Raw genomic sequence first — 54,535 nt, forward strand, 5'->3', positions numbered from 1 at the left:
CGGCGGCGCGAAATCGCGCCGCCGCGCGACCGGCCGACCTTGGGGAGTTTGGAACTCGTAGACCGAATCTACGAATCCTCGCCATCGGTTTCGCCGTCGCCATCGGTCAGTTCTTCGAGCAGGAACCTCGCTTGCTCGCGGTCCAGCGGGTCGTTGGCGTTCCCGCAGTGGGGCGACTGGACGCAGGCCGGACAGCCGCCGACCGCGCCGCAGTCGCAGGCCCCGATCATCTCCGCGGTGTTTGCCATCAGGTCCTCGACCGTCTCGTAGCCCTCCCGAACCAGTCCGACGCCGCCGGGGTAGCCGTCGTAGATGAAGATGGTGCTCTGGCCGGTGTGGGGATGCATCGGCGTCGAGAGCCCGCCGATGTCCGCGCGGTCGCAGAGCAGTTCCAGCGGGAACAGCGAGATCATCCCGTGCTCGGCGGCGTGGATGCCGCCGGGGAAGTCCCCCCGGTCGGCCATCGTCGACGCCAACTCGTCCGGGACCGTGAAGTAGAGCGCTTTCGTTCGGAGGGAGACCTCTGGCAGGTCCAGCGACTCTCGGCCGAGCGCTTCGCCCGAGGGGTCGCGTCGCTCGAACCCCGTGATCTGCTTGCGGACCGTCACGTCCGCGAACCGGACCACCACGTCGTCGCGGGTCGAGAGCTGCTTCTCCCGCACGTCCTCCTCGACCGTGATGGTCTTCTCGTGGAGCACCTTCGTGTAGTAGTCGGCCCACGTCGGCGAGAGTTCGGCGACCTCGTCGTCGAGGTCGAGGTCGACCACCTCGTAGGACTGGCCCTGATGGTGGTAGATTGCTCCCGGATGGGCGTCGGTCAGCGCGTCGTCGAACGGGAGCGAGGCGATGGTCTCGCCGTTGCGCCTGTCGAGCAGGTTCACCTCGCGGTCGTCGATGGAGCGGAGGCTCATCTCGTGCTGGGGGCTCCCCTCGCCGTCGTACGTCCAGCGCACGCCGTCTTCGGTGGTCCGCCGTTCCAACAGCCCGTCTGCTTCGAGGTCGGCGACGAGGTCCGGGAACGACTCGCCGAAGAAGCGGTCGTCGTCGGGCGCGAGCCACGTCTCGCGGGCCGCCGAGAGCACGTGGTCGGGCAGCAGCTGCTCGTTCGTGGGGTTGACCACCGCGCGCTCGGGGTCGCCCGCGAACAGGTCGTCGGGGTTCGCCAGCAGGTACTGGTCGAGTTGGTCCTCGCCCGCGACGAGCGCGACCAGCGCGGGGTCGTCGCCCCGGCCCGCGCGCCCGGCCTGCTGGAACGCCGCCATCCGGGTGCCGGGGTAGCCGTCGAGCAGTACCGCGTCGAGTTGCCCGATGTCGACGCCGAGTTCGAGCGCGTTCGTGCTCCAGACGCCCCGGACCTCGCCGCTCTGGAGCCCCGTCTCGATCTCCTTCCGGCGGTCGTCCTTCAGCGCAGCCTGATACGCCGTCACGTCGGGCGCGAGGTCGCCGCGACCCCGCTGTCGGAGTTCGTCCGCGCTCTCCATCGCCCACTGCTCGGCGGCCTGTCGTGCGCGGGTGAAGGTCAGCGTCTGGTAGTTCCGCGAGACGAGGTCGGCGAACAGCCGCTTGGTCTCGGCGTGGTTCGACCGGCGGCGGCCCGAGGTGCCGGCCTGCGGGTTCTCGTACTCCGGCGGGTTCCACAGCAGCCAGTGCTTCGGCCCGGTGACGCTTGCGTCCTCGTCGACCAGTCTGAACGACGACTCGGCGGTCCCGGTCACGCTCGCTGCGTGTCCGACCGGGTTCCCGATGGTGGCCGAACAGCAGACGAACTGCGGCGAGGAGTCGAATCGCTCGCAGATCCGCCGGAGGCGCGCGAGCACGAGCGCGACGTGGCTCCCGAACACGCCGCGGTACTCGTGGACCTCGTCGAGCACGATGGTTTCGAGGCCCTTGAACAACCAGTCCCAGAGCCGATGGGCGTGGGGAAGGAGCGCGTAATGGAGCATGTCGGGGTTCGTGAGCACCACGGTCGGCTGGCGGTCGCGTACGCCCCGCTTGTCGGCCCTGCTCAGGCGGCCGGTGTACTGGGCGACCGAGACCTTGCTGCCGAACCCGAGGTCGCGCGCGAGGTCCGAGAGGCTCTCCTCCTGGTCGTTGATGAGCGCGTTCTGGGGCGCGACGTAGAGGGTGCGTCCGCCGTGGTCCATCGCGCGCTCGAACGCCGGCACCGTGTACGCCAGACTCTTCCCGCTGGCAGTCGGTGTGGCGATGACGACGTTCTCGCCGTCCCGGACCGCCTCGATGGCCTCGGCCTGATGGCGGTAGAGGCCGTCGATGCCGCGCTCGTCGAGCGCGCCCACGAGTCGGGGTTCGAGGTCCACGTCGCGAAACTCCCCCTCGCGGCCGGGGACGACCCTGTGGTCCTCGACCTGCGCGTCGTAGTATGGCCTGCCCCGGAGCCAGTCTATCGTCTCGTCCACGGGAGGGCGATAGGGTCGGGGTGCCTAACGCCTTTCGCCGCGCGGCGGAAGTGGTCGGATCGTCCCGCCGGACTGGACCGTTCGTTCCCCGAAGTGAAACTCTCGTTTTGGGTTCGGGAAGAATAACTAAGGGACTGAACGTCGTGTTCGCCTTCGGGGGAGACACACATGGCTGACGACGAACGACGACACGGGGGAGGCGATTACGAGCCGGGAACGACGGACGAACGGGTGGGGATGCAGGCACTCGAGGAGCGCGGCCTCGACCCGGTCGAACTCCGGGAGCGACTCATCGACGCCATCGGTGCGGAGTTCAGCACGTACTACTACTATACCAACCTGCGGATGCACCTCGCGGGCCACGAGGACTACAAGGAGATCACCGAGGACGCCCGCCTCGAAGACCGCGCTCACTTCGAACTGGTCGCGCCCCGGGTGTACGAACTCGGCGGCCACCTGCCGGTCGACATCGGCGACTTCATGGGCCGGGCGTCGTGTCCGCACGCCGAACTGCCGACGCCGATGGAAGGCGAGGGCGTCGACCCGTCGGAGCTCGACGCCGAGGGGATACTCGAAGTGCTACTGGAGGCCGAGCGGTGTGCCATCCGGACGTGGAGCGAGGTCTGCGACATGACCCACGGCAAGGACCCGCGCACCTACGACATGGCGAGTCGAATCCTGCAGGAGGAGATCGAACACGAGGCGTGGTTCGTCGAACTGCTCTCGATGGAGCGCGACGGCGAGATCAATCCGGCGGGCCACTTCGTCCGTGGCGAGCCCGGCGACGCGCCGTACTCGACCAACCGCCGCATCAACGACTCGGCCTGACCATCGGGCTGCAACCGAGAGATGCTAACTCTCGGTCGCGCTCGGTGACTCAAACCACGGGAGACGCCCGGTGGCAAAGTCCACCAGGACGCGCTCGGTGAGCCAGCCGCCAGTAGTGCGCCGGTGAACCGTTCCACGAGTAGCGCGCTGGTGAAACAACCGACAGGGTGGGACTGAAAGGGGCCGCGCGCTCGCGGCCGAAGGCCGAGGTCGTCTCTGCGGGCCAGTATTCGGCGCGCGGCCTGTGCGAAGAGCGCGCCGAATATCCCGCAGAGCGACCGCGAGCGCGCGGGGGCTTTCTAAACATCATTCACTGCAACAGTCAGAGTTCCTTCGGAACCAACGACCGAGAAAATCACGTCCTCTCAGTTTAAGAGGCCGTCACGTTCATCCTCGACGGTCCACAATCCGGTGTCGTGAGCAGCTACACCGTCGAGATCGAGGTGCCCGAGGACTGCAACATAGAGCAGGCCGGGGAGACGGTCACGATAGAGGTCCCGGACACGGAGTACGTCCTCTCTGCCGCCCGGAGCGAGGGACTGTGGCTCCCTGCCGACTGCCAGCAGGGCTGGTGTACCACCTGCGCAGCGGAACTGCTCGACGGCGAGGTCGACCAATCCGACGCCAAGCGCTACTACGAGTCCGACGAGGCAGCCGGCATGATACTACCCTGCACCGCCAAGCCCGAGTCCGACCTCCGCATCCGGGCCTGTCAGTACGACGAGCTACTGGACCTTCGCGCGGAGCACGACAAGCCGCCGGGGCGGTCGAAGCGGTAAGCAGCACATCGCGAGCGCAACCCCCGCCGCAGTTTTACCGCCGGAAATCGTACCCACGACGACCGTGAGCGACCAGTCGACTGAATCCACGAGCGACTCGTCGCGCGAACCCGACTACCACGGCGTCCTCGTCTACGACGGCGAGTGTCCGTTCTGCTCGGCGGCCGCGTCGGCGCTCCGGCGAGTCGAAGGCGTCGGCGCAATCGAGTGGGCAGACGAGCCCGCCCAACGGTTTCTGGCGACACAGTTCGGCGAGGCTCCGTTCGCGCTTGTTTTCGCCGATTTGCGCGAGGAGCGGGTGTACGTCGGCCGCGAGGCCGCCCGGGTTCTCTGCGAGCGCGCCGGGATGCCGGTGCTGATCCAGGACGTGGTGGGCGACAACTACGAGTCCATCGCGGACGCGATCCGGAGCGTGACGGGCGTGGACGAGGAACCGGACCCCTACCACGGCGAGTACCCGATGGCCGACGAGGCGAACCATGCGTTCGCACAGCTGGCCGAGAACGCGTGGCACACCGCGAAGGTGTGAACGCTATCGGTCCCGCGTGACGACCTCGCCGGGCGTGGTGGTCGCGCCCGCGGAGAGTTTCACGCCGGGGTTCAGGCTGGTGTTGATCGCGGTCTTCGCGCCGTCGCCGACGACCACGCCGAACTTGCGCCGGCCGGTCGAGACGCGCTCGCCTTTCACCGTCAACTTGACCGCCGCCTCGTCGTGGCGCAGATTCGCGACGTTCGTGCCCGCGCCGAAGTTCACGTCCCGCCCCAGCACGCTGTCACCGACGTAGCTCAGGTGAGCGACGTGAGAGCTGGGACCGACGACGCAGTTCTTGACTTCGACGCTGTGGCCGATTGCGGCGTTCTCGCCGACAAGCACAGGCCCGCGGAGGTAGGCGTTGGGGCCGACGCTGGCGCCCGCCCGGACGAGCGCGGGGCCCTCGATAACGACGCCCGCGTCGACAGTTGCGCCTTCCTCGACGACCACGTCACCGCGGAGGTCCGCATCGTCGTGGACCTCGCCGCGAATCGCGCGGTCGAGTTCGCCGAGTTTCCACTCGTTGGCTTCCAGGAGTTCCCACGGCCGCCCCACGTCCAACCACCGGTCGAGTTCGACCGGCGAGACATCGTAGTCGGCGACGACGCGGGCGAGCACGTCGGTGACCTCGTGCTCGCCGCGTTCGCTCGCCGGCACGTCCAGCCACTCGCGGGCCTCCTCGGGAAAAACGTAGGCTCCCGCGTTCGCCAGGTTCGTGTCGGGGTCGGAGGGTTTCTCCTCGATGTCGGTGATTGTCGCGTCCCCGTCGTCGTCTCCGTCCTCGTCGTCCCCGTTCTCACCGGTATCGCCCGTGGTCAGAACCCCGTAGTTCGAGGGATTCTCGACTCGAATCGCGCCCACGCTCGGCCCCGACTCCAAGAGAGTCGCGACGCTGGCGGGGTCGTAGAGGTTGTCGCCATTGAGCACGGCGAACGGGCCGTCCAGATGCTTGCGGGCCGCCCGCACCGCGTCCGCGGTCCCGGCCTGCTCGTCCTGGACCGCGTACTCGACCGGGACGCCAGCGTACTCGGTGCCGAAGTACTCGCGGACCGCGTCGGCTTCGTAGCCCACGACCAGGATGAGTTCGTCCGCGCCCGCGTGGACGGCCGCGTCGGCCGTGTGGGCCGCCAGCGGCCGGTCGGCCACCGGCAGCATCGGCTTGGGCACCGACCCCGACAACGGCCGCATCCGCGTCCCCTCGCCCGCCGCGAGAATTACTGCTTGCATGGCCGAGACGTTCGGAGGCTACCCCCTAAAGCCCCCGGAGTCGGATTACTACTTAATGGCCGTGACCCATACTGGCGCGTCCTTTTACGTGCTGACTAACTCTGTTGCAGTAGCACTCGTCAAAGAAGACCTCCTGCGCGTTCGAGAACTGCGAAGCACCTCGAAGTCACGAACCACTTTCCAGGGTAACAACTTAATACGCGTCGTACCGTCATCGACTACAACTCCCGAACATCCCGTGACGTCTACTACACCGAGCAACGTATCCGGAACCGACGATAGACCACGAATGAACATCGATACATCAGACAGGCGACGACTGGAAGAGTGCTCCAACGTCCTCCTGCTGGCACCGTTGACGCCGACGGGCAATCGCGCCTGTTTAGAACTGCTCGCAGCGACCGCCCCGCCCGAGGAAGCGAACGTCGCTGCCGTCACGTACACGCCGCCGCCCGAGACGTGGATCTCCGACTGGAACGCGCACGTCGACCGTCTCCCCGCGGAACTGTCGTTCATCCACGCCAACACGGTCGAGACGACCGGCGAGGACGGGGAAAACGGCGTTCCGGAGGGGGTCACCGTGTCGCGGGTCGACCCGAACCAGCCGATGGACATCATCGCGCCACTCAGCGAACAGCTCACCCGCTGGGCGGACAACGGCAACCAGACGCTGGTGTCGGTCCAGACGCTGACAGTCCTGCTGGAGTACGTCGACTTCGACACCGCGTTCCGGTATCTCCACATCCTCACCCACCGGGTGCAGGCGGCCGACGCCATCGGCTTCTACCACATGGACCCGGACATCCACGACGAGGAGACGGTGAACACGCTCAAGACGCTGTTCGACGCGGTGGTCGAGGTGAGCGACGACGGCGAGACATGGTCGGTGCGCGAGACGTACGGCGACCGGTCGGCGACCAGCGACCACGTCCAGTCCCACGACACCGACGTGTCCGCGCCCGACTCCGAGGAGGGGCTGTTCGCGTCCATCCGGGACTCGCTCAGCGGTGTCTTCTCGGGGCAGGACCGGTCGTCGTCCGGCGGCGTCGACGACACGAACGCCGACGGGACGACCAGTGCCGCCCCGCAGACCGGCCGACAGACATCGGCGGACTCGGGCGTCGACGACCTCCCGGACGACGTGATGCTCACGGACGAGGACCGCATCCGGGAACTGCTCACCCAGTACGGCGGCCGGATGAAGCAGGCGGACGTGACCGAGGAGACCGACTGGTCGAAGTCGACGGTGAGCCGGAAGCTCTCGAAGATGGAGGAGAAGGGCCTCATCACCCGCGTACAGGTGGGCCGGGGTAACCTCGTCTTCCTGAGCGGCTACGAACCGGAGACGGCCAAATCACCCTTCGAGCAGGAGACGGACTGATCATGAGACGAGCAATCACCTCGTCGCGGTCGGACTCCGACGGAACGCACGTCAGTCCGATTCGGTCCACGCACCGCCACGACGTCGCGAAACGCCTCGGAACGACCGTCGAGAGACACCCCAGTTTAAGCGTGAGGAAGTATGAGTGAATCAGTACAACCCGGAAGCGAGAGCGCAACTATGTCCAACGACGCCACAGTGTTGATCGTCGACGACGAGAAGCCGATAACCGACGCGTACGCCCAGTGGCTAGAGGACGACTTCACGGTCCGAACGGCGTACAGCGGTTCGGAGGCACTCGAAAAACTCGACGAATCGGTCGACGTCGTCCTGCTCGACCGCCGGATGCCAGACCTCTCGGGCGAGGACGTGCTCACGCAGATCCACGAGCAGGGGCTCACCTGCCGTGTGGCGCTCGTTTCGGCGGTCGAACCCGACTTCGACATCCTCGAACTCGGCTTCGACGCTTACCTCGAAAAGCCCGTCTCGGAGGCGGACGAACTGCTCGAAACCGTCCGGGCGCTCCTCCGGCGCTCGACGTACGACGCCCAGATGCAGCAGTTCCTCTCGCTCGCGAACAAGAAGGCCGCGCTGGAGACCAAGAAGAGCCCGGAGGAACTCGACGCCAGCGAGGAGTACGACGAGCTCTCGGCGGAGCTGGCCGACCTCCGCGGGCAGCTGTCGGCCACCGCGACGACGCTCGACGAGGACGATCTGCGCGCGGAGTTCTACGACGGGAAGGAGTTCGACGGCGGCGACGACGGTGATGAAACCGACGAGGAGTAGTCGGCCGGACTTCGACGCTGCTGTTTCTATCGCTCGTCAGCATTCCACTCGTCAGCACCATGCTCGTCAGCATTCCACTCGTCAGTACCCTGCCCGCTAGCACCCCGTCCGTCAGCCCGGCGGCCGGACGACGACGATGCATCGTCGTCGTCGTCCGGCCGCCGGGCGTCGAGGCTCGGCAGGTTCGGGTCGCGGTACGGGTTGCGGCCGTACACCGCGTCTTCGAGGTCCTGCTCGTTGAGCTGTTCGCGCAGGACGCGACGGAGCCGGTTCAGGCTGGTGACGTCGAGGCCGTACTTCTCGGTCAGCGCCGAGAACGCCTCCTCGTCGGTGATGGAGCGAAACTGGTCGTAGAGCTCGCTCAACTGGTCGGGCGCGAGCCCGGCGATCCACTCCTGATCGTGGAGCCCGAGGTGGCGCTCGCGCTCGTGGTCGACCACGTGGCGGACGACCACCAGCGCGACCTTCGGGATGGCGCGCTGGCTCCCGAACGCCGTCAGGTCGAGGTCGGCCATGATGCCGACCACGCGGTCGCGCTGCCACGGCGTCAGCGAGAGATCGCTACAGAGCGCGTGAGAGATGCGGAGCTTGTCGAGGCGGTGCATCCGCGAGCTCAGTCCGGTCATCGCGGCGTGGCGCTCCTCGTGGAGCCGTCGGATGCTCTCCGACAGGTCGGCCTCGGGCGACTCCGCGCGCCCGATCTGGGTCGCGCTCGGCGTGACCGGGCCCCACTGGCGGACGGTCTGGTCGCGCTGGAGGTCGGCCCGGCCGACCGCGCCGTCGCCGGGCTGCTGGCTCAGCGGGCGTTCGAGCGCGCGCTCGTCGCCGCGCGGGCCTGACTGCCACGTAGCCTGCGGGTCGGTCCCCCCGTCAGTCATTGGTCGTTCGTACTCGGCGCGAGAAGGTTAAAGGTACGCCCTCGCGGAACTGAGCGAATCGGGATAGGTGTGTGTTCCGAGAGGTATGGATCTCGACAGTTACGACTGGTAAATTGCTGAAGTCTCTGGCGGCGAAGCGTCGTCACTGCGGAGAATTGCGGTCCGGAGAACGCGACCGATTTCCCTCATATCTACCCGTTATCGCGGGAAGCACTTAAAGGACGGCCAGCGCTCGCCGGTCGTCGGTCCGAAAGCGCAACTGACCGCTGCTCGAAGCGACTGACCGCTACCCGAAAAGAGCTAGCCGCGGAGCTAGTCGGAATGAAAGTCCGCCAGAACGCGCGCCCACTTCCCTCGTATCTACCCGTTATCGCGGGAAGCACTTAAAGGAAAGTCGGCTGGTCGCCTCCGGTGCGACCTCAAAGCACCCCCAGCGCCGTCCGAAAGCTATACCGGCTTGCTCGGGAGACGTGCTGGAAATGCTCGGTCTCGCGCTGCACCCGTCGCTCGTCCTCGTACTCGGGGTCGTGCGCTGCTCTCGGACGTGGGCATCACCACGGTCGGGCCGTTGCTCGCACTGTGAATCTTCTTGTCCGCCCGGCATTCCGTTCGCGTCTGCCCCGAAACTCCGGCCCGAGCATTATTCTCTGTCGCCAACCACAAAATCAAGTGTCCCCGGTGAACACTCCCGAGTATCCCGATGATCGAAGTCGACGACCTCCGGAAGGAGTACGACGGGTTCACCGCCGTCGAGGGCAGCAACTTCTCGGTCCCGGACGGCGAGGTGTTCGGCGTCGTCGGGCCGAACGGCGCGGGCAAGACCACGACGCTCAAGATGCTCGCGGGACTGGTCGAGCCGACCGCCGGGTCGGCCAGCGTGGCGGGCTACGACGCCGGGGACCCCGAGATGCGAAAACACCTCGGCTTCCTCCCCGAGGAGTCGCCGCTGTACGAGGACATGACCGCGGTGTCGTATCTGGAGTTCTTCGCGGACCTCTACGACGTTCCGAGGAACGTCGCCCGCGAACGAATCCACGACACGCTCGACCGACTCGATCTGGACCACCGCGAGCGCCGCATCGGCGACATGTCGAAGGGGATGACCCGGAAGGTCGCCATCGCGCGCTCGCTGGTCAACGACCCGGACGTGCTCATCTACGACGAGCCCGCCAGCGGGCTCGACCCGCTGACGACCAACTACATCATCGAGTTCACCCGCGACCTCGCCGTGTCGGGCAAGACCGTGGTGTTCAGCGCGCACAACCTGTTCCACGTCGAGAGCATCTGCGACCGCGTGGCGGTGATGAACGACGGCCGAATCGTCGCGCGCGGGAGCGTCGACGCCATCCGCGAGGAACACGGCCGGACCGAGTACCACGTGTACACCTCGGTCGAGGTGGCGGGTGCGCGAAAGGAAAACGGCAGATACCGCCGCACCGTCGAGAGCATGGACGCGGTCGAGGAGACCCGCGAACTCGCCGCGCGGGCCGGCGGCGAGGTCGAGGACATCCAGACCCACACGCCGAGCCTGGAGGACATCTTCCTCGAAATCGCACAGGAGTCCCCGGACGTGGAGGGCCGACCGTGACGATGAGACGCCGTCGCGGGACTGTCGCCGCGATGGAGGGCCAGCCGTGAAGCTCCGGAAGGTCCTCCGCATCGCGCGGTGGGAAGTGTCCAAGAACGCGGGCCAGCTCGACCGCCGGACCGTCGCAATCGGTCTGGTCGTCCTGCTCGCGGTCGGCGCGCTCACCCCGCTGGTCGCCCAACAGGGCGTCACGCTCGACGACGGCATCTACCGGGTCGGCGTCCCCGAAGACAGCTCGTACCACGACCCGGTCGCGCAGGACGCCAAATTCGTCGCGGTCGAGCCCGACCCGGCGGCGTTCCCCGGCGAGATGGAACTTCTCGTCCGACCGGACGGTCGCGTCGTCGCCGCCGAGACCCCGAAGGGCCGGGCCGCCCTCTCGGACTTCCGGGACACCGTGACGGCGTACAACGACCGGCTGATGACCGCCGAGTCCGACGAGGCCGCGGCCTTCCCGGTGTACGTGTCGGTCGCGTACGCCGAGCAGAACAGCCCCACCGCGAGCGCCGCGGGGTCCGGAGCCGTCCGAACGACCGCGGAAGGCAAACAGCGCCTCGACGGGGAGACCGGTGACGGAAATGGAGCTGACTCGGGGGACGGCGGAACCGACTCGTCCGGCGAGGAGTCCGAGGGCGGGGACGAGCCGATTGGCGCACCCTCGGTCGGTGGCAGCGGCTCCCTGTTCGGCGGGAGCGCCAGCGGCGGCACCCCGGCGGACGTGGCACCGCCGTTCCCGTTCGAGTCGCTGGTGCTCGCGTTCGCGTTCGTCCTCCCGATGAACTTCGTGATCCAGGCGTACGCCTCGACCATCCTCGACGAGCGGGTCAACCAGCGCGGGGAACTCCTGCTCGTCTCGCCCGTCTCTCGCGAGGACATCATCGCCGGGAAGACCCTGCCGTACTTCGCCGGGATGGTCGCCATCGCGTCGGTGACCGCCGTCGGGATCACCACGCTCACGCCCGCAGCGGATGGTGTGGGACCGCTCGGAATCGCGTCGACCGCGGCGATCTCGGTCGCGGCCGTGATCCCCATCGCGCTCCTGTTCCTCGCGTCGTCGTTCGTCGGCGGGATGTTCGCCCGCTCGTTCAAGGAACTCACCTTCGTCACGGTCACGCTGTCGGTGTTCCTGACCGCCTACGCGTTCGTTCCCGCGATCTTCACGAACGTCCACCCCGTCGCGGCGATTTCGCCGCTCACGCTGGTCGTGGAGGCGCTGCAAGGGACCGGGGCTGGGGCCGGACCCGGAGTGGGGGTTTCACTCGGCGACTACGCGTTCTCCACGCTCCCGCTCTACCTCTCGGCGGGCGTCCTGTTCGCGCTCGGCGCGGGCGTCTACCGCGAGGAGGACATGTTCACCCAGCGGTCGGTCCCGCTGAAGTTCCTCGACGCGCTCGACGGCCAGATCTCGGGCCGGCGCTCGGCGGCCAAACTCAGCGCGCTCTCGATTCCGTTCGTCTTCGTCGCGGAACTGCTCGTCGTCGCGCTGTTGTTCGCGCTCCCAGTCTCGCTGTCGATGCCGGTCCTGCTCGTCGCCATCGCGTTCGTTGAGGAGATCGCCAAGAGCGTCCACGTGTACGCCGGATTCGCACACGAGCGCTTCGAGCGGACGCTCCGCTCGGCCGCGGTCCTGGGCGGGTTCTCGGGACTCGGCTTCTTCCTCGGCGAGAAGGCGACCGCGGTGGCACAGCTCGTCGGCCTGCCGGACCTCGAACTCGGGCAGGCCGCGTTCGGCACGGTTACCGGACTCGGCATCGAGGCCTCGCCGCTGGTCCTCGCTGGCCTGCTGTTCGCGCCGCTCGCGCTCCACACGATCACGGCGACCGTCACGGCCGCGGGGGCGACTCGGAACCGCAACTGGTACTTCGGGACGCTCGTGGTTGCGACGCTGGTTCACGCCGGCTACAACCTCACGGTGGTGAGCTACATTGGATAACCGCCTGACGGTCGCTCGCCGGGAACTCGCGTCGCTCCGGAGCGAGAAGACCATCGTGCTCGCCATCCTCATCCAGCTGTTCGTCGCGGCGTTCTCGTCGTTCCTCGCGGTCGGGCTCGTCTCGCTGTACGACCCCGGCTCGGTGTCGAACGGCTTCGTCGTGGAGTTCGCGGTGACCGGCGAGGCGAGCGACGACATCGAGCCGGTCATCGAGGCCGAGGACGGCTGGCGCGCGGTCGAGTACGGCAGCTACGAGACCGCCCTGCGGAGCTTCGAACGGGGTGAGGTTCACGCCGTGCTCCGGGTCGAACGCGGGCCGGCGGGCCGGGCGCAGGTCGACGCCATCGCGCCCGACGGGAACGTCAGGACCACGCTGGTCGTGACCCAGATCAAGAACGTCGTGGAGGCGTTCGAGCGCACCGAGCGCGGCCGACTCAGTTCACGGCTCACGCGCCAGCCGGTCGAACTCCCGGGGGACGCCCCGGCCAGCCCGTACTTCAGCTTCACCTACACGGTGCTGGTCCCCCTGCTCACGTTCCTCCCCATCTTCGTGAGCGGGAGCATCGCGGTCGACGCCATCGCCGAGGAGTACGACCGCGGGACGCTCGAACTCCTCAGGGTCACGCCGCTGACCGCGACCGACATCGTCGACGGGAAGCTGCTGGCGATGGGAATCCTCGCGCCCGCGCAGGCCGGCGCGTGGCTGGCGCTGCTGTCGTTCAACGGCACCGCGATAGCGAATCCCGTCGAGATCCTGGTGCTCGTCGCGGGCGTCTCGGTCGGCGTCGTCACGCTCGGCGCGACCACCGCGCTGGCGTTCCGCGAGCGCAAGCAGGCCCAGTTCCTCTTCTCGATGGGCGTGCTGGTCGCGTTCAGCGCGACCTACCTCCTGCCGGAGTCACCACCGAACGCGGTGGCGAAGCTCGCCATCGGGAGTCCGACCCGCGCGACCCACCTTGCGGTCGGCGCGTACGTGCTCGTCTCGCTGGTCGCGTTCGTCGCGCTCCGGCGGGTCGTGGCGGGGCGCGGGCTCGGGGAGTAAGTCGTTGGCGGCTACGCGGCGGGATGGTGGCGGTGGGGCGGCGGCTGGTCGGCCGGCGGCTCGCCGCCGGCCGACCAGCCCCGATTTCGGTTTGAATAATCAGTCCAGTTCGGTCACTTCTCGTCGGTGTCGCGCCGCGCGGCTTGCTCGGCGGAGTCGCGGTCCAGTACCTCCCGCCGGCCGTGCTCGGCGCGCACCGCCCAGTAGAGCACCAGTCCGCCGCCGACCGCGACGAACAGGAACAGCACGAAGATCGCGATTCCGATTGCTGGCATGAATCGAGATGGGCGCTACCCGAGGAACACGTCCACGATGTCGCTCCCGGCCGAGCCGACGTCGCGGTACAGCTCGGAGTAGCCGCAGTTCAGGCAGGAGACGACCTGGAACTGGTTGGTCTGGATGTCGAACATCTTCGAGAGGCCGCCGCCGGTCGTCGAGATGGTGCCGACGTCGGTCTCGGTGTGGCCGCACTTGGGGCAGCCGTCCTCGCCGCTCGCGGTGTCGGGGGCGTCGTCGAAGGGCATGAGCGGTTGTTCTCGGACTGCTGGCATGAGTTTTGTGGGTGGCCGTTCCGAAGCGGGACGTACGTCGACAACGGTTCTCCCGTTGTTCAGCGTCGTCAGCGCGGCCTTCTTGGTCTCTCGCACCGAAATGAAACGCATGACTGACGGAGACGCTGCGGACGAGGGGGCCGCGGCTGGAAAGCCCGGGGATAGAACGGCCGCGAATCGCGGGCGCACTCCGCCCGGCCCGGACGGCCTCCCGGTAGTGGGAAGCCTGCACGCCTACGCCAGCGACCCGTTCGGGTTCGAGCGCCGGATGGTCCGCGAGCACGGCGACGTAGTCCGCTGGCGGATGGGCGACCGGTGGATGTACCACCTCGCGAATCCCGAGCACATCGAACACGTGCTCGTCCGGAACAACGAAAACTACGTGAAAGGCGAGATCTTCCAGGAGGCGCTCGGGCCCGTCACCGGCAACGGCATCCTGAACAGCGAGGGCGAGTTCTGGCGGCGACAGCGCCACCTCGTCGAACCCGCGTTCCACCCCGAGCGCATCTCGACCTACGCCGGGATGATGGTCGAAGCGACGGCGGGGCGAACCGCGGACTGGCGGGCCGGCGAGACGCGGAACGTCCACTCCGAGATGACCGCTCTCACCCTCGAGATCGTCGGCCGGACGCTGTTCGGCGTGGACCTCACGGGCAAGTCCTCGACGGTCGGCGAGGCGCTCGAAACCGTGATGGCCCGCTCGGAGTTCTCGCTGACCGACCTGCTCCCGGACGCGGTTCCCACGCCCGGGCGGCTGAAGTTCCGGCGCGCCGTCGACACCCTCGAATCGGTGGTCGAGGACATCGTGGCCGAGCGCCGCCGGAACCCCACCGACGAGGACGTGGTGTCGACGCTGATGGCCGCCCGCGACGAGGCGGGCCACGGGATGACCGACCAGCAGGTCCGCGACGAGGTGATGACCCTCCTGCTCGCGGGCCACGAGACCACCGCGCTCGCGCTCACGTTTACCAACTTCTTGCTGGCCCAGAACGGCGAGGTCGAGCGCAGGCTGGTCGCGGAGCTGGACGAGGAGCTGGGTGGGGATCCGCCGACAGTCGCGGACCTCGACGACCTGACCTATCTCGAACGAGTGGTCGACGAGTCGCTCCGGCTCTACCCGCCGGTTCCGGGCATCGTTCGCGAGCCGGTCGCGGACGACAAAGTGGGCGACTACCGGATTCCAGCGGGCGCGACCGTGAGCATGGCCCAGCACGTGGTCCACCGCGACCCCCGGTGGTACGACGACCCGATGGCGTTCCGGCCGGAACGCTGGACCGACGAGTTTCGACAGTCGCTGCCCCCGCTGGCGTACTTCCCGTTCGCGGCCGGGCCGCGCCGGTGCGTCGGCGACCGGTTCGCGCTGCTGGAGGCCCGCCTCGTGCTCGCGACGATATTGCAGGAGTACCATCTGGAACTCGTGTCGTCACCGAGTCTCGACCTTCGGCCCTCTATCACCGCGCGACCTCGGAATCCGGTGTGGATGCGAATTCACGACCGCGAGGAGTGGACGGAACCATCGGCTGACTCGAAGCGCGAAGCCGAGTCGAGGACAGAGGCGTTCGAGGAGTAACCATCAGTTCCGCCGCTGCTCGACCAGTTCGAGATCGGCGTCGAAGGTGAAAACGGTCGTCGCCCCGTCGATTGTCACCGGCACGGCGACTCGGAGGGGGTCTCGACTCTCGACCGTCGTTGCCCCCGGTTCCAGCCCGTCGAGGTCCCAGAACGGCGTCGTGCGCACGTCGACCCCGTTTTCGAAGTGAAATCCGACGAGTGCGGGGTGAAGAACGACCGCGGACGGGAACGAACTGTACCAGCCGAACCCACACCGACCGCAGTCGTAGTGGGCGAACGCCTCGTCGTCCGCCTCGAAGTCGACGGGAGCGTCCTCGTCGTCCTGTAGACGGACCGTCCGGTCGAGCCGCCCGTCGCAGTTCGGACAGAACCCGTAGTCGGCCGACGCGTGGAGGCGTTTGAGCCAACTGTCCACGACCTTCGCTGCGTCCTCGGGTGCGACGTCCTCGAAGATACCTGCTGGTATCGGGATGTTCGTGTACGTCTCCTCGCATTCGCGACACTCCATCTCGATCTTCTCGTCTTCGAATCGCAGTTCCATCTCGCCGTCACAGAACGAGCACGGAACGCCCGTCTCGATGGGTTCGCTCTCTAGCGCCTTGGTGTAGCCGCCCGACAACACCGCGCCGACCAGTCGCCAGCCCGGCGCGGCGAGCTGGTAGCCGTCGTCGTCGTTCCTGACGAACCGGTCGGTGAGCTTGCCGAGGTGGTAGTTGAACTGGCCCGGGTCGTCGACGCCCACGCGCTCGCGAACCTCGCCGAACGACAGGGGTTCGTCTGCCTCGTTCAGCGCGACGAGGATGCGAAATCGCGTCTCGTGGGCCACTAGCTCGAACGCCTCGTCTGGCAGGAGTCGCTCCGCAATCAGTTCGTCGGCGTCCGCTGAGTCCGAACCGGTCGGGTCTGAAGCGGCCGGGTCTGAAGCGGCCGAGTCGGGACCGGTCGAATCCGTCGCGTCGGAGTCAGTCATGACAGGTCGTTCTGGAAGCGAGCCTATAAATCGTCACGGTGGCGCAACGACTTCGCGTAGTCAAACGTTTAAGCCGCGTCCGGACCACGCTCACGTATGACTCACGACTGTTCGTTCCTCTCGGACCTCGGCCTCGCTGGCGAGGTGTCGTTCGGCGACTCGGTTCGCGAGAACCACGCGGCCGACTACGGCGCGGACCAGCGCGGGCTGGGCGTCACCCCCGACGCCGTGGTGTGGCCCGAATCGACCGCGGACGTGTCAGCCGTCCTCGCGGCGGCGAACGAGCGCCGGGTGCCGGTCACCCCCTACGCCGCCGGGACGAGTCTGGAGGGCAACGCAGTCCCGGCCCACCGGGGAATCAGTCTCGACCTCTCGCGGATGGACGCCGTGCTGGACGTGCGCCCCGACGACCTCCAGATCGACGTCGAGCCGGGCGTCTACGGCGCGGCGGTCGACGAGGCGGTCGCCTCTCACGGCCTGTTCTTCCCGCCACTGCCCTCCTCGGGAGACATCTCGACGGTCGGCGGGATGATCGCGAACGACGCCAGCGGGATGAAGACGGTGAAGTACGGCGAGGTGAGCGACTGGGTGCTGGAGCTGGAGGTCGTCCTCTCGGACGGGACGGTCACCACCTTCGGGAGCAAGGCCGCCAAGACCTCCAGCGGGTACAACCTCGTGGACCTGCTCGTGGGGAGCGAGGGCACCCTCGGGGTCGTCACGCGCGCGACGCTCGAACTCGCGGGCAGACCCGAGCAGATCCGCGGCGGGCGCGCGCTGTTCCCGACGCTCGACGACGCCACCGAGGCGGTGTTCGACGCCGTGCGCTCGGGCGTCGACGTGGCGACCATCGAACTGCTCGACGCCGACTCGGCCCGGATGGCCAACGCCTACACCGGCACGGACCTGCCCGACGTGCCGATGGTGTTCGTGGAGTTCCACGCCGACCACAGCGTCGAGCGCGAGATCGACTTCTGCGAGTCCATCTTCGAGGCCCACGACGTGACTCGCTTCGAGATGGCCGAGGGCGACGCGATGGACGAGCTCTGGCAGGCCCGCCGGGACCTCTCTTTTGCCATCCAAACGTTCGACCCCGACCTGAGCTCGGCCCACTCCGGCGACGTGACGGTGCCGGTCAGCGACTACCCAGCGATGGTCCACTCCGTGAAGGAACTCGCCGCCGAGCGCGACCTGCTGGTCCCCTGCTTCGGCCACGCGGGCGACGGTAACCTCCACTACTCGGTGCTGATTGACGAGGACGACGAAGCGCAGGTCGAAGCCGCCGCGGAGGTGTACGAGGCCACCATCGAGCAGGCAATCGAGTTCGGCGGAACCGCCACGGGCGAGCACGGCATCGGACTCGGCAAGCGCGAGTCGCTGCCCGCCGAGCACGGCGAGGACGGCGTCGAGACCATGCGCGCGGTCAAGCGCGCGCTCGACCCCCGCGACACCCTGAATCCGGGCAAGATGTTCCCCGAGACGATAGAGGGCGAGCGGGTGCAGGCAGACCGGCCGGACGAGAGCGTCGAATCGTCGTAGGTCGTGGGACGCCTATCGCACCCGGGCACCTATCGCAACCGGACACCTATCGCACCGGACGCACGGGATTTTTCAGGACCGTGCGAGCATCGACGTACATGGGTTCCGACAGTTTCGTGCCGACCCACGATGTCCGAACGGACGATCTCACCGGGACACTTTTCCAGGGGTTGGGAGCCGGACCGCACCCGGGCGTGCTCGTCGTCCACGGCTCGGGCGGGGGCGGTGGGTACGAGCGACACTACGCGCGCCGCCTCGCCCACCACGGGTACACCGCGCTCTGCGTCGAGTACTTCGACGGACCGGGGCGACCGGACGCGCTGGACGGTATCCCGCTGTCGTACTTCGGCCGCGGCATCGACTGGCTCACAGAGCAATCGGCGGTCGGGGGGAACCGAGTCGGCGTCGTCGGATTCTCGCGGGGCGGCGAGGCCGCACTGCTCGTCGGCGCGCATCTCGACCGAGTCGGGGCGATCGTGGCTTACTCAGCCAGCGGCTACGCGTTCCCCGCTCCCACGTGGATGGACGGAGTCGATTCCGAAGGTCCCGCGTGGACCCACGACGGTGACCCGGTGTCGTACCTTCCGGTCGACGAGCTGGTGGCGGCCGAGCAGGACGGCTTCGAGGACATCGTGGAGAACGACGACGTCGACGCCTCGACGCTGGCCGTCGAGAGCGCCACCGACGAACAGCTCCGACAGGCTGCGATTCCGGTCGAGCGCGTCGACGGGCCGGTTCTGCTCGTCTCGGGCGGCGAGGACGCCGTCTGGCCGTCGGCCGACCTCGCAGCGGTCGCCCGCGAACGGCTCGACGACGAAGATTTCTCCTGGGCCTACGACCACCTCGTGTATCCGGACGCGGGCCACGCCATCCGGACGCCCTACCGCGTCGAGCCCGATGACTCCGACGCCGAACATCCGTACGGCGGCACGGTCAGAGCCAACGCTCGCGCCGCTGCGGATTCGTGGCAGTCCGCCCTTTCGTACCTCGAAATGGGTCTCGAAGACCGATAATCGGGGCGGCGTTCGGCCGGCGTTACGACGCCGTCCTCAGTCGTGGACCAGCACGTCGAGCACGTCCGGCCCCTCGCGGTCCATCGCCTCGGCGAGTGCGGGGCCGATCTCCTCCGGGTCCTCGACCAGTTGTCCTCGCGCGCCGTGGCTCTCCGCATTTGCCGGAATGTCGACCGGCGGCTCGAAGTCCATGCCGACGAACTCGTGGTCGCTCTCTTCGCCGCCGAGCAGGTCGAGCGTGTTGTCCTTCAGGATGCGGTAGTTGCGGTTGTCCGAGACGACGACCGTGAGGTCCGCGTCGTGTCTGGCTGCCGAGTATAGCGTCTGGGGGTAGTAGAGGTACGAGCCGTCGCCGACGAAGCCGACTACGTCGCGAGGGTCATCTGTCTCGGACTCCGCGATGGCCGCGCCGACCGAGGCCGGGAGGCCGTAGCCCAGCCCGCCACCCTTGTTCGAGATGTACTGCTCGGCCTCGAACTCCCACCGGGTAAGCATCGCGTACTTGGCGGTGACACTCTCGTCCACGAAGAAGGCGTCGCCGGCGACTTCCTCCATCGTGTCGACGAGTTCGGCCTTCGAGGCGCGCGGGTCCTCGGCCTCGTCTTCGCCCATCTCGGTCATCTTCGCCTCGACCATCTGCTTGACCATTTCCACGCGCTCCAGTCGCTCTTCTCGCCCCTCGTCAGTGATGCGCTCGTCGAGTTCGTCGGCGAGTTCAGAGAGGACTCGTCCGGGATCACCGACGACCGCGGCGTCGGCGGGCTGGTTCTTGCCGACCTGCCAGACGTCGTCGCTGACGTGGACGCAGGTGGTGTCGGCACTCACGAGGTCGCGCTCGTGGCGGGTCAGCGTAGTGTTGGTCGAACAGCCCGCGAACACGAGGGTGTCCGCGCCGAGGAGCGTGGCCGCCAGATCCTCGTCCGGCGGGACGTAGGACACCCACTGGTCGTGGCCGGTGGGGAAGTCGATCTCGGAGGCCAGGATCTCGCCGTGGACGCGTGCGCCCGTCGCCTCCGCGAACGCGACCGCCGACTCCACGGCGTCGACGCCCGAGCGCGCTACGCCGTCGCCGACGATGAGTGCCACGTCTTCGTCGAGCTCGGCACTCGCGGTTTCACCGCTCGCTCGGGGCGTCTCTGACGCCCCGCTAAGCAGATCCGCGGCGAGTTCGATCTGGGTCGGGTCACCCCTGCCCGCGTCCGGAATCTCACCGAGTCGCTCTGGCTCGTCGTCCGTCTCGGCCATCATCACGTCGAGCGGGAGCGCGAGGAAGACGGGGCCGGTCGGCGGCGTGAGCGCGACGCGGACGGCTCGCCGGACCATCGCAGGTAGGGCCTCCACGTCCCGGACCTCGTCGCTCCACTTCGTGAACTGGTCGGCCATCTCCACGAGGTCGCCCGAGAGGATGGGTTCCTCGTGTCGGAACTCGGTGCTGTGGTTCCCCGCGGTGACCACGAGCGGTGCGCCGGTCACGCTCGCGCCGTAGAGGTTACCCAGACCGTGGGCGAGCCCCGGCGCGACGTGGAGGTTCACTACGCCGACCGGGTTGACGGACTCGTCGCCGCCGTCGCGGTCGGCGCGGTCGGCGCGGTCGGTGCGGTCGGCGCGGTCGGCGTGATAGCGTCGAGTGCCGGCGTACCCCGCGGCCATCCCGACCGCGACGTCCTCGTGGAGCCCGAGCACGTAGTCGAGGTCGCTGTCGCCGATGGCCTGCATCACGGGCAGTTCCGTGGTTCCGGGATTGCCGAACACGCGGCTGACACCGTACTGGTCGAGCGCGTCCACGAACAGGTCGGCTCCCGTGTAGTCGTCGGTCATGTCCGGGCTAACGGAACCGGGGTTCAAATGTGTTCGTTCCGCGGCGAGCGCGGAACGGTCGAGAAGCCGGTACGGTTGCGGGAATACGGTATGTTTAAGAACCGTTGCTTCAAGAAACTATGTATGAGTGATAAACTTTTCTCGGAAAACCCAGAAATATACGACAAGTTCTTCGACGAGAAGGAGTACGAGGGCGAGGCGGCGTTCATGACGGACGCGTTCGAGGAGCGCAACGACACCGACGGTCGGAACTGTCTGGTGCTCGGTTGCGGGACCGGCCGCCACAGCGAGCATCTCGCCGACGAGGGGTTCGAGGTCACCGGCATCGACAAGTACGAGAAGATGGTCGAAACGGCGCGCTCGCGAGCAGAGGGGACGTTCCGGCAGGGCACCCTCCCGGACCTCGACCTCGAAGCCGACGCGTACGACCTCGTGTTGCTCCCGTTCAACATCGTCAACTACGTCGAGTACGACGAGCTGGAGCCGACACTCGAACTCGTGGCCGACGCCATCAAACCCGGCGGCGTCCTGCTGTTCGACAGCGTGCCGATGCCGCCCGAGACCCAGTCGCTACACATCCAGACGGTCGTGGAGGACGACGCCGACCACGCCCGCATCGTCCAGATGCAGCCCGGCGGCCAGCATCAGGTCCGCTGGGAGTCCATCGTGCTTTCCGAGGACGTGGAGTCTGGCTTCTTCGTGGACAACGTGGACATCACGGTGTACGACGACGACGAGATCGTCACCGGGCTCGAAGACCTCGGCTTCACCGTCGAGCAGCGCGACTCGTACGGCGACGCGACGCGACCGGAGGAGGCCATCACGGTCTTCGTCGCCGTGAAGGAGTGAAGAGGTCCCGGACGAAACGCTCATCCAAGACGGCCGGCGAGCGGCGGGGCCCCCCGCCCCCCCGCCCGGGGGGGCGCCCCCGCCCCCCGCCCCCCCCCCCCCGCCCCCCGCCCGCGCCCCCCCCCCCCCCCCCCGCCCCCCCGCCCCCCCCCCCCGCCGCTCCCCTTCCCCCGCTCACCCCAACTCGCCTCGCCGCCGCACTGCTCCCCTCACCGCCGGGGTAGCGGACGGTCAGGGCTCTCGGGTCCGTTCCTCGCCGCCGATCTCGGGGGTCGCGAGTACCGGGGTGGCTTCCCCATCGTCTTCGGACGATGCCGCGTCCGCGGAGAACCGCCGGATCTCGTCGCTCGGACAGACCCAAAGCTCGTGGGCGTACCAGCAGAACAGCCGAGTAGCCTCGGCGTGGGCGTCTTCGGCGTTCTCGGCCCGGACTTCACCGACATACCGGACCGGGTCGCCGTCCTCGTTACGGGCGAACACCTCCCACGCCGTCTCGGCGTCCGGCCGGCGCTCCTCGACCTCGGCGCGTCGCGGTTTCTCGACCATGGCGGGCGCTCGAAGTCGCGGGTGAAGTCCGGTCGGTCGATTCCCCGGAATCGAAAACGCGTGCGATGACGTTCGGTGCGCGACTGAAGATGCACAGTCGAGCCCGGTCCAGCGCGTCGACCGGCCGTCGGTCGTCGGCCACTCGTATTTTCACCGTCGAACTCGAAGCTATAGCCATGCGACGACGCGCGTTCTTGGGAGTCACGAGTGGGGTCGCACTGGGTGGACTCGCGGGCTGTGCCGCGCCGTTCGGTGCCAACGAGGAGACGACGGAACCTGAAGACGAGGGGGCTGTGGGGGAGACCGATACGACGACCGCGGAGACGACGGCGGCGGACACCACGGCAGCCGACGGTGAAACCACTGCCGAGGGGGAGACGACCGCCGATGGCGAAACGACGGCGGCGGACGAAACGACCGCTGGCGAGGAGACGACCGCGGGTGGCGGCGGAACCGAGACCGTCCAGATGAACACCGACGGGAGCGAGTACTACTTCGACCCCATCGGGCTGTACGTCGAGCCCGGCACGACCGTCGAGTGGGTCAACGAGTCGGGGGCCCACTCCTCGACGGCGTACGCGGAGGGCAACGGTGGGGCGGAGGTGACCCGCATCCCGGACGACGCAGAGCCGTGGAACAGCGAAACGCTCACCGAGGCGGGCGCGACGTTCAGCTACACGTTCGAGGTCGAAGGGACGTACGACTACTTCTGCATCCCGCACAAGGCGCTCGGGATGGTCGCCAGAGTCGTCTGCGGGGAGCCCGGCGACGTGGAGGGCGACCCGCCGGACGGCGCGGTGCCCGACGCACAGACCATCGTCGACGAAGGGGCAATCGCGTATAGCGACTTCGACGGCGGGTAACGCGACGGAGCCCGTCGGCGAGACAGCAGAACTCGTCGGCAGGACGGCAGAACTCGTCGGCGAGACGTCGAGTTCCGCGAGCAGGGACGACGCCGGTATTTCACCGAACTGCCGACTCGACGCCGAGGACCCGTCGGAGCGCTAGCCCGACGAGTCGTCGGCCGCGTCGTCGGTCCGGTTTTCTTTCGGAGCGCCGCTCCGGTCTCCGTCGAGGTCCGCGGCGTCGAGCGCCTGCCGCCACGACCCGAATCGGCGGTGGTAGGTCACCGGCGCGTACGCACCCGTCTCGTCCATCTCGGCGGCCTTGGGAGCGCGGCCGAGTTCGTCGGCGAGGCGCTCGATCTCCCGGAGGAGTTGGTCTTCCGAGATGCCGTCGTTGGTGTCGAGCATCGCCTCGCGGAGCGCGTTCGACCAGCTGCCGAACCGGAGCTGGTACGTCCGATTCGAGTACTGGCCGCGCTCGGTCATGTCGCGCTGGGTCGGCGGCTGACCGAGTTCGGTGTAGAGGCGCTGGAGTTCGGCCAGCAGTTCGCGGTCGGGGATGCGCTTGGTTCCCATCTCGTCGGGGTCGAGCCCGGCGGCCTCCAGCGCTTCGTTCCAGCCGCCGAACACCTCCTGATACTGCTCGGGCGCGTACTCACCCGCCTCGTGCATGTCCACGACCGTCGGGGTCTTGCCGAGGCGGGCGGCCAGCGACTGGAGGGCCGACCGGAGCTTCTCCGGGGATGCGTGCTGGCTCATTGGTTTCGAAGTAGTATTTATTAGTATTAAATATGTCTGTTCCGGGATAACCGCTACATAGTGGTCGGCGAAACGGAGAAAAGGCGGGAGTTCAGTTAGTTGAACGTGTAGACTGTCGCGTTCTGTGCTCCAGAACCGCCGTGGCTGAAGGCTACGATCGAGTTCGCACCACTACAACTGATAGATTCGCCAACGTTGTCCGTCCAATCGCCCGAGGAAAGGTCATTAGAGGTGTCCGAACACTTGATGCCGTCAGTGTTGTCGCCGAGCGACGTGAGCGTTGCTGTGTTTCCAGCAGAGGTGGAGACGCCCGCCGACGACTGCTGACTCGCCGCGTTCTGTCCGAGGTCGAGCACGAAGGTCCCGATGACCGCGGCGAGTATCACAGTTATCGCTACCATCAGGATGACCCCGATGACCGGCGAAACCGCGTCGTCATCCGTGAAGAGTTCTTTCAGTTTCATGGGAGTTAGTTGAACGTGTAGACCGCGGCATCTTCCACGTCACTTCCGGTCGCAACTACCGAGTTCGAGCTTGGGCACGTAATCGACTCCCCGACGGTCGAGGTCTGACCGTCACCATCGAGGTCCCCCGAGCTCGAACATTTGATGCCGTCCGTACCGGGACCAAGCGAGGTCAGCGTCGCGGTATCTCCCTCGACCGAAACACCTGCGCTTGCTTGCTGACTCGCTGCATTCTGGCCGAGGTCGAGCACGAACGTGCCGATGACGGCCGCCAGGATGACGGTGATCGCCACCATCAGGATGACCCCGATGACCGGCGAAACCGCATCTTCGTCTCCGATGAAGTTTTTCAGGTTCATGATTTGTTCTCTGGCACGTTTTCACGCTTGAGAACTGCCGGTTGGTTTATATCGCCACACGAGAAACGTATTCTCGTCGGCTTGGGGTCCTCTCACCGCCGCCCCTGTCCGGCACTTCTCTGGCGAAGAGACGTGCTTGCGATGAGCGTTCACATCCTTAGTATAAAAAGACTCCCCCACCTGAAAATGAAATTATCTATTAGCCGCTCACTGCCAAAATAGAAACAGGCGTGGGATAAAAAACCCCGTCAGACTCTTTTCTATCTTCCGGCTGACTTGAATACATCAGTTTGACAAGATAAGCATTTAAGCTACCGGCGCTTGATTGCATCGATAATGAGTCAGCCCGCCAAGTCATCCGCTACGGACCACGGGCCGCCGGACAGAGACACTCTCCTCACACATCTCCAATCGCTCGCTGCCGTCCTCGGGAAAACGCCCACCGTCGTGGATATCCACAAAGACGACACTACCCCCTTCGCGCCGACCGAGTACCTCGACACCTTCGGCGATTGGGACACCGCGCTCAGGGAGGCGGGCCTCGACCCCACCGCCACCACCACGAAGATTCCGGACCACGAACTGCTGGCCGAACTCCAGCGCCTCTACACCGAACTCGGGTCGCCGCCGTCGCGCACAGACATGGTCGAGCGCGGCCGGTTTTCGGATACGGTCTATCGGAATCGATTCGGAAGCTGGAACGAGGCGTTGCAGCAAGCCATGCTCGACACGAACGAACTCGACGACTCGGACCTCCTCCGAGAACTCGAACGCGTCGCCCACGAACTGGACTGCATCCCCACTGCCGACGAGATGCGTGAGTACGGGAAGCATCGGCCTGTAACGTACCACCGGAGATTTGGCTCGTGGCAACGAGCGCTCGACGTGGCTGATTTTTCGACAGAAGAGTAGTGCTCGCTGCTGCTCGGTCGACAGCCATCACCCCTAAACCTACGCCAACCTTCCTTCCCTGCGGGGGAAATCCAATGGCAAATCCGTACCACGACCAGCCGCGGCGCGACGCAGCGGACAGAGACGGAGTCCACGACACCGGCGCGGACGAGATGGACTGGACCGAGCGCGACCGGGATCGCGACCACTCCAGCGGCCACGGCCAGTCCGACCAGCGACACCAACGCCACCGCGGGCAGTCCGGCGAGCGCGACCGAAATCGAAGTGGAAACCGACACCGAAGCGGCGGTCGCAGCGGACACCACGGCGGCCAGACCAACGACCGGCGATACGGCAGTCGTCGGAGCGCCAGCAGCCGAACCGGTAGCGAGCAGGGCAACCCCACCGAGGGAAGCCAGCGCGGGCGAAACCGCGAGTCGGGCGTCTCCGGGCGGATGACCGGTCAGCGCGGGGCGGCCAGCCGCCACTCCGAGCCGAGCGATTCGTCGTCTCGGACGGACACCGCCAGCGGCGGTCAGCACCGCCACGGCGGCGACCGCGGACCCTCGGAGCGCGACCGCCGCTACGGGAGCCGCCGCGGGCACGGAAGCCAGCGCCACACCGAGCGCCGCCACTCCTCGAACTGATTCACGCGAAGCGCCGGGTCACTTGCCCACGGGTCAGCGCGACTCGTCGAGGAAGCGATAGACGACCACCGCGACGAACGCGACGCTGATCGCACCGGTCGCGACGCCGAACGTCGGGTAGGTCATGCCGTCGAGCGCCCAGACGACCCCGAGCACGAACGCGTAGGCGACGCCGACGAGGTAGAGCACCGGTCGAAAGAGCCGCGTCGGGAAGACGGCGACGCCGACGAGGAAGCCGATTCCGGCCACGACGAACGGCGGCCGAGCCTCGGTCACGCCCAGATACAGGTGGATTCCCGCGAGTGAGACGGCCAGCGCGACGACGAGCAGGTCGAGACGGCACCCGAACTCGGGGCGCACCAGTCCCCACGAGCGCGAACGGTCCGCCATAGAAGTGGTTACACGCGCTTCGTGTTAGACTTTCGGCGAGATTCCGACGCCGCTCCGACTTCGGCGACCGACGCAGTACCGCGTCACCCGCGCCAGAAACAGCAGCCTTCTCGCGAGCCGGCCCATGCCGATCCTATCGCATGACCTACACGACCTCAGTCCATGTCACGAAGTATTATCTCTCCCGTGCTTCCGCCCACCTCGATTGAAACGACGTACGTCCCAGTCGCTGGAACCTCGAACCGTTCGTTTTCGTTACTCGCTGCGGCTATCTCCTCGCCCGTCTCGGCCCGATGAACGTAACCGGTGACGGTACCGATGTCGTCTGTCCTCTCGACTTCGAGTCGCATCTGATTGCCCGCTTCGAGTTCGACTTCCCACTCCTTCGTCGGCGAGGTTGCCGAGATCTGGGTCTCGTGTAGCACTGCGTCACCCTGAAGACAGCCGGATATCGCTGCCGTACCGGCCCCAGCTATCGCACCCAGGTAGCTCCGTCTGTTCATACGCTCCCCTATATTTTAACGAAAAATAAATTTTATCCTATATATGAATTCGGCCAACTGCGGTCCACGCACCTCGCTGATTGTTTCGAGGGGCTCCACGGTCTCGGACCGAGAGTCAAATTCTGTTCTGCTCTCGCACCCTCCTAATCCCACTGCGGAGTCCCGTGAGCACGTACCACAGACCGACCTCGATCACGAAGAGCTGAAGCAGTCGGGAGTCAGAAGCGCACCGTCGAAGCCGGATAGTGATAGCGACGGAGCGGGCGAATCCGCGGCTCAGACCGTGAACAGGTGACCCTCGCGGGGCACGTCGAACAGGCCGATTCGCGCGCCCGCATCCAGCCACGCGTGGCCGTACGAGAACGACGCGAGCGCGTTCACGGGGTCGCCGTCTTCGCGGAAGTGCCGGCCGTCTTCGAGGTACGACTCGGCCATCTCCAGACACTCCGCGGCCGCCTCGCCCATCGGGGTGTCCGCGTGCGGCGCGACTTCCGCGGCGTCGAGCGCCTCTGCGAGTAAGCCCTCGTAGCGGTCGGTTTTCTCCTCGAGGTCGGCGGTCATGCGAGCAACCAGAGGGGGTAGAAGGGTAAGCGCTTCGGGTCTCCTCGCCGTTCGGTTCGGCGCTACCGGATCACGGTCGTCGAACCGGGGTCTCCGAGTTCGTCCGGATCGATGTAGAAGTCTCCGATCTCGGTCTCGTCTATCTCGTCTCTCAAAGTTCGAAATGTCAGTACAGCGTTATAAGCATTCCGTCGAGGAGCGTGGCGATTCCCGGTGAAAACGCTGCCAGTGAATACGTTATCCAGCGATGCTTCTTATTGCTCTTGCGGATACCGTCGGTTATCCGTTTCGGATACCCGGTCGTCAGGAACCAATCGAGATACTCCTTCTCCCGGACTTTGTATCGCGTGAGTTTTCGAAATGCCTCGGTCCGAATGCCACCGCCACGGACTGAATCCTGTAGGCTTCGATAGCAAACGAAGCAGACGCGATGAACGACGCGACGGAGTCGAGGTGTCGGTTCTGCGTTTCGTCGGTTTCTGATTCGTCAGCCATCGGTTCCCCGTCCCCCTTACTTATCCCTATCACACTCATAAATTTACGCACGGATGCCCCGATTCACGAACGCGAAACCGGAAACTCGACGCGACAACACAAGCTAAATACGCGCCCCATCACAATATTGTATCATGAGCGAACACCCCCACGTCGAGATCTACACGAAGGAGAACTGTCCGTACTGCGAGAAGGCCAAAGACCTGTTCGACTCGAAGGGCGTCGACTACGAGACGTACAACGTGACCGGCGACGAGGAACTGTTCGACGAGATGGTCGAGCGCGCGGACGGCCGCCAGACCGCGCCGGAGGTCTTCATCGACGACGAACTGATCGGCGGGTGGGACGACACGCAGGCGCTCGCCGAGTCGGGAGAACTCGACGAGAAGTTGGGGATCGCCGACGAGGAGACGGGCGACAACGGTACTGAGGCGGGGCCGGAACACCGCCGCATGATAATCGCCGGAAGCGGTATCGCGGGGCTGACCGCCGCCATCTACGCCGCCCGGTCGAACAACGACCCGCTCGTGCTGGAGGGCGACGAGCCCGGCGGCCAGTTGACCCTGACGACCGACGTGGAGAACTACCCCGGCTTCCCCGAGGGCATCAGCGGCCCGGACCTCATCAACCAGATGAAAGAGCAGGCCGAGCGCTTCGGCGCGGCGGTCCGCAACGGCGTCATCGCCGACGTGGACGACTCCTCCCGGCCGTACCGCGTCGAACTCTCGAACGGCGACGTGTACACCGCCGACGCGTTCATCGCCGCCTCGGGTGCGAGCGCGCGCACCCTCGGTATCCCCGGCGAAGACGAGCTGATGGGCTACGGCGTCTCGACCTGCGCGACCTGCGACGGCGCGTTCTTCCGCGACGAGGAGATGATCGTCGTCGGCGGCGGCGACGCCGCGTTCGAGGAGGCCGACTTCCTCACCAAGTTCGCCGACACGGTGTATCTGGTCCACCGCCGCGAGGAGTTCCGCGCCGAGGACTACTGGGTCGACCGCCTGCAGGAGAAGGTCGACGCGGGCGACGTGGAGATCATCAAGAACACGGAGGTCACGGAGATTCACGGCTCGGTCGAGGAGGGCGTCGACGACGCCGAACTGGTGCGGCATCCGGAGGGGTACCCGAGCGACAAGCTCGACGACCCCGAGACCGAGACGTTCGAGATGGACGTGGGCGCGGTGTTCCTCGCCATCGGCCACACGCCCAACACCGACTACCTCGAGGATACGGCCGTCGAGATGGACGACGCGGGCTACATCAAGACCGAGGGCGGGACGGGCGGCGGCCAGACCAAGACCGGCGTGCCGGGGATCTTCGGCGCTGGCGACGTGGTCGACTTCCACTACCAGCAGGCTGTGACCGCCGCGGGGATGGGTTGTAAGGCCGCGCTCGACGCCGACGACTACCTCGAAACGACGGAACTGGAAGCGCAAGCGGGCGCGACCGGAGCCGCCGCGAGCGACGACTGAGCGGTCGATTCGGTCTCTTCTCCGCGCCGTTCGCAGTCAGTCGTCGGTCACGGGAACTTCGCCGTCTTCACCGCCGGGAGTCCCCGGTCCGGAACCCTGCTCCGGGCTCCCCCGAACGTCGCCCTCGCGCCACGTGCCGCGTCGGAACCACAGCCACGCGATGACCGCCCCGGCGACGTTCGACACGAAGAACGCGAGCCAGATTCCCTCAGCGCCGAGCCAGAACTCCGAGGCCACGTACGCGACCGGGAGGCGGATTCCGGCGAGCGTGACGATGGAGATGACGGCGGCCACCAGGGTTTCGCCCGCGCCACGGAATCCGCCGGTGAACGCGCGCATGATGCCGATGAACCCGAACGAGAGCGAGACGTACTTGAGGAAGGTTGCGCCGGCGTCTATCACCGCGGCGTCGTTCGTGAACACCGCGACGATGGGTCGGGGCACGAAGAAGATGGCCACGCCGGCGACGGCGAGGACGGCGAACAGCACCCTCGCGGCGACGTAGTTGGCTCGCTGGGCGCGGTCGTACTTTCCCGCCCCGATGTTCTGACCGGTCATCGTCTCGACGCCGCGGGCGACGGCGATAGCGGGCAGGAAGATGACCGAGAACACGCGCGTCCCGATGCCGTACGCGGCGACGACCGTCGTGGAGTACAGCCCGACGATGAGCAACAGCGCGTTAATCGACAGCGCTCGTCCGGTACCCTCGACGCTGGCCGGCACGCCGATGGCGAGTATCTTGCGGAGGTACTCGAAGTCCGGACGCATGTCCGAGAGGTTGATCTGGATGCCTCGACTTCCCGAGAGCATGATGGCGACGCCGACCAGCATGGCGAGACTCCGAGAGAAGACGGTGGCGATGGCCGCGCCTTCGATGCCGAGTGCGGGGAAGCCGACGGTGCCCACGAGTGGCGCGTTCTCGACGACGGTCCAGCCGTGGATGAGGAACGGGTCGAGAATCACGTTGATCACGACCGTCCCGCCCATGACGAACATCGGCGTGATGGTGTCGCCAGCACCGCGCATGAGCGCGATGAACACGAAGAAGCCGAACATGAACGGGAGGCCGAGCGCGATGACCTGCATGTAGGCGGTCGCGCCGGGGAGCACGTCGGGCGAGGCCCCGAGGAAGTCCAGAAACGGCCTGACGAACGGGTAGCCGACCGCGCCGAGGACGGCAGACACGATGAACGCGAACGAGACGGTCTGGGAGGCGGCGTACTCGGCTTCTTCGGTCTCGTCGGCACCGGTGTGTTGGGCGACGAGCACGCTCCCCGCGACCGACAGCCCCATCCCCAGCGAGATGAGCAGGAACACCATCGGGAACGCGAACGAGATGGCCGCGAGCGCTTCCGTGGAGTACTGGCCGAGCCAGAACGTGTCCGCGAGGTTGTACGCGGTCTGCATCAGGTTCGTGACGACGATGGGCAGCGAGAGGAAAAAGAGCGGCTTGACGATGCCGCCCTCCGTGAGTTCGAGCTCGTCCTGCCCCTTGAAGAAGCTCACGCGGCCACCTCCATCAGAGTGGTCGAGCGGCTCACGCGGCCACCTCCGGCGCGTAGCCGAGTCGCTGGTCGAGATACTCCTCGACCAGTGCTCGCGTCTCGGCGGGCGACTCGTCGAGCGCGACTTCGCGGACGGTCATCCCGTTGATGCCGGTGACGACGAACCGCGCAACCGTGTCGGGATCGGCCGCCTCGAACTCCCCCGACTCGATGCCGTCTCGGACCGCCGACGCGACGACCTCGCGCATGCGCCGGTCCATCTCGACGAACCGCTCGCGGTAGGCGTCGTTGTACGGGGCCTGGGATTTGAGTTCCACGAGCGCGATGGGGAACTCGCCGGTGTCGTCCTGCGCCGGGGCGAATATCGCGTCGAAGAACGCGTCGAGTCGCGTGCGCGGGTCGCTGGACTCGCTGGCGAGCCGTTCTCCGAACCTGTCGAGGAAGTCGTCGAGGAAGGCGTTCAGCAGCTCCTCCTTCGTGTCGAAGTGGTAGTGGAGCGTGGCCTTCGACAGCGACGACTCGTCGGCGATTCGCTGCATCGTCAGGTCGGCGTACCCGTGTTTGCAGAGTGCGCGATAGGTCGCCTCCAGAATCTCGGTAGAAACGTCATCGTCCATTCGTTATCGAGCTTACTGACTGGTTAGTCAAAAGACTTGTGAACGGGGAAGTCCGTTTCCGGCGACCCCGTACCGCGTGACCGACCCAGATCCGCGCTTCGGCCCACATCCGCACTTCTTTACGTTCGGCCGCGGAAGGGACGGTATGGCAGACGCAGACGTCGAGACGGTTACGTACACCATCGAATCGCCCGACGGCAACACCGAAGAACTCACCGTGCCCGCCGGGGTCGTCGACCTGCTCCGCGAGGACGAAGAGGAGACCGACACCGAAGTGCTGGGCGACCTCGCCACGCTGTCGCTGACCCAGCAAGCCCACGCGCTCGTCCACCACTCGCCCGGCGACACCGGGGAGGAGGTTCAGGCCCTCGAACAGAAGGCGCTGGAACTGTTCGAGGAGCGGTTCGGCCAGTCGTTCGAGGAGATGACCGGCCACTCCCACTGAGGCCGAAGCGGAGCCCCGACTCGACCGAACGCGGAACCGGAATTCCCAACCCGAACGCAAAACTGCGCCGACTGATGGCCGGGGGCAGCGGTTGTCGTAGTCAGCGTCTCACCGCCTTTCCCCGTTCTCCCGATCCTCTCTGCTCCCCTGGTCGTCACCGCTCTCCACCGTAACGTTGGCCGCGTCGTTGACTGCTAACTGGCCGTTGGGCTGTCTGTACGGCCCGTCCGCAGTTCGATTCGAGGACAGGAAGTCGAACTGCCGGTTCTCGTTCGAGTCGCGGTACACGAGAACGTAGAGTCGACCGGACTCGTTTAACGCGTCGTCGAGTTCGACGGTGACGTTCCGATGCGTTCCCGCCTCGAGGAAGCCGGACGTTCCGAGCATGCTTTCGACCACGTCACCCCGGACGAGACTCGCGTCGTGAACCACGGCGAAACCGCCATCGGGCGCGGTTACGGCGTCAACGACGACCGATGTCCCGTCCCCGGTCTGGTTCTCGAAGATGACGCTCGCCTCGTCGGTCTCCACGGAAGTCGTCGCGTCCGGCCCTTCAGGCGTCGTTTCTCCGGTTGTCGTTTCCCCCGGCAGCGTCTCCTCGGGCGTGGTCTCTTGAGCCGTGGCCTCTCCGGATGTCGTTTCGGCACCAGTCAGCGTCACGTCGGCGGTCACTTCCGCGCCCCCAGCGTAGAAGCCCTGCGTGAACGTTCCCATCGAGAATCCGGACGTTGCAGTTCCCGCGACGTCGAACGCGACCGTCGTCGCGTTACCGGCGGAAAGCTGGACGAGTCTGGAGTCGATGACGTTCCCGGCGATGCGGTAACTCACTCGCTGGACGACGCTGCTGTCTCCGTCGTTCACCACCTCGGCCGAGACGCTGAAGTTCTCACCCGCTTGGATCCGATCCGGTACCGACAGGTTCCGTATCGAGATCGTTGCTTCGTCCCCGGCCACCGTCGTCGTCTCTTGGACCGCGGTGGCCGTTCCCGTTCCGGGGGCTTGTCCGACGACCGCTCCGGCTCCCACCGCCAGAAAGGCGGCGACACAGAGGACTACGGTCACTCGACGTTCTCCGTGGTTTCTCATGGTAGTATTACCCTCCGAGGTAGCCCGTTTCGACGGCGACCTCGACGGGCACCTTCGTACCTCGAAGTCACTCTCAACGGGGAGTTATAGCCACCAGATAGTTCAGGAATCATCGGCCCACTAACGCTCGACAAGAGCCGATATCCTCCGTCAACCGTCGCTGGAAACCGGCGGTCTCTCACTACTCGCGTGACGTGCATCCTGAACTCTATCGCTGTTCCCCGATGGACAGGAACGCCATCGGCGACGCGTGACCGTCCGACTGAACGCAGCATTGTAACTTGTTAACGTATACCATGAATTCGGTATTCTGCCGTACCGACGTGCAACGAGGTACTACGGATGTTCCCTATCTTGAACGGTCGTACTGCTTTATAGAACAGTATATCGTACGTACGAAAGCCCCTCGGGGGTGGAGGAGAGCTATGAACGAAAGTCAGATAGCAGACCGTATCGGGCAGTCACGTCGGTCGTTCATGAAGAAGGGCGCACTTGCGTCGAGCGCGGTCGCTCTCGGCGTCGCGAGTACCGGATCGACCACTGCGAACACTGTCCAAGACGACGGAAACGTCCCGAATCAGGTGCTGGTGTTCGCGTACGACTACAACCCGGGCCTCTCGTTCGGGGTGATCAACCGACTCCAACAACAGACAGTCAACCGCATCCTGGGCCAGAGTATCGGCGACAACGGTGACGAGGTCGTCAGCGATCCGACGGAGTACAACGGGTACATCGCTCAGTACCAGTCCGACGACGCACTCGGTGAGTACCTGCTCGTGTTCGTGCGAGAGGAAACGTTGGCCACCGACACGACCTATCAGTTCAATCCCGGCGACGCCACGTTCTTCAACACCGACATCAACCTGCTTCAGTCCGGACTCGGTAGCGGTGGTGGTGACGGCAGTAGCGATGACGATAGCGGGAATGGCGGTAGCGACGACAGCGGTGGCGACGGCGGAAACTAGACGGATGGATGAACGAACCATGACGGGACACAACGGTAAAAGGAGGAGAAGGAACGCTCTCGCGGCGGGTGCCCTCGGTTTGGGGGCCGCCGGTGGTGCGGTCGCCGTCTCCGGGAGTGGACGACCCCTCGCGATTCTGCAGGACGATGGAGACGTCCCGAATCAGGTGCTGGTGTTCGCGTACGACTACAACCCGGGCCTCTCGTTCGGGGTGATCAACCGACTCCAACAACAGACAGTCGACCGCATCCTGGGCCAGAGCGTCGGCGACAACGGTGACGAGATCGTGAGCGATCCGACGGAGTTCAACGGGTACATCGCTCAGTACCAGTCCGACGACGCACTCGGTGAGTACCTGCTCGTGTTCGTCCGGGAAGAAACGCTGGACACCGACACGACCTACCAGTTCAATCCCGGCGACGCCACGTTCTTCAACACCGACATCAACCTGCTTCAGTCCGGACTTGGTAGCGGTGGGAGTGAGGGAACGACGACCGAAGCAGAGGACGGGGAGACGACGACTGAAGCAGAGGACGGGGAAACGACGACCGAAGCGGAAGAAGGGGGGACGACGACAACAGATGGTGAGACGCCGGACGAAACGACGACGGCGCCGCCGGACGAAACGACGACGGAGGGCGTCGCCGTGGAGACCACGACATCCGGAAACGGGTGAGTCCTTTTGCCCGGCTCACCAGTCGGCGTCGTGCTTATTTTCGGAACGCGCACGTGAGACCGGAGTTTCCACGAACTCGGACGCTCCGCACAGTATTTAAATCGCTGGTTATAGCAGGGACCAACCACTCACGGGAGGAGTGCGAACGTTGGGAACGATGGGAGCGGACGGCACGCGCATCTGTGTCCGGTGCAATGACTGCTCGTTCGAGCGCGTCGTGGACCCGGACGACGGCGTCCAGCCCGCCGACGTGCTGGTCGAACACGGACAGCGGACCGGCCACACGCTCTCAATCGACCGGATCGAAGACGAAGAGGACTGATTTCGATTCGAAGTCGCGGAACTTACTCGACCACGTACTCGAGCACCACGCCGTCGTCGACGCGTTCGACGCTCCGCAGGTCGAGCTCGGGGAACTCCTCGACGAACCCCTCGCCGTCGGCCGGCGTCGGGGCGTCGCGGCCGCCGATCAGCATCGAGCCGACGAACAGCCGGAGTTCGTCGACGAGCCCCGCCTCGAACAGCGAGAAGATGAGTTCGCCGCCGCCCTCGACCATCACCTGCTCGACACTCTCCCGTTCGAGCGCGGCCAGTCCAGCGGCGAGGTCCACTCGCTGTTCGCCTGCGAAGCCCTCTCGTTGTTCGCCCGCGGTGACGACTCGCGCACCTGCGGCCTCTAATTTCTCCACGCTGTCGGCGGACGCGGCTTCGGAGACGAGAACGTAGGTCCTCGCGGCGTCGTCGAGAACTCTGGCGTCGGTCGGGGTCCGCGCCCGCGAGTCCGCGACCACGCGCGCCGGGTGGGCCGACTCGCCGCGGTCGCGCCGGGACCGTTGGCGGCCGGGGTCGTCGAGCGTGAGGTGCGGGTCGTCGGCCAGCACCGTGCCGACGCCGACCATCACGGCGTCGCTGTCGGCCCGGAGGGCGTCGACGCGGTCGAAGTCGTCCGGGCCGCTGATGGTCACCTGCTCGCGGCGGCGCGACGACAGCTTCCCGTCGACGCTCGTCGCGGCGTTGACGACCAGTTTCATACCCCGACTATCCGGTCGCCGGGAAAACAGTTTTCGGTCGATTTATGTCTTCGAGTGCGTAGGTCGAGGCGTGCGTCGGTATCGAATCGCGTTCGCGCTCATGGTCGTACTCTGTGCGGGAATTCTGGGGTACAGCTACGCCACCACGTCTGCCGGCGGGGCGGTGTCGACCTACCAGCAGCAAGCGGACCTGCCCGACGACGAGCGCACCTCTGTCGCCGAGCCGCGCGAGAACGTCACCGTAATCGCCGGTCACGGTCAGAACGGCGAATCGGCCGCGCTGGTCGCGTTCGCACCGAGCGGCGAGGTGCTGTACTACGACGACTCGTTCCACGGTTACTTCGACGTGGACCCGGTCGAGGGCGAGTCGCGAACCGTCGAGTACGTCGCCGAGCGCAACTACGCTGGCGACGACTGCGATGGACCGTGTACCATCTCGGCGGTCGAACGCGTGAACCTCACTACCGGCGAGGTCACCCCGATATACTCGCAGGTCATTCCGCAGGATCGGGGCGCGAACTGGCACGACGTCGACCGGCTCGACGACTCGCGACTGCTCGTCGGCGACATCTTCCGCGACGAGGTGTACGTCGTGAACACGACGACCGGGCTGACCGAGTGGGAGTGGACGGCCAAGACCGACTTCCCGCTGTCGGGCGGCGGGACGTACCCCGCCGACTGGGCGCACCTCAACGACGTAGAGCGACTGCCGGACGGCCGGTACATGTTCAGCCTCCGCAATCAGGATCAAGTCGTGTTCGTCGACCCCGAGACGGGCCTCCAGTCCGACTGGACGCTCGGCGCGGAGGACGAGTACGGCGTGCTCTACGAGCAGCACAACCCCGACTACGTCCCCGAGTCGCACGGCGGGCCCTCGGCCATCGTCGCCGACTCGCTCAACGACCGCATCGTGGAGTACCAGCGCGTGAACGGGAGTGACGGCGACGGTGGCGAGTGGAAGCAGTCGTGGGTCTGGTCCGACGACGAGATGAAGTGGCCCCGCGACGCCGACCGATTGCCGAACGGCAACACCCTGATCGCCGACACCAACGCCCACCGCGTGGTCGAGGTGAACGAGTCGGGCGACGTGGTCTGGCGCGCGAACACCTACGCGCCGTACGACGTAGAGCGCCTCGGCACCGGCGACGAGAGCGCGGGCGGGCGGAGCGCCGAGTCGGCCGACCTCCGGTCGCGCGGTCCGAACGACTCCGAGGAACTGAACGACACCGCCACCGTCGCGGGCTACACGCCCCGGAAGGTGACCAACAGCCTCGCGTTCGTGCTGCCGCTCTGGATGAGCTACGCCGACGCAGCGGTCGCCGTCCTCCTCGCCGTGTCTCTGCTCACGTGGGCAGTCGTCGAATACCGCAACGCCTCGGTGTCGGTGTCGTTCCGGTGGCCGGTCAGGTTCGAGTGAGCGGCCGGTAGACGGTCCAATTCGAGTAAGCAGCCCGTATTTTCGAGGTCGAGTGGACATCCCGTCTTCCGAGTCGAGTGCGCATCCCGTCTTCCGAGTCGAGTCCCGAACCGGCCGCGGGCGACCGAGTTCGCCCCTCACAACGAACACTTTTAATCCGTCCGGGCAAAGGTCCGGTGATGAGTTTGGACGATCATGCCGAGGATCTCGCCTCCGACCTCGGCGTAGACAAGGAGGAGGTCAAGGCGGACCTCGAGAATCTGGTGGAGTACAGCGTCCCGGTCGAGGAAGCGAAACAGAGCCTCCGGCGCAAGTACGGCAGCGGCGGCGGTGGCGGCGGTTCGAGCGGTCCCTCGAAGGTCGATATCGGCGACGTGTCGACCGACGATGGCAACGTCACGGTCACTGCGCGGATACTGACGGTCGGCAAGCGCTCGATCCGCTATCAGGGGAACGAGCAGGTCATCCACGAAGGCGAACTCGCCGACGAGACCGGCAAGCTCTCCTACACCGCGTGGGAGGACTTCGAGCTCTCGCCCGGCGACACCATCACCGCGGGCAACGCGGGCGTCCGCGAGTGGGAGGGCGAACCCGAGCTCAACCTCGGCGAGAGCACCAACGTCGCGTTCGAAGCGGAGGCCCTCGACGTGCCCTACGAGGTCGGCGGTGACGCGACTCTCTCGGACCTCGAACCCGGCGACAGGGGCCAGGCCCTCGAAGTCGAGGTCGTCGAGGTCGAGCAGAAGACCATCGACGGCCGCGACGGCGAGACCGAGATCAAGAGCGGCGTGCTCGCAGACGAATCCGCGCGGCTCCCGTTCACCGACTGGGAGGCCCGCGCCGAACTGATGGAGGGCGCGAACCTCCGGATCGAGGACGTGTACGTCCGGGAGTTTCGGGGCGTTCCCTCGGTCAACCTCTCGGAGTTCACGACCGTCGAACCGCTCGGCCGCGAGGTCGAGGCCAGCGACACCGCGACCCGGATGACCGTCCGCGACGCGGTCGGCACCGGCGGCGCGTACGACGTGGAAGTCGTCGGGAGCATCGTCGCGGTCCGGGACGGCTCGGGCCTCATCGAGCGCTGTCCCGAGTGCGGCCGCGTCACCCAGAACGGCCAGTGTCGGAGCCACGGCGCCGTCGACGGGCAGGACGACCTGCGCGTGAAGGCCATCGTCGACGACGGAACCGGGACGGTCACGGCGGTCCTCGACGACGAGCGCACCGCCGAGGTGTACGGCGGCGACGTGGAGGACGCCAAGACCCAGGCCCGCGACGCGATGGACAAGGAGGTCGTCGCCGACGCCATCCGCGAGGAGATCGTCGGCCACGAGTTCCGCGTCCGGGGCAACCTCTCGGTCGACGACTACGGCGCGAACCTGGAGGTCACGGAGTTCGAGCGCTCGGAGGACTCGCCGGCCGACCGCGCGAAGTCGCTGCTCGCGGAGGTGGCAGAATGAGCGGAAACGAGAGCGAATCCGACAGCGACTCCGGACAGGGCGGCGCGGGCCGCCGCGAGGTCGCGTGGCGCGTGTTCGCCGCCGAGTACGACGACGCGGACTTCGACTACTCGGAGAGCGACGAGGAGCGCGCGCCCAACTACGTGGTCACCCCGACCGGCGCGCGGGTCAACCGCCTGTTCGTGGTCGGCGTGCTCACGGAGGTCGAGCAGGTCAGCGACGAGGTGCTCCGCGGGCGGGTCGTCGACCCGACCGGCGCGTTCGTCCTCTACGCCGGGCAGTACCAGCCCGACGAGATGGCGTTCCTCGAAGCGGCCGACCCGCCGATGTTCGTCGCGGTGACGGGCAAGGCCAGAACGTTCCAGCCCGACGATTCGGACCGCGTGTTCACCTCCATCCGTCCGGAGTCGATCAACGAGGTCGACGCCGGGACGCGCGACCGCTGGGTGGTCCAGACCGCCGAGCAGACTCTCGACCGCGTCTCGACGGTCGCCGACGCGCTCGACGCGGGCCGGCGCGGCGACGACCTCCGGCAGGCCCTCGAATCCGCCGGCGTGGACGCGGGACTCGCAGCGGGCGTCCCGCTCGCGCTGGACCACTACGGCACGACGAAGGGCTACCTCGCCGGCGTTCGAGGCCTCGCGCTCGACGCCGCCAGAGTCGTCGCCGGCGAGATCGGCGCCGACGAGGTGGGACCGCTCGACCTCGCGCCCGACGAGGGCGGCGACGCAGTCGACGCGTCGCTCGACTACTCGCTGTCGGGGGACGAGGAAGGCGACATCGGTCGACTGGAGACCGAAGCTGAACCCGGTGAATCGACGACCGAGGCCGACCCGACTGCCGACGACGAGGTAACTGCCGACGACGAGTCGACTGCTGGTGACGAGTCGACCGCCGAGGCCGAGTCGACTACCGGAGTTGGGTCGGCGGACGAAGTGGAGGCAGACGCCGAGCCCGAATCGACCACGAGCGACGACCTCGGCGAGGCCCCGACTACCACCGTGGACGAGTCCGCATCCGAATCTGAATCCGAGGCCGAGTCTGACGCGTCCGCGGAGGAAGCCGTCGCGGGATCCGAAGCCGAATCGGAACCCGCAACGGACGAAGAAGCTCCAGCGGCCGAGGACGCCGACGACGCCGCGGAGCTGCAGGACGAAATCGGCACCGAGGAACCGCCCGAAGTCGAATCCGAGCAGGACACTACCGACGAGGAGGAGTTTGCGTCGGAAGCCGACGGTGACGACGAGGGACCGGACCTCGACACGGCCGGCGCGGGCGACGAGATGTACGAGTTCGACGACGAGGAGCGCGAGCAGATCGAGGAGGAACACGGACTGGAGTTCTCGTCGGGCTCCGAAGTCGACAGTCCCGAGGAGAGCGACCTCGACGCGCCGGACCCCGAGGTCGGTGCCGAACCCGAGGGCGAACCGGGCGACACCGACCAGCACGCCGAGCCGACCAGCGAAGCGGTCGACACCGACCAGTTGCAGGACGTCGACGCCGCGCAGGGCGGCACCGAGGCCGCCGTGAACGACGCCGAGGAGGCACCCGCGGGCGGCGAGACAGCCGCCGCGGAAGCGCCCGGTACGTCCATCGGCGAAGACGAGGTCGCCGAGCGCGAGAGCGAGTCGGCCGAGGAAGAAGAATCGAGCGAGCACGCCCAAGCAGATTCCAGCGGTGACGCCGAGACGCCCGACGACCTCGAAGACGCGGTGATGGACCGGATGCAGGAACTCGACGAGGGCGACGGCGTCGAGCGCGAGAAACTGTTGGCCGCGCTCGTGCAGGACTACGACGTGACGCCCGCCGACGTCGACGACGCGCTCGAATCCGCGCTGATGGCCGGGCGCTGCTACGAATCCGGCGAGGACACGCTCAAGCCCATCTGATGAGTCTCGTGGAGCCGGTCCCGGGCGAGCCGGCCGCGATCGCGTCCCTCTCGCGCGACGACCAGCGCGCGGTCGACCGCGCGCTGGTCGTCGCGGACTATCACGCCGGAATCGAGCAGGCGCTCCGGGCCGATGGGGTTTCTCTCGACAGTCGCGCCGAACACCGCCGCGAGCGCCTGCTCTCGCTAGTCGAATCGACCGACGCCGACCGCGTGGTCTTTCTGGGCGACCTGATGCAGGCCATCGGCGACCCCGGCGGGGCCGAGCGCGGCGAGATCGAGGTCCTGCTGGAGCTCTTCGACGAACGGGGCGTCCCGGCCACGCTCGTCAAGGGCAACCACGACGGGGCCATCGAGTCGTGGGCCGACCTCGACGTGACCGACGGTGCGGGCGTCCGCCTCGGCGAGGTGGGGTTCGCACACGGGCACACGTGGCCTGCGCCCGAAGTGCTCGACAGCGAGGTGGTCTGCGTCGGCCACGAGCATCCTGCGGTCCGACTGGAGGACGAGGTCGGCGGGAGTCGCGTCGAGCGCGTCTGGCTCCGGGGCTCGCTGGCCGGCGAGCCGTTCGCCGAGCGCGACGAATCCGTCCGGGCGGGCGCGGAACTGGTCGTCTTCCCGGCGTTCAACGACCTCGTTGGAAAGACGTGGGTCAACGTCGAGGGCCAGGAGTTCCTCGCGCCGTTCCTCCCCGAGGGGTTGGGCGACGGCGAAGCGTATCTGCTGGACGGGACGCGGCTGGGGCGGTATCAGACGGTCTGAGACGACGCGTCCTGCACGGCCGCGACGAACTCCTCGGGCCGGTCCGAGCCCACGAACACCGACTTGCCACCGGTTCGCTCGAAGCGGATGCCGGTCTTTCCGCTCACGGTGTAGGCCATCCCGCTCGGGCTCCAGCGGATGCCCCACCCGCCGTAGCGCAGCGGGCTGTACCCCGTCGACTGCACCTCCGCGAGGTCCGAGAACGGGATCCGACGATACTTCCGGTGCAACGGCGCGAACTTGACGTAAATTCCATCGTCGCGGACCTCGGTGGAGAGCGTGGCGACCCTGAACAGGAGAGCGGCCGAGACGGTCAGCACGAGGTCGGCGGCCGTCTCGCGGGTCGAGCGCGTCCCGCGCGCGAGGCGAACGATTGCGACGATGGCTTGCAGTCCGAGCAGGGCCCACAGCCACCGCTGGCGGAACTGTTGGGTCTCTCGAAAGTGAACTTCGGTCTCCATGTGAGACGGTTGGACGGTCGAAGGCAAATCGGTTGTCCCCGTCTCGTCGGCAGCGTTCAGACGCAGTCGGCGACCCGCCAGCAGGGTTCGATGAGCCGACCACTCGTTCCAGTGAATGGGGTGTCGACGACCCTCGGAACCAGCGAGGCGCGGTGAGACGCCCGATCGAGCCGTCGCCGGAGTCGAGAAGACTTATGACTGACTGACCGTTTAGTCAAAGCATGGGCCAGTCGACCTCGCAGAAACGACCGTGGCTCGCAGCACTGCTCGGAGTGGTAGCGACGGGGCTCGGCCACCTCTATCTCCGGCGGTGGCGGCGTGCCTTCGGATGGCTCGTCGTCCTATTCGGCGCCGCGTCGCTGTTCGTCGAACCGGCAGCGCTCGAAGAAATCGCAACGGGGGCCGCGGTGGACCCCGTCGCGCTCGCGCCGGTTCTGGCCGTCGCCGTCCTCAGCACCGTCGACGCGTACGTCCTCGCCCACGCCCAGAATGCGGTCGCACGCCTGAATCGCGATTCGGACGGGGACCTCACGCACTGTCCGAACTGCGGGAACGAACTCGATCCGGACATCGAATTCTGCCACTGGTGTACGGCCGACGTGAGCGACCTGAACGAGACGCCTCGAACCGACGGCGAGTAGCCGAGCCGACCCCGACGGAAGACCGCTCTCGACGGATTAGGCCCTTGCTGGTCCGAGCCGGTATTCGGTCGAGACGCATCGGCTGTCATTCTCTCCGAAGTGGCTTCTACGGCGGTTACGGCCAAGCAACGCACTTAATCCGCTCGAACCGCTATAAATCATCGATGAGCGACGGAGCGGCCGCGGGTTCTGCGGCTTTCGCCAAACTGGGCGAGCAGGTGCGGGCGGCGCTCTCCGAACGGGGGTTCTCGACTCCCACGGAGCCACAGCGCCGCGCCATCCCGCCGCTGGCCCGCGGCGAGAACGCGCTGGTCGTCGCGCCCACCGGCACCGGCAAGACCGAGACCGCGATGCTCCCCGTGCTGGACGCCATCGCGCAGGCCCACGCCGAGGACGGCCCGCGGTTCGGCTTCTCGGCGCTCTACATCACGCCGCTGCGGGCGCTCAACCGCGACATGCGCCAGCGGCTGGAGTGGTGGGGCGAGGAACTCGACCTCCGGGTCGACGTGCGCCACGGCGACACCACAGACTACCAGCGACAGAAGCAGGCCAACAACCCGCCGGACGTGCTGGTGACGACGCCCGAGACGCTGCAAGCGATGCTCACCGGGTCGAAGCTCCGGAAAGCGCTCGAAGACGTGCATCACGTGGTCGTCGACGAGGTCCACGAACTCGCCAGCGCCAAGCGCGGCGCGCAGTTGACCGTCGGTCTGGAGCGACTGGCGGAACTCGCGGGCGACTTCCAGCGCATCGGCCTGTCGGCGACCGTGGGCGACCCCGAGGAAGTCGGGCAGTTCCTCGTCGGCGCGCCGGGACGCGACGGAGCGCCGGGTTCGGGGCGCGCTGGGGAACCGGGTTCGGAGGGCGACGCCGAATCGGATTCGGAACGCGGCGCGCCCGCCATCGTCGAGGTCGACGTGGGGAGCAAGGTCGAGTTCGCGGTCCGCGAACCCGAGATTACGGAGGAGGACGGCCGACTCGCGGGCGAACTGATGACCGACGAGTCGGTCGCCAGCCACGTCCGCGCGATCCGGGAGATCGTCGAGAACCACGACTCGACCCTGATCTTCGTCAACACGCGCCAGACTGCCGAAGCCCTCGGCTCGCGATTCAAGGAACTCGACGCCAATATCGGCGTCCACCACGGCTCGCTGTCGAAGGAGGCCCGCATCGACGTGGAGGACCGGTTCAAGACCGGGAAGCTCGACGCCCTCCTCTGTACCTCCTCGATGGAACTTGGCATCGACGTGGGCCGCATCGACCACGTGGTCCAGTATTCGAGCCCTCGAGAGGTCGCGCGCCTGCTCCAGCGCGTCGGGCGCGCGGGCCACCGCTCCGAGCAGACCTCCCACGGCACCATCATCACCAAGCACCCCGACGGCACGCTCGAAGCGCTCGCCATCGCTCGCCGGGCCAAGGACGGCGACGTGGAGGACGCCGAGATCCACGACGGCAGCCTCGACACCGTGGCGAACCAGATCGTCGGGCTCGTGATGGACTTCGGCGACCTGTCGGCGATGCGGGCCTACCGCATCGTCACGCGCGCCTACCCGTTCCGGGACCTCGGCGAGGAGGAGTTCCGCGAGGTCTGTCGCGAACTCAAGAGCAACCGGCTGGTCTGGCTCGACGAGGGCGACGATAGGCTCGAGAAGTCCTCGAAGACGTGGCAGTACTTCTACGCCAACCTCTCGATGATCCCCGACGAGCAGAAGTACGCGGTCGAGGACATCGCGAGCGGCTCGCAGGTCGGCACCCTCGACGAGCGGTTCGTCGTCAACTTCGCCGAGCCGGGCGAGGTGTTCGTCCAGCGCGGCGAGATGTGGCGCATCACGGAGGTCGACGACGACGAGGAGGCGGTGAAGGTGTCGCCCATCGAGGACCCCGGCGGCGAGATTCCCTCGTGGGTCGGCGAGGAGATCCCGGTGCCCTACGACGTGGCACAGGAGGTCGGCGAGATGCGGGCGGTCGCCGGCCCCCAGTTCGAACGCGGCGCGCCCCGAGAGGGCGTCGCGCGGGAGTTCACCGACCGCTATCCGACCGACGAGTACACCGCCAGCGAGGCGCTCGACCAGCTCGACAAGCACGCAGAGGCGGGCGACCCCGTCCCCACCGCCGACCGGATCGTGGTCGAGCACGCCGCTCGGACAATCGTCGTCAATTCGTGTTTCGGCCACAAGGTCAACGAGACGCTGGGCCGGGTGCTCTCCTCGCTGGTCGGCCAGCGCACCGGCTCGTCGGTCGGCCTCGAAGTCGACCCGTACCGCATCGAACTCGACGTGCCGCCGAAGGTCTCGGGCCGCGAGGTCGCGGACGTACTCTCCGGCACCGACCCCGATCACGTCGCGGCAATCATCGAGTTGAGCCTCAAGCACTCCGACTCGCTGAAGTTCAAGCTCTCGCAGGTCGCCGCGAAGTTCGGCGCGCTCCGGCGCTGGGAGGGCGGTGCGGGCGGCCCCCGAATCGACCGCCTGCTGGCCGCGCTGGAGGACACCCCGATGTACGACGAGGCGGTTCGGGAGGTGTTTCACGACGACCTCGCGGTCGAGCAGGCCAGCGAAATCCTCGCCCGCATCCAGTCGGGCGAGATCGAGATCGTCACGACCGGTGGACACACCCCCATCGGCACCGGCGGCATCTCGTCGGGCCGGGAACTCCTCGCGCCGGAGAACGCCGACGCGAGCGTCATCCAGACCGTCAGGGAGCGCATCCGGGACGACGAGGTCATCCTGTTCTGTCTCCACTGCGAGGAGTACGAGCGCACCAAGCCGGTCCGGCGCGTACGCGACCAGCCCAGTTGTCCCGAGTGCGGATCGACTAGGATCGCGGCGCTCAACCCGTGGGCCGACGAAGTGGTCAAGGCGGTCCGCGCGCCCGAGAAGGACGACGAGCAGGAGAAGATGACCCGGCGCGCCTACAAGGCCGCGAACCTCGTCCAGAGCCACGGCAAACAGGCCGTGATCGCACTCGCTGCTCGCGGGGTCGGCCCGCAGAACGCGGCCCGTATCATCGCCAAGCTCCGCGAGGACGAAGACGACTTCTACCGGGATATCCTCGCCCAAGAGCGCCAGTACGCGCGGACCCAATCGTTCTGGGACTGAGTGAGAGGCTCCGCGGCGTCCGGGACGGACAGACCCTGAAACGAATCTACCGACTCGTCCGAGCCACTTCCTCGCTCTCCTCCCCGCTCTCGTGAACCACGACGACCTCGCCCGGCAGGTCGTACTCGAAGTCTACCGTCGCCTCGTAGGGGACCTCGCCGACGCACTGGACGCCGACGGGGTCGCCCTCGGTCGCCCGAACCTGGACCGTCAGCTCGCCCGAATCTGCGTCGTAGTTCGCGTCCGCGAGTTCGAGGTCGTACCCCGGATCGGGCGTCCTGACCGTCCCCTCGACTCGGACCTGCTCGCCGTCGAAGGACACCGACGCGCCGTTCTCCGTCCCGCAGGTTCCCTCGTCGACCGAGAGCTCGATCGCCGCGACTTTTGGTTCGGCACAGCCCATCATCGTTGACTGCGTGACCGTCTCGACGCGACCGTCGGACGCGACGCGCGCGTCGGTCGCCGAGGCGTTGCAGTCGAACAGCGCACGCTCGACGCGGACCGTGGTCGGCTGTTCGCCCGCGAGGCCCACCGCGACCTGGTAATCGCCGGGTTCGTTCAGCGCGACTTCGAGGGAGGCGTCGCCGTCGAACTCGACCGTTCTGTCGAGGAGTTGCGTCGCGTCGCGCGAGACGCGAACGACGAGTTCCCGCGATTCGTCGGCGTCGTTCCAGACCCGCACGTCGTGGGGACGATTGTTGTCGGGGAACGCGACCGACTCACGGTCCCCCACCGCGAGCGACTGGAACGGGTCCTCCGCGGCCGGGTCGATGCCGGAGAAGTCGTCGGATCCGTCGGAATCGTCTCTGGTCGTCTCGCTCGGCTCGGTGGTCGTTCCACTCGTGCTCGCAGTCGTCTCGACCGCTCGAATCGTGGTCGTTCGTTCTGTGCGGTCGCCAGTTGCGGGGTCGCGGCTCGCGCTTCCGAGACAGCCGGCGAGACACGCCAGCGATGCCAGCGGGGAGGTGCGCCGGAGGAGGGCTCGGCGGTTCATACCCGCCACTTGTGGAGCTACTTCAAAGGGTCTTCCGTAAGCTCAAACGCCGATTTTACCCTTTCTCGGAGCTGAACGTCGCGTTCGATGAGGAGGATTCCGCGGGGGCTGTTCACTCCAGAAGGACGTAGTTCTCGGTGACGGTCACGTGGTAGCCCGCGTAGCGGAACTGGACTTCGAGGTCGTTCGATATCTCGTCGGTCCTCGTGAACACGAGCCCCGCGACTGGGGAGGGCGTTCTGGAAGCGAAGAGGTCGTCGAGCGCGTCCGGGTCGAGGTTCGCGCCGAGCGCCGGAAGCGAGTCCCTGTCGACGCCTTCGGCGGTCGCGACCGCCTCGACGACCGCCTCGGTGGCGCGTTCGTCCCGCTGTATCATGTGGCGACGGCTCGGACCGTCGCTCGCTCGCTTGGAATCGTTCATCTCGAAACCGGGGAGTTCCCGTTTCGACACTCCGATACCGACTTCAAAACAGTATTTACAATTATTGCACAGGTTATATGTAAAATTTTCCGTGGGCGATGAACCTCTCGGGCGAACGGGCGATATCGCGGGCCACGCGACGGTGCTCGCGCTACGTCTCGTTTGCCGTCCACCACTCGACGAGGCTCGCCGCGCGCTCGCGCTCGCCCTCGTTGGTCGTCTGGTTGCGCGGCGAGGCCCGCTTCTTGTTCTCCAGGGCGTTCTCCTCGGCGATATTGGCGGCCTTCTTGAACGCGGCGCGCGCGCCGTACTCCTCGCCGGTCCCCGAGAAGATACCCTCGTCGGTAAACAACCGGACCGTACACTGGATGAGCGGCGTTCCGCGGTGGCGCTCCTTGTGCTTGTGGAATCGCACGTTGGCTTCGAGGATGTCCATCTTCTCGTACTTGCCGTCGATCTCGTCCACGCGGTCGGCGATATCCCCGCGGTCGAGGTCGTCGAGCAGGGTCACGCCGAACACCTGCACGTCGGCAACCTCCTCCTCGCCGGTCCACGTCAGCGCCCGGAGCAGGTCGGTCGTGGTCACGATGCCCGACGGCGACTCGAAGTCGTCGGGGACGACGATCAGCGACGAGTAGCCGTACTCGTTCATCTCCCCGAGCGCCTCGTCGAGGCCCGCGTCGAGGCCGATGGTCGCGCATGGCGAGTTCATCACGTCGCGCGCCGGCAGCGCGAGCAGTTTAGCCTGCGAACCAGACCGCTCGCCCCACCCGCCGTGGGTTCGTCCCTGACTCTTCGAGACGCCGCCGCCGAACGAATCCTGGGCGTTGTTGGCGTTGCCGCCCTGTTCCTGATTCAGCTCCCGGGTCGTGAACTCCACGAGGTCGTAGAGGCTGATCATCCCCACGGCGTCGGTGCCGTCGACGACCGGGACGCGCGTGAACTTGTGCGTCCGGACGACGTGGATGACCTCGCCGATCTCGGTGTCGGGTTCGACGCTCACCACGTCCTGGGTGTACACGTCCGACACGTCGAGCGCGGCGAGGTTCTCGTGGACCATCTCCAGCAGGTCGTCGGCGGTCACCACGCCGACGAACCGGTCGCCATCGAACACGGGGAGGAGCTTGAACTCGTTCTCGACCATCAGGCGCGCGGTTTCGCGTACGTCCTCGTCTTGGCTGACCTTCGGCGGATTCCGAACCACCGACTGGGCCTTCTGGTCGGGGTCGTGGTGCGAACTCACCAGTTCCTTCCGGGTGACGAGCCCGTCGAACTTGCCCTCTCCGCGGACCACGATGCCTTCGAGGGTCTGGTCCTCGTCGAAGATTCCCCTGAGTTTCCCGACTCGGGTTCCGGGGTTCACGTCAACGTACTCGGTCGTAACGGCGTCGGCGATATCCATTGATTCCCCACCTACCCTCCTTTTGCGTGGCGCTACGCTTCAACCTTGTTCCCGTTTCGTACGTCGTATTCTCTATGCCGGGAACGACCGGCACACACGGTGCGGGAACGACCTGCACTCCTATGGCCTCGACAGTGCTCGGCGCGCTCGAAGATTGCGCATCGGGAAACGTTTTCTCGAAAGCTCTCGGCGCAGTCGGGGACTACGCAACCGACGACAGGTCTTCGAAAGCCCTCGGCGCGGTCGCGGTCGCTCTGCGGGATATCTCGCGCCCGCAGTTCTGCGGGCGCGAGATATTGGCCGCGCTGAGGCGACTAAACTGAACGCGACCGCGCCTCGCCCTTTCAGTCCGCCAGGGCGTGGTTTGGTACACGAGCCGAACCCGGTGGTCGGGTGATCCAAGTCCAACTAACTTGACCCCGCACCGAGCGCGCCCGCGGACACCAGCAGGCCGCTCGCGCCGGTCGCCAGCGCGAACAGCCACGCGCCGGTCAGGCCGAGCGAGAGCGCAACCACGGCCGACTGGACCAGGAGGGACGGTTCGGTCGAGAGCGCGCTCGTCACGACGGTCATCCCGCCGTAGACGACGACCAGCGGGAGGCCGACGAGCAGGCCGAGCGGGGTGAGCGCGAGGTCGAGCCACGCCGGAATCGTCGCGACGAGCGTGGCGGCCAGATAGGCCGCGATGGCGAGCGCGAGGACGCCGAGGATCGCCAGCGTGCGGTCGGTCGGCCGGAGCGCGAGCCGGGCGTACGGGTGGCTCTCGGCGAGCGACGGGGCGTCCACCAGCGCGAGGACGCCCACCGCGAGCAGGTAGCTCCCCGCGAGCGCGGCCAGCGCGTAGCCCGCGTGGGTCGGGGCGAGGCACGCCTGTCCCGCCGGACAGCTCATCGCCGCATCGCGGTAGACGAAGTACAGCGCCGGGACCGCGAACACGAGGAGGGGGAGCGCGAGGCTGCGACGGGGCCGGAGCGCGGCGAGTATCTCCATACTGATTCGTTGGACAGGCATCGAAATAAAGGTGGTCGGGGAAAGCGTGGTCGGGGAAAGCGTGGTCGGGGAAAGCGTGCTCGTGTGAGAGGTGGCCGTGGAGGCTGTTCGGTCTGCTCGGGGGTTCGCCGTCGACTCAGTACTTGACTAGCTTCGTCGCGTAGCTGTCGTGGTCGAGCTTGTACCCGTTGTCCATGTAGTAGTAGTCCTGATAGCCCGACCAGCCCGCCTCGTCGTCGAAGATGCCCTCGATGCTCTGCTCGGCATCCTCGAACGAGGTCGCCTCGTGTGGCACCGAACTGTCGACGTGGGCCGAGCCAGAGACGTAGCCGCCAAACTCCCACATCTTGAGGTGCTCGCGCCCGAGGAAGCCGAACGTCCCGGTCGCGACCGACTCGTGCTGCTGCTCGAAAGAGTACGTGTCGCTGTTCCACGCGTACCGGTTGTACTGGACCACGCTGTCCGTCCAGCCGTTGCTCGTCAGCACGCCCGCGACGTCGTTGGCCCCTTTCTCGGAGATGATGTTCATCGGCGCGCTGGTCTCGTAGCCGCCGTCGACCGCCTCGTACTCCCAGATGCCGTAGTCTTGATCGCTCTCGTCGGGGTCGTGGTCCTCGGTGCCGACGCCGCGCGTCGACTCGAAGTGAGCCTTCCACTCGTCGGTCTTCGCGTAGTAGGTGTCCCACGGCCGCTTGGTCGTCTCGGTCGCCCGCTGCGGGAGGTCGTCGGCCTCGGGTTTCGGCCGGTCGAACGTCTCGGTCGTCGTGAGTACCGGCGGGGTGAGCCCGTACCGCCGCGCGAGGTCGTCGCTGACCTTGCGCTTCTCGATTGTCACGCTGTCGGGCGTCACCTGCATCTTGACGATCTCGTGACCGGTAACGCGGAACTTCTCCGGACCGGGTGAGTCCGAGTCCGACTGCGCGCTGCCCTCGCGGGACAGCAGGGGGACGCCGAGCGCGCCGACGCCGAGCGCTGCTGCACTCTTCAGGAACTGTCGTCGACTGTCGTCGGGGGAGTCGTTCGTCATGGTTGCAATTAAACCACCGAACGGACGTAATTTAAATCTAGAGCGAAAAGTGAAATTAAAACGAGTGCTCCGTCGGTGAAGGACTCCAGCAGGAATCGGGACGAACAGTCTTAGCTCAGCTCAGCGACGGGTGGACCTTCTCGACGGCGGCCTCGAAGTGCTTCGCGTCGACCGTAATCTCGTCGGCGTTCTCGTCGGCCTGCTCGACGCCCCACGCCTCGGCGGCCTCCCGGATGGCCCGCATCGAGGCGTCCCGGACGACGGCTTCGAGGTCCGCGCCGGTGTACCCCTCCAGGTCCGCCGCGAGGTCGTCGAGGTTCACGTCGTCGCCGAGGGGCTTGTCGTCGGCGTGGACCGCGAGGATGGCCCGCCGGCCCGCCTCGTCGGGCGCGGGCACCTCGACGTGCTCTTCGAGTCGGCCGGGCCGGAGGAGCGCGCGGTCGAGCGCGTCCCGGCGGTTGGTCGCCGCGAGGACGACGAGGTTGGGGTTCTCCGCGAGGCCGTCCATCTCGGTCAACAGCTGCGAGACCACGCGCTCGGACACCTCCGCGCCGCCGCCCATCCCGGAGCCGCGCTCGCCCGCGATAGCGTCGATCTCGTCGAAGAACACGATGGCCGGGGAGGCCTGCCGTGCGCGGTCGAAGATCTCCCGGACCGCCTTCTCGCTCTCGCCGACGTACCTATCTAGCAGTTCCGGCCCGTCGACGTGGATGAAGTTCACGTCGCTTTCGCCCGCGAGCGCTCGCGCGAGCAGGGTCTTGCCGGTGCCCGGCGGGCCGTACAGCAGGATGCCCGACGGCGGGTCGGTGTTCGTCGCGGCGAACAGGTTACGGTACGCGAGCGGCCACTCGACCGCCTCGGTGAGCGTCTGCTTGGCCTCCTCCAAGTTGCCCACGTCCTCGAAGCCGATGTCGGGCGCTTCGGCGACGAACTCCCGCATCGCGGACGGTTCGACCGACGCCATCGCGGTCTCGAAGTCCGCGCGGGTGACTTCCACGTCCAGCAGTGCGTCCTCGTCGGCTCCCGCGTCGCGGGCCCGTCGGAGCGCGGCCATCGCGGCCTCGGTCGAGAGCGCCTGCATGTCCGCGCCGACGAAGCCGTGGGTCGTCGCGGCGAGGTGGTCGAGGTCCACGTCGTCGTCCAGCGGCATCCCGCGGGTGTGGACCTCCAGGACCTCGCGCCGGCCGGCCTCGCCGGGCACGCCGACCTCGATCTCGCGGTCGAATCGCCCGCCGCGGCGCAGCGCGGGGTCGATGGAGTCGACGCGGTTGGTCGCGCCGATGACGATGACCTGCCCGCGGCCTTCGAGGCCGTCGAGCAGCGAGAGCAACTGGGCGACCACGCGGTTCTCCACGTCGGCCTCCTCGTCGCGCTCGCCCGCGATGGCGTCGATCTCGTCGAAGAACACGATGGTCGGGGCGTTTTCCCGGGCCTCCTGGAACGTCTCGCGGAGCTGCTCCTCGCTCTCGCCTTTGTACTTGCTCATGATCTCCGGGCCGGAGATGTCGATGAAGTGGGCGTTGACCTCGTTGGCGACCGCACGGGCGATCATCGTCTTGCCGGTGCCCGGCGGGCCGTACAGCAGGACGCCCTTCGGCGGGTCGATGCCGAGCCGCCGGAACAGCGCGGGGTTCGACAAGGGGAGTTCGACCATCTCGCGGACGCGCTCTAACTCTTCTTCCAGCCCGCCGATGTCCTCGTAAGTCGCGCCGGTGGTCTCGCCGGCCGCGTCGCCATCTCCCGTCGGACTACCCCCGACAGGGATAGAGATTCCGCTGGAGCCGCCGCCTGTCGAGCCCGAATTTGCAGTAGAACCGGAACTGGACCCAGCCCCGCCCACAGCTCCTCCACCGGATCCGGAGACGCCCGACACGGTGACGCTGGTGTCGTCGGTCACGCGGACTTCGCCGTCGGGGTCGGTGCTCGCGACGTGGAACGTGCCGTAGTCGCCCAGGCGCTCGACCCGGACGCGCTCGCCCTCCTTGACCGGCCTGTCGCGGAGCGCGCGCTTGAGAGCGCGCTCCAGCGTGTCGCGGTCGTCGGCCTCGAACGCGGCGGTCGGCGCGAGCGCGACCGAGGCGGCGTCATCGATGGTGACCGGCCGGACCGTCACCGCGTCGCCGATGCTGACGCCGGCGTTGGCCCGCGACTCGCCGTCGATCTGGACAGTGCCGGCCCGGACGTCCGGTCCAGCGGGCCACACCTTGACCACGGTGTCGCGTTCGCCCTCTACGACCACGGTGTCGCCGCTCAGCACTCCGAGCGCCGACCGGGCCGACTCGGGGATCCGAGCGATGCCCCGGCCCGCGTCGCGCTTCTCCGCACCCTGGACGGTCAACTCGACCGCGGCGGAACCCTTCGTCGTCATGTCAGCCACTCGGTTCGCTTGGGTCTTGAGGGTTCCCCTCGCGCCTCGTCACCAAGTCGTCGCGTTCGTCCGTGGTTTTCCGGACAGACCGGATTTCGGACTCCGAATTCGGGTTCTCTGGACACGTGATCGGCGTGCGCTGGTTATCATTCCACCCGGCGCGTGCGGCGCGGCGTCTCGGCGAGCGTCGCGAGCCGAGGCTCGTGGGAGCGGTGCTCCCACGGCGTCTCGACGAGTGAAACGAGGCGAGGGTCGTCAGCGCGTGCGCTGACGGCGCTCTCGTGCGCCGCGCGACGCGCGCGAGGGACGAGTAGCGTGGTTCGAGAGAGCTTCGCTCTCTCGTCATCCCGAAATTCTGCGATTTTCGGAGACAACGAAGCGAGCAACGCAGGCGGCTGGGGAGGCCTGAGGTCCGTGCTGTGCGGTAGCGGTGCGGTCACGCCGAGGCGCAAGCAGAAGCTAGCGCTCTCGTCACCCAAAATCATCCCGTCGCGGTGCAGTCGCGGTTGCGGCGTGATGGCGGTGCTGTACGGTACGGTCGCGGTCACTCCAAAATCGATGCAGAAGCGACCGCCCACCCTCACTCGCCGTCACGAATCCATCCGATGTGCTGACCGAACCCCACATAGTCAGTCGATTCGCCGGGGCAAGGGATTAGTCGCGCGACCGTGTAGCTTCGAACATGGTCGCCAAAACCGATCGCGACGGCGTGACGTGGTACAAGTGCGAGGGGTGTGGGATGATGTTCGACGACGAGTCCGACGCGCGCCAGCACGAGGAGAACTGCGATCAGGAAGACCCCTCGTACATCCAGTAGCGTTGCGTCTCTAGCGTCGCGTTCGCTCCGAATTCGGTGGGCGACGAGCGCTTTGGAAGTCGATTCGGTGATTCTGTTTTGGAGGACGAATGATGAACTGTGACCGCGGCAGAATTGAGTGACTTGGGGTGGCTAGCTATTGCTTGAGCATCGGAGAGACCGCGACCGCACCGCGACAGGAAGCCTCGTCCTCCCCAACCGCTTGCGTTGCTCGGCCGCCGGCAGACGGTCCTGCTCGGCCTCCGGCTCGCGGTTCCACCACTCGCTGTTCCGCGGCGCGATGCGCCGCGCTGCCTGTGCGGGCTGCGACTGCCGTGCCCTCGGTCGCTGCGCTCCCGAGGACTCCACTCCGTTCCGGCCTGCGCTACTCAACCCTCGCGCGGTTTGGCGCGGCATGAAGCCGCGCCGTGGGAGCGACGCTCCCACGAGCCTGCGCTCGGTCTCCTCGCGCAGACGCCTGCACGCGCCGGAAGGAGACAAGAACTAGCGGGCGTCTGGAGGTAAGAAGAGCGGAGCCAGAGAAATTACAGTCCGGCGCGTTCGCGGTGCTCAGCTGCCCGCTCTTTCGCCTCGGCCTTCGTTTGCGCGGTGTCCCAGCGGACCTGCTCGCCCGAACCGTAGGCCAGCGCGTCCTTGAGTTCGTCGCTGAGGATGCCCCAGCCGACCTCCAGCACCGCGCCGTCAGCGTCGCCGAGTTCGTACACGCCGTACTGGTTCGGGGCCGAGCCGACCGTCGCCCGAGAGAGGTCCTGCCAGTGTTTGTGGAGCGGCATGAATCGAACTCTCCTCGAACTCAGTCCTCGTTCACCAGTTCGTACGAGGCCTCGTCCAGTTC

55 protein-coding genes (1 of these 55 cut by a window edge) are annotated in these 54,535 nt (G+C 66.9%); 28 read left to right on the top strand and 27 right to left on the bottom strand.

All coding sequences use genetic code 11. The annotated features are described in order from the left end of the window. Positions 1-68: 68 nt before the first annotated feature. Positions 69-2,417 carry a DEAD/DEAH box helicase gene (locus tag DPQ64_RS02930; protein WP_115862868.1) on the bottom strand — a complete coding sequence of 783 codons (2,349 nt, stop codon included), beginning with the start codon at positions 2,415-2,417 and terminating at the stop codon, positions 69-71. A 168-nt stretch (positions 2,418-2,585) separates the two neighbouring features. Here DPQ64_RS02930 and dps point away from each other — a divergent pair, with 168 nt between their 5' ends. From dps to DPQ64_RS02945, 3 genes are all read left to right on the top strand, one after another. Further along, positions 2,586-3,245 (top strand): DNA protection during starvation protein, encoded by a 660-nt coding sequence (dps, locus tag DPQ64_RS02935; RefSeq protein WP_115862869.1) that lies wholly within the window; start codon positions 2,586-2,588, stop codon positions 3,243-3,245. A 416-nt stretch (positions 3,246-3,661) separates the two neighbouring features. Further along, positions 3,662-4,024, top strand: a complete 363-nt coding sequence (locus tag DPQ64_RS02940; RefSeq protein ID WP_115862870.1) for a 2Fe-2S iron-sulfur cluster-binding protein — start codon at positions 3,662-3,664, stop codon at positions 4,022-4,024. A gap of 64 nt (positions 4,025-4,088) precedes the next feature. Then, positions 4,089-4,553, top strand: coding sequence for a DCC1-like thiol-disulfide oxidoreductase family protein (locus DPQ64_RS02945; RefSeq protein ID WP_115862871.1), 465 nt, complete (start codon positions 4,089-4,091; stop codon positions 4,551-4,553). A gap of 3 nt (positions 4,554-4,556) precedes the next feature. Here the strand turns inward: DPQ64_RS02945 and glmU are convergent, their stop codons facing one another. Further along, complete coding sequence (gene glmU / locus DPQ64_RS02950) at positions 4,557-5,783, bottom strand: bifunctional sugar-1-phosphate nucleotidylyltransferase/acetyltransferase (RefSeq protein ID WP_115862872.1); 1,227 nt, start codon at positions 5,781-5,783, stop codon at positions 4,557-4,559. Between the two features lie 289 nt (positions 5,784-6,072). Between glmU and DPQ64_RS02955 the strand changes: the two genes are divergently transcribed. Continuing rightward, positions 6,073-7,164: a helix-turn-helix transcriptional regulator gene (locus DPQ64_RS02955; RefSeq protein WP_115862873.1), complete on the top strand. Its 1,092-nt coding sequence runs from the start codon at positions 6,073-6,075 to the stop codon at positions 7,162-7,164. Between the two features lie 180 nt (positions 7,165-7,344). Continuing rightward, positions 7,345-7,950, top strand: a complete 606-nt coding sequence (locus DPQ64_RS02960; protein ID WP_115862874.1) for a HalX domain-containing protein — start codon at positions 7,345-7,347, stop codon at positions 7,948-7,950. 26 nt (positions 7,951-7,976) lie between these two features. On the opposite strand, the gene DPQ64_RS02965 is transcribed toward DPQ64_RS02960, so the two are convergent. Continuing rightward, positions 7,977-8,828, bottom strand: coding sequence for a DNA-directed RNA polymerase subunit epsilon (locus tag DPQ64_RS02965; RefSeq protein WP_115862875.1), 852 nt, complete (start codon positions 8,826-8,828; stop codon positions 7,977-7,979). A gap of 700 nt (positions 8,829-9,528) precedes the next feature. On the opposite strand from DPQ64_RS02965, the gene DPQ64_RS02970 reads away from it, so the two are divergent. Genes DPQ64_RS02970 through DPQ64_RS02980 form a run of 3 tightly spaced genes read left to right on the top strand, consistent with a single transcriptional unit; the run spans position 9,529 to position 13,391 of the window. Beyond that, positions 9,529-10,416 carry an ABC transporter ATP-binding protein gene (locus tag DPQ64_RS02970; RefSeq protein WP_115862876.1) on the top strand — a complete coding sequence of 296 codons (888 nt, stop codon included), beginning with the start codon at positions 9,529-9,531 and terminating at the stop codon, positions 10,414-10,416. A 46-nt stretch (positions 10,417-10,462) separates the two neighbouring features. Then, on the top strand, positions 10,463-12,349 hold the full coding sequence (locus DPQ64_RS02975) for an ABC transporter permease subunit (protein ID WP_115862877.1): 1,887 nt from the start codon (positions 10,463-10,465) through the stop codon (positions 12,347-12,349). Continuing rightward, positions 12,342-13,391 (top strand): ABC transporter permease, encoded by a 1,050-nt coding sequence (locus DPQ64_RS02980; RefSeq protein WP_198661986.1) that lies wholly within the window; start codon positions 12,342-12,344, stop codon positions 13,389-13,391. The genes DPQ64_RS02975 and DPQ64_RS02980 overlap by 8 nt, the downstream gene beginning before the upstream one ends. A 113-nt stretch (positions 13,392-13,504) precedes the next feature. Here DPQ64_RS02980 and DPQ64_RS19080 read toward each other — a convergent pair whose 3' ends face one another. Together DPQ64_RS19080 and DPQ64_RS02985 are read right to left on the bottom strand one after the other, a co-directional pair. Beyond that, positions 13,505-13,666, bottom strand: a complete 162-nt coding sequence (locus DPQ64_RS19080; RefSeq protein ID WP_198661987.1) for a hypothetical protein — start codon at positions 13,664-13,666, stop codon at positions 13,505-13,507. Between the two features lie 15 nt (positions 13,667-13,681). Further along, entirely contained in the window at positions 13,682-13,915 is a 234-nt protein-coding gene (locus DPQ64_RS02985; protein WP_115862975.1) for a zinc ribbon domain-containing protein, read from the bottom strand. 136 nt (positions 13,916-14,051) lie between these two features. On the opposite strand from DPQ64_RS02985, the gene DPQ64_RS02990 reads away from it, so the two are divergent. After that, on the top strand, positions 14,052-15,512 hold the full coding sequence (locus DPQ64_RS02990; RefSeq protein ID WP_115862878.1) for a cytochrome P450: 1,461 nt from the start codon (positions 14,052-14,054) through the stop codon (positions 15,510-15,512). A gap of 3 nt (positions 15,513-15,515) precedes the next feature. Here the strand turns inward: DPQ64_RS02990 and DPQ64_RS02995 are convergent, their stop codons facing one another. Beyond that, on the bottom strand, positions 15,516-16,484 hold the full coding sequence (locus DPQ64_RS02995) for a winged helix-turn-helix domain-containing protein (protein ID WP_115862879.1): 969 nt from the start codon (positions 16,482-16,484) through the stop codon (positions 15,516-15,518). A gap of 96 nt (positions 16,485-16,580) precedes the next feature. On the opposite strand from DPQ64_RS02995, the gene DPQ64_RS03000 reads away from it, so the two are divergent. Continuing rightward, positions 16,581-18,020: an FAD-binding oxidoreductase gene (locus DPQ64_RS03000; RefSeq protein ID WP_115862880.1), complete on the top strand. Its 1,440-nt coding sequence runs from the start codon at positions 16,581-16,583 to the stop codon at positions 18,018-18,020. A gap of 98 nt (positions 18,021-18,118) precedes the next feature. Then, entirely contained in the window at positions 18,119-19,033 is a 915-nt protein-coding gene (locus DPQ64_RS03005) for an acyl-CoA thioester hydrolase/BAAT C-terminal domain-containing protein (RefSeq protein WP_115862881.1), read from the top strand. A gap of 36 nt (positions 19,034-19,069) precedes the next feature. Here the strand turns inward: DPQ64_RS03005 and DPQ64_RS03010 are convergent, their stop codons facing one another. Further along, positions 19,070-20,851 carry a thiamine pyrophosphate-binding protein gene (locus DPQ64_RS03010; protein WP_115862882.1) on the bottom strand — a complete coding sequence of 594 codons (1,782 nt, stop codon included), beginning with the start codon at positions 20,849-20,851 and terminating at the stop codon, positions 19,070-19,072. 123 nt (positions 20,852-20,974) lie between these two features. On the opposite strand from DPQ64_RS03010, the gene DPQ64_RS03015 reads away from it, so the two are divergent. After that, entirely contained in the window at positions 20,975-21,700 is a 726-nt protein-coding gene (locus tag DPQ64_RS03015) for a class I SAM-dependent methyltransferase (RefSeq protein WP_157971562.1), read from the top strand. A gap of 231 nt (positions 21,701-21,931) precedes the next feature. Here the strand turns inward: DPQ64_RS03015 and DPQ64_RS03025 are convergent, their stop codons facing one another. Then, positions 21,932-22,246 (bottom strand): Htur_1727 family rSAM-partnered candidate RiPP, encoded by a 315-nt coding sequence (locus DPQ64_RS03025; RefSeq protein ID WP_115862884.1) that lies wholly within the window; start codon positions 22,244-22,246, stop codon positions 21,932-21,934. 176 nt (positions 22,247-22,422) lie between these two features. Between DPQ64_RS03025 and DPQ64_RS03030 the strand changes: the two genes are divergently transcribed. Next, positions 22,423-23,109, top strand: a complete 687-nt coding sequence (locus DPQ64_RS03030; protein ID WP_115862976.1) for a plastocyanin/azurin family copper-binding protein — start codon at positions 22,423-22,425, stop codon at positions 23,107-23,109. 141 nt (positions 23,110-23,250) lie between these two features. Here the strand turns inward: DPQ64_RS03030 and DPQ64_RS03035 are convergent, their stop codons facing one another. From DPQ64_RS03035 to DPQ64_RS19715, 3 genes are all read right to left on the bottom strand, one after another. Next, on the bottom strand, positions 23,251-23,850 hold the full coding sequence (locus DPQ64_RS03035) for a homing endonuclease associated repeat-containing protein (RefSeq protein ID WP_115862885.1): 600 nt from the start codon (positions 23,848-23,850) through the stop codon (positions 23,251-23,253). A gap of 95 nt (positions 23,851-23,945) precedes the next feature. Then, entirely contained in the window at positions 23,946-24,314 is a 369-nt protein-coding gene (locus DPQ64_RS19470) for a type IV pilin (protein WP_115862886.1), read from the bottom strand. A gap of 5 nt (positions 24,315-24,319) precedes the next feature. Beyond that, positions 24,320-24,673, bottom strand: a complete 354-nt coding sequence (locus tag DPQ64_RS19715; RefSeq protein ID WP_115862887.1) for a type IV pilin — start codon at positions 24,671-24,673, stop codon at positions 24,320-24,322. 336 nt (positions 24,674-25,009) lie between these two features. On the opposite strand from DPQ64_RS19715, the gene DPQ64_RS03050 reads away from it, so the two are divergent. Continuing rightward, positions 25,010-25,585: a homing endonuclease associated repeat-containing protein gene (locus DPQ64_RS03050; RefSeq protein WP_115862888.1), complete on the top strand. Its 576-nt coding sequence runs from the start codon at positions 25,010-25,012 to the stop codon at positions 25,583-25,585. 74 nt (positions 25,586-25,659) lie between these two features. Beyond that, positions 25,660-26,211, top strand: a complete 552-nt coding sequence (locus DPQ64_RS03055; protein WP_115862889.1) for a hypothetical protein — start codon at positions 25,660-25,662, stop codon at positions 26,209-26,211. A gap of 33 nt (positions 26,212-26,244) precedes the next feature. Here the strand turns inward: DPQ64_RS03055 and DPQ64_RS03060 are convergent, their stop codons facing one another. The 3 genes from DPQ64_RS03060 to DPQ64_RS03070 form a co-directional block, all read right to left on the bottom strand. Next, positions 26,245-26,601: a hypothetical protein gene (locus tag DPQ64_RS03060; protein ID WP_115862890.1), complete on the bottom strand. Its 357-nt coding sequence runs from the start codon at positions 26,599-26,601 to the stop codon at positions 26,245-26,247. A gap of 155 nt (positions 26,602-26,756) precedes the next feature. Beyond that, entirely contained in the window at positions 26,757-27,104 is a 348-nt protein-coding gene (locus DPQ64_RS03065; RefSeq protein ID WP_157971563.1) for a hypothetical protein, read from the bottom strand. 276 nt (positions 27,105-27,380) lie between these two features. Continuing rightward, on the bottom strand, positions 27,381-27,665 hold the full coding sequence (locus tag DPQ64_RS03070) for a DUF357 domain-containing protein (RefSeq protein ID WP_115862892.1): 285 nt from the start codon (positions 27,663-27,665) through the stop codon (positions 27,381-27,383). Between the two features lie 629 nt (positions 27,666-28,294). On the opposite strand from DPQ64_RS03070, the gene grxC reads away from it, so the two are divergent. Continuing rightward, a complete protein-coding gene (gene grxC / locus DPQ64_RS03075) occupies positions 28,295-29,632 on the top strand; it encodes a glutaredoxin 3 (RefSeq protein ID WP_115862893.1) in 1,338 nt (445 codons plus the stop codon). A 36-nt stretch (positions 29,633-29,668) separates the two neighbouring features. Here grxC and DPQ64_RS03080 read toward each other — a convergent pair whose 3' ends face one another. Beyond that, on the bottom strand, positions 29,669-31,138 hold the full coding sequence (locus DPQ64_RS03080; protein WP_115862894.1) for an MATE family efflux transporter: 1,470 nt from the start codon (positions 31,136-31,138) through the stop codon (positions 29,669-29,671). 31 nt (positions 31,139-31,169) lie between these two features. Further along, positions 31,170-31,754, bottom strand: a complete 585-nt coding sequence (locus DPQ64_RS03085) for a TetR/AcrR family transcriptional regulator (RefSeq protein WP_115862895.1) — start codon at positions 31,752-31,754, stop codon at positions 31,170-31,172. 145 nt (positions 31,755-31,899) lie between these two features. Here DPQ64_RS03085 and DPQ64_RS03090 point away from each other — a divergent pair, with 145 nt between their 5' ends. Further along, positions 31,900-32,199, top strand: a complete 300-nt coding sequence (locus DPQ64_RS03090; protein ID WP_115862896.1) for a DUF7545 family protein — start codon at positions 31,900-31,902, stop codon at positions 32,197-32,199. 108 nt (positions 32,200-32,307) lie between these two features. On the opposite strand, the gene DPQ64_RS03095 is transcribed toward DPQ64_RS03090, so the two are convergent. Then, a complete protein-coding gene (locus tag DPQ64_RS03095; RefSeq protein WP_157971564.1) occupies positions 32,308-33,261 on the bottom strand; it encodes a DUF7282 domain-containing protein in 954 nt (317 codons plus the stop codon). Between the two features lie 449 nt (positions 33,262-33,710). Here DPQ64_RS03095 and DPQ64_RS03100 point away from each other — a divergent pair, with 449 nt between their 5' ends. The 3 genes from DPQ64_RS03100 to DPQ64_RS03110 all read left to right on the top strand — a co-directional run bounded on the left by DPQ64_RS03100 (position 33,711) and on the right by DPQ64_RS03110 (position 35,248). Further along, positions 33,711-34,250: a twin-arginine translocation signal domain-containing protein gene (locus tag DPQ64_RS03100; protein WP_157971565.1), complete on the top strand. Its 540-nt coding sequence runs from the start codon at positions 33,711-33,713 to the stop codon at positions 34,248-34,250. Positions 34,251-34,269: 19 nt separating this feature from the next. Then, on the top strand, positions 34,270-34,926 hold the full coding sequence (locus tag DPQ64_RS03105) for a hypothetical protein (RefSeq protein WP_157971566.1): 657 nt from the start codon (positions 34,270-34,272) through the stop codon (positions 34,924-34,926). Between the two features lie 157 nt (positions 34,927-35,083). Further along, the gene (locus DPQ64_RS03110; protein WP_157971567.1) at positions 35,084-35,248 is read left to right on the top strand and encodes a hypothetical protein; all 165 of its coding nucleotides are present in this window, start codon (positions 35,084-35,086) and stop codon (positions 35,246-35,248) included. Between the two features lie 22 nt (positions 35,249-35,270). Here DPQ64_RS03110 and DPQ64_RS03115 read toward each other — a convergent pair whose 3' ends face one another. After that, positions 35,271-35,957: a 2,5-diamino-6-(ribosylamino)-4(3H)-pyrimidinone 5'-phosphate reductase gene (locus DPQ64_RS03115; RefSeq protein ID WP_115862901.1), complete on the bottom strand. Its 687-nt coding sequence runs from the start codon at positions 35,955-35,957 to the stop codon at positions 35,271-35,273. Between the two features lie 70 nt (positions 35,958-36,027). On the opposite strand from DPQ64_RS03115, the gene DPQ64_RS03120 reads away from it, so the two are divergent. From DPQ64_RS03120 to DPQ64_RS03135, 4 genes are all read left to right on the top strand, one after another. Further along, positions 36,028-37,374, top strand: a complete 1,347-nt coding sequence (locus DPQ64_RS03120) for an aryl-sulfate sulfotransferase (RefSeq protein ID WP_198661988.1) — start codon at positions 36,028-36,030, stop codon at positions 37,372-37,374. Between the two features lie 179 nt (positions 37,375-37,553). Continuing rightward, a complete protein-coding gene (locus DPQ64_RS03125; protein ID WP_115862902.1) occupies positions 37,554-38,831 on the top strand; it encodes a Single-stranded DNA binding protein in 1,278 nt (425 codons plus the stop codon). Continuing rightward, the gene (locus DPQ64_RS03130; protein WP_115862903.1) at positions 38,828-40,720 is read left to right on the top strand and encodes a hypothetical protein; all 1,893 of its coding nucleotides are present in this window, start codon (positions 38,828-38,830) and stop codon (positions 40,718-40,720) included. Before DPQ64_RS03125 ends, DPQ64_RS03130 begins: the two co-directional genes overlap by 4 nt. After that, positions 40,720-41,481, top strand: a complete 762-nt coding sequence (locus DPQ64_RS03135) for a metallophosphoesterase (RefSeq protein WP_115862904.1) — start codon at positions 40,720-40,722, stop codon at positions 41,479-41,481. The genes DPQ64_RS03130 and DPQ64_RS03135 overlap by 1 nt, the downstream gene beginning before the upstream one ends. Here DPQ64_RS03135 and DPQ64_RS03140 read toward each other — a convergent pair. Further along, a complete protein-coding gene (locus DPQ64_RS03140) occupies positions 41,469-41,942 on the bottom strand; it encodes a DUF6141 family protein (RefSeq protein ID WP_115862905.1) in 474 nt (157 codons plus the stop codon). The genes DPQ64_RS03135 and DPQ64_RS03140 overlap by 13 nt on opposite strands. Before the next feature lie 221 nt (positions 41,943-42,163). Between DPQ64_RS03140 and DPQ64_RS03145 the strand changes: the two genes are divergently transcribed. Then, on the top strand, positions 42,164-42,583 hold the full coding sequence (locus tag DPQ64_RS03145) for a zinc ribbon domain-containing protein (RefSeq protein WP_115862906.1): 420 nt from the start codon (positions 42,164-42,166) through the stop codon (positions 42,581-42,583). A 164-nt stretch (positions 42,584-42,747) separates the two neighbouring features. Then, positions 42,748-45,681 carry a DEAD/DEAH box helicase gene (locus DPQ64_RS03150; protein WP_115862907.1) on the top strand — a complete coding sequence of 978 codons (2,934 nt, stop codon included), beginning with the start codon at positions 42,748-42,750 and terminating at the stop codon, positions 45,679-45,681. A 46-nt stretch (positions 45,682-45,727) separates the two neighbouring features. Here the strand turns inward: DPQ64_RS03150 and DPQ64_RS03155 are convergent, their stop codons facing one another. From DPQ64_RS03155 to DPQ64_RS03165, 3 genes are all read right to left on the bottom strand, one after another. Further along, entirely contained in the window at positions 45,728-46,675 is a 948-nt protein-coding gene (locus DPQ64_RS03155; protein WP_115862908.1) for a hypothetical protein, read from the bottom strand. A gap of 112 nt (positions 46,676-46,787) precedes the next feature. Next, positions 46,788-47,096: a HalOD1 output domain-containing protein gene (locus tag DPQ64_RS03160; protein ID WP_157971568.1), complete on the bottom strand. Its 309-nt coding sequence runs from the start codon at positions 47,094-47,096 to the stop codon at positions 46,788-46,790. Positions 47,097-47,247: 151 nt separating this feature from the next. After that, a complete protein-coding gene (locus DPQ64_RS03165; protein WP_115862909.1) occupies positions 47,248-48,498 on the bottom strand; it encodes a CBS domain-containing protein in 1,251 nt (416 codons plus the stop codon). A gap of 74 nt (positions 48,499-48,572) precedes the next feature. Here DPQ64_RS03165 and DPQ64_RS18535 point away from each other — a divergent pair, with 74 nt between their 5' ends. After that, a complete protein-coding gene (locus DPQ64_RS18535; RefSeq protein WP_157971569.1) occupies positions 48,573-48,821 on the top strand; it encodes a hypothetical protein in 249 nt (82 codons plus the stop codon). An 85-nt stretch (positions 48,822-48,906) separates the two neighbouring features. Here the strand turns inward: DPQ64_RS18535 and DPQ64_RS03170 are convergent, their stop codons facing one another. The 3 genes from DPQ64_RS03170 to DPQ64_RS03180 form a co-directional block, all read right to left on the bottom strand. After that, positions 48,907-49,488, bottom strand: a complete 582-nt coding sequence (locus DPQ64_RS03170) for a hypothetical protein (protein WP_115862910.1) — start codon at positions 49,486-49,488, stop codon at positions 48,907-48,909. A 136-nt stretch (positions 49,489-49,624) separates the two neighbouring features. After that, positions 49,625-50,515, bottom strand: a complete 891-nt coding sequence (locus DPQ64_RS03175; RefSeq protein WP_115862911.1) for a twin-arginine translocation signal domain-containing protein — start codon at positions 50,513-50,515, stop codon at positions 49,625-49,627. Positions 50,516-50,630: 115 nt separating this feature from the next. Continuing rightward, positions 50,631-52,883 carry an AAA family ATPase gene (locus tag DPQ64_RS03180; RefSeq protein ID WP_115862912.1) on the bottom strand — a complete coding sequence of 751 codons (2,253 nt, stop codon included), beginning with the start codon at positions 52,881-52,883 and terminating at the stop codon, positions 50,631-50,633. 682 nt (positions 52,884-53,565) lie between these two features. On the opposite strand from DPQ64_RS03180, the gene DPQ64_RS19720 reads away from it, so the two are divergent. After that, positions 53,566-53,700 carry a DUF7128 family protein gene (locus DPQ64_RS19720; RefSeq protein WP_269814464.1) on the top strand — a complete coding sequence of 45 codons (135 nt, stop codon included), beginning with the start codon at positions 53,566-53,568 and terminating at the stop codon, positions 53,698-53,700. A 524-nt stretch (positions 53,701-54,224) separates the two neighbouring features. Here DPQ64_RS19720 and DPQ64_RS03190 read toward each other — a convergent pair. Both DPQ64_RS03190 and DPQ64_RS03195 read right to left on the bottom strand, forming a co-directional pair. Next, on the bottom strand, positions 54,225-54,473 hold the full coding sequence (locus DPQ64_RS03190) for a DUF7508 domain-containing protein (RefSeq protein ID WP_115862914.1): 249 nt from the start codon (positions 54,471-54,473) through the stop codon (positions 54,225-54,227). Positions 54,474-54,493: 20 nt separating this feature from the next. Beyond that, positions 54,494-54,535: the final stretch of a DUF5796 family protein gene (locus tag DPQ64_RS03195; protein ID WP_115862915.1), read on the bottom strand. 387 nt of this gene lie beyond the right edge of the window; 42 of the gene's 429 nt are visible here — the last part of the coding sequence; its start codon lies off the right edge, out of view; it ends in the stop codon at positions 54,494-54,496.

This window comes from Halorussus litoreus (assembly GCF_003382685.1).
In the GTDB taxonomy this organism is placed as follows: domain Archaea; phylum Halobacteriota; class Halobacteria; order Halobacteriales; family Haladaptataceae; genus Halorussus; species Halorussus litoreus.

Excerpts from the sequence above, each read along its gene's own strand:
- dps (WP_115862869.1), top strand. The coding sequence starts at position 2,586 with ATGGCTGACGACGAACGACGACACGGGGGAGGCGATTACGAGCCGGGA.
- glmU (WP_115862872.1), bottom strand. The coding sequence starts at position 5,783 with ATGCAAGCAGTAATTCTCGCGGCGGGCGAGGGGACGCGGATGCGGCCG.
- DPQ64_RS02955 (WP_115862873.1), top strand. The coding sequence starts at position 6,073 with ATGAACATCGATACATCAGACAGGCGACGACTGGAAGAGTGCTCCAAC.
- DPQ64_RS02960 (WP_115862874.1), top strand. The coding sequence starts at position 7,345 with ATGTCCAACGACGCCACAGTGTTGATCGTCGACGACGAGAAGCCGATA.
- DPQ64_RS02965 (WP_115862875.1), bottom strand. The coding sequence starts at position 8,828 with ATGACTGACGGGGGGACCGACCCGCAGGCTACGTGGCAGTCAGGCCCG.
- DPQ64_RS02970 (WP_115862876.1), top strand. The coding sequence starts at position 9,529 with ATGATCGAAGTCGACGACCTCCGGAAGGAGTACGACGGGTTCACCGCC.
- DPQ64_RS19080 (WP_198661987.1), bottom strand. The coding sequence starts at position 13,666 with ATGCCAGCAATCGGAATCGCGATCTTCGTGCTGTTCCTGTTCGTCGCG.
- DPQ64_RS02985 (WP_115862975.1), bottom strand. The coding sequence starts at position 13,915 with ATGCCCTTCGACGACGCCCCCGACACCGCGAGCGGCGAGGACGGCTGC.
- DPQ64_RS02990 (WP_115862878.1), top strand. The coding sequence starts at position 14,052 with ATGACTGACGGAGACGCTGCGGACGAGGGGGCCGCGGCTGGAAAGCCC.
- DPQ64_RS02995 (WP_115862879.1), bottom strand. The coding sequence starts at position 16,484 with ATGACTGACTCCGACGCGACGGATTCGACCGGTCCCGACTCGGCCGCT.
- DPQ64_RS03000 (WP_115862880.1), top strand. The coding sequence starts at position 16,581 with ATGACTCACGACTGTTCGTTCCTCTCGGACCTCGGCCTCGCTGGCGAG.
- DPQ64_RS03005 (WP_115862881.1), top strand. The coding sequence starts at position 18,119 with ATGGGTTCCGACAGTTTCGTGCCGACCCACGATGTCCGAACGGACGAT.
- DPQ64_RS03010 (WP_115862882.1), bottom strand. The coding sequence starts at position 20,851 with ATGACCGACGACTACACGGGAGCCGACCTGTTCGTGGACGCGCTCGAC.
- DPQ64_RS03015 (WP_157971562.1), top strand. The coding sequence starts at position 20,975 with ATGAGTGATAAACTTTTCTCGGAAAACCCAGAAATATACGACAAGTTC.
- DPQ64_RS03025 (WP_115862884.1), bottom strand. The coding sequence starts at position 22,246 with ATGGTCGAGAAACCGCGACGCGCCGAGGTCGAGGAGCGCCGGCCGGAC.
- DPQ64_RS03030 (WP_115862976.1), top strand. The coding sequence starts at position 22,423 with ATGCGACGACGCGCGTTCTTGGGAGTCACGAGTGGGGTCGCACTGGGT.
- DPQ64_RS03035 (WP_115862885.1), bottom strand. The coding sequence starts at position 23,850 with ATGAGCCAGCACGCATCCCCGGAGAAGCTCCGGTCGGCCCTCCAGTCG.
- DPQ64_RS19470 (WP_115862886.1), bottom strand. The coding sequence starts at position 24,314 with ATGAAACTGAAAGAACTCTTCACGGATGACGACGCGGTTTCGCCGGTC.
- DPQ64_RS19715 (WP_115862887.1), bottom strand. The coding sequence starts at position 24,673 with ATGAACCTGAAAAACTTCATCGGAGACGAAGATGCGGTTTCGCCGGTC.
- DPQ64_RS03050 (WP_115862888.1), top strand. The coding sequence starts at position 25,010 with ATGAGTCAGCCCGCCAAGTCATCCGCTACGGACCACGGGCCGCCGGAC.
- DPQ64_RS03055 (WP_115862889.1), top strand. The coding sequence starts at position 25,660 with ATGGCAAATCCGTACCACGACCAGCCGCGGCGCGACGCAGCGGACAGA.
- DPQ64_RS03060 (WP_115862890.1), bottom strand. The coding sequence starts at position 26,601 with ATGGCGGACCGTTCGCGCTCGTGGGGACTGGTGCGCCCCGAGTTCGGG.
- DPQ64_RS03065 (WP_157971563.1), bottom strand. The coding sequence starts at position 27,104 with ATGAACAGACGGAGCTACCTGGGTGCGATAGCTGGGGCCGGTACGGCA.
- DPQ64_RS03070 (WP_115862892.1), bottom strand. The coding sequence starts at position 27,665 with ATGACCGCCGACCTCGAGGAGAAAACCGACCGCTACGAGGGCTTACTC.
- grxC (WP_115862893.1), top strand. The coding sequence starts at position 28,295 with ATGAGCGAACACCCCCACGTCGAGATCTACACGAAGGAGAACTGTCCG.
- DPQ64_RS03085 (WP_115862895.1), bottom strand. The coding sequence starts at position 31,754 with ATGGACGATGACGTTTCTACCGAGATTCTGGAGGCGACCTATCGCGCA.
- DPQ64_RS03090 (WP_115862896.1), top strand. The coding sequence starts at position 31,900 with ATGGCAGACGCAGACGTCGAGACGGTTACGTACACCATCGAATCGCCC.
- DPQ64_RS03100 (WP_157971565.1), top strand. The coding sequence starts at position 33,711 with ATGAACGAAAGTCAGATAGCAGACCGTATCGGGCAGTCACGTCGGTCG.
- DPQ64_RS03105 (WP_157971566.1), top strand. The coding sequence starts at position 34,270 with ATGACGGGACACAACGGTAAAAGGAGGAGAAGGAACGCTCTCGCGGCG.
- DPQ64_RS03110 (WP_157971567.1), top strand. The coding sequence starts at position 35,084 with ATGGGAGCGGACGGCACGCGCATCTGTGTCCGGTGCAATGACTGCTCG.
- DPQ64_RS03115 (WP_115862901.1), bottom strand. The coding sequence starts at position 35,957 with ATGAAACTGGTCGTCAACGCCGCGACGAGCGTCGACGGGAAGCTGTCG.
- DPQ64_RS03125 (WP_115862902.1), top strand. The coding sequence starts at position 37,554 with ATGAGTTTGGACGATCATGCCGAGGATCTCGCCTCCGACCTCGGCGTA.
- DPQ64_RS03130 (WP_115862903.1), top strand. The coding sequence starts at position 38,828 with ATGAGCGGAAACGAGAGCGAATCCGACAGCGACTCCGGACAGGGCGGC.
- DPQ64_RS03135 (WP_115862904.1), top strand. The coding sequence starts at position 40,720 with ATGAGTCTCGTGGAGCCGGTCCCGGGCGAGCCGGCCGCGATCGCGTCC.
- DPQ64_RS03140 (WP_115862905.1), bottom strand. The coding sequence starts at position 41,942 with ATGGAGACCGAAGTTCACTTTCGAGAGACCCAACAGTTCCGCCAGCGG.
- DPQ64_RS03145 (WP_115862906.1), top strand. The coding sequence starts at position 42,164 with ATGGGCCAGTCGACCTCGCAGAAACGACCGTGGCTCGCAGCACTGCTC.
- DPQ64_RS03150 (WP_115862907.1), top strand. The coding sequence starts at position 42,748 with ATGAGCGACGGAGCGGCCGCGGGTTCTGCGGCTTTCGCCAAACTGGGC.
- DPQ64_RS03155 (WP_115862908.1), bottom strand. The coding sequence starts at position 46,675 with ATGAACCGCCGAGCCCTCCTCCGGCGCACCTCCCCGCTGGCATCGCTG.
- DPQ64_RS03160 (WP_157971568.1), bottom strand. The coding sequence starts at position 47,096 with ATGAACGATTCCAAGCGAGCGAGCGACGGTCCGAGCCGTCGCCACATG.
- DPQ64_RS03165 (WP_115862909.1), bottom strand. The coding sequence starts at position 48,498 with ATGGATATCGCCGACGCCGTTACGACCGAGTACGTTGACGTGAACCCC.
- DPQ64_RS18535 (WP_157971569.1), top strand. The coding sequence starts at position 48,573 with ATGCCGGGAACGACCGGCACACACGGTGCGGGAACGACCTGCACTCCT.
- DPQ64_RS03170 (WP_115862910.1), bottom strand. The coding sequence starts at position 49,488 with ATGGAGATACTCGCCGCGCTCCGGCCCCGTCGCAGCCTCGCGCTCCCC.
- DPQ64_RS03175 (WP_115862911.1), bottom strand. The coding sequence starts at position 50,515 with ATGACGAACGACTCCCCCGACGACAGTCGACGACAGTTCCTGAAGAGT.
- DPQ64_RS03180 (WP_115862912.1), bottom strand. The coding sequence starts at position 52,883 with ATGACGACGAAGGGTTCCGCCGCGGTCGAGTTGACCGTCCAGGGTGCG.
- DPQ64_RS19720 (WP_269814464.1), top strand. The coding sequence starts at position 53,566 with ATGGTCGCCAAAACCGATCGCGACGGCGTGACGTGGTACAAGTGCGAG.
- DPQ64_RS03190 (WP_115862914.1), bottom strand. The coding sequence starts at position 54,473 with ATGCCGCTCCACAAACACTGGCAGGACCTCTCTCGGGCGACGGTCGGC.